Consider the following 50,187-nt stretch of genomic DNA (forward strand, 5'->3'; position numbering starts at 1 on the left):
TTTATGCGCTGAAGATTTTGCAGGATATAGACGGCTTTGACCTTATGCCGCATCTGGAAGGCTTGCTTCGCCATCCCTCGCAGGAGGTTTGTGTAGAGGCGCTTCGCTACATGGAACGCAAGCAGCCGGCCGGTCAAGAAGACGTGCTGCTGGCGCTCATTGGGGAAGGGCATAGCCGCGTTCGTGCGGCTGCCATTCTTGCGCTTGCCGCTTATGCGAAAGATGAGCATTTGGATGACATTACGGCGCGGCTTAGCGAGGAAGATATGGATGTGAAGTCGGCCGCCATTGCCGGGTTGATTAAGTATTACGGCATCGAAGGGATGTTCCGAGCGGTCGGTACGTTGAAGGAGCTGATGGAGAGCTCCCGCGAGGATGAGCGTACATCGATGGCGATTTTGTTCGGCCGGATCGGCATTCGGGAGTTTTACAAACCGCTGATTCCACTGCTTCGCGACGGGGCGCCGCAGGTTCGTAAATTTGCCGTGCAGTCCGCTGCCGTGCTGCAGGTGCCGGAGCTTGTTCCGCATATCGTGCCGCTGCTGCAGCATAACGAGACGAGAGAGGCCGCGGTGGATACGCTGGCCGCTTATGATGAACGAGAAATTCTCAAGCTGCTCGTCACGTATTTTGACGTGGATTCGGTATTGCTGCATTTGCCGAAAGTGTTTGAACGCATCGGTGGGCAACAAGCTTTTGACTTGCTGTTTCAGCGGTATGCATCGGCTAATTTCGAGATGCGGGATAAGCTGCTGGAAGCGATGACCCGGATGCGCAAAGGCGTGCAGCAAGTGGATGCCAAAGGATTCGAGGCGAACATCTTGCTCGAGCTTGAGCTGTACGGCCGGTTTACGTCGTACCAAGGTGATCTGATTGCAGTTGAAGGGTATAAGGAAGTAGCGGAGGCGGTCGAGCAGGTCCGTTCGGCGATGATGAAGCGGATATTTCTGCTGCTCGGTTTTATCTATGAGGCCAAAACCATCCAAGCCGTGTATGCCAACTGGACCGAAGGCGGTGCTCGCCAACAGGCAAACGCGGCAGAAATTATCGACCAGCTGGTGCAGGGGAACCTGCGGATGGAGCTGGCGAAGCTGATGTCGGCTTCCCGGACCGTGACGGCGAATGTCGTGAAGAACGAGGCGGCGCTTGATCTGGACTGGATGAACGATCAGGGCGATGAATGGCTCTGCCAAGTGATTCAATTTGCTTCGCGGAGCAAGGTGGATGCGGCGGCTCCGGGCCGCTATTCCGTAGATGAGACATGGCTAAGCGAGCAAATGGAACGAATCGCGATGTTGAAAAACGTCTCCTTATTCGATGGGTTGTCCGCTCGGGAGCTGTCTCTGATTGCGATGCGCATGGAACGGGTGACCTATTCGAAGGGAGCTACCGTGTTTCAGGTGAATGATCCCGGTGATGCGCTCTATCTCATTCAAAGCGGACGAACCGGAATTTACCGCGGAACTGACAAGCTCAATGAGCGTACTGCCGGGGAGTGTTTCGGACAGACCGCCATATTGACGCGCCGGCTGCGCACGGCTACTGTTATGGCGGAAGAGGATCTGGTATTGTGGCGGCTCGATTCCTCGAGCTTCTACGATGTCATCTTTGACCGCACAGGCATCGCCTTGGAAATGATGAAGCTGCTTTCGAGGCGTCTGCGCTCGAAGCTGGCACAGAAATCGTCGGTTGGTGCGATGCCTGCGGATGAGCACCATGCGGAAGTGGCGGCAGCTTCGGCTGTCGCTGCAGACGGGGCAGACGCGGTGTCTTCGCAAGAGGAGCTCGGCATGGCGAACGATATTATTTTGCGCCGGGTGCTGATCTTGCAAAAGATCGACCTGTTTGCCCGTTTATCCCAAGAGGATGTCATCGCGCTCGCGCAGCTTGTCGAAGAAGTGGAGTACGCGGCGGGTGAAACGATCTGCCGGGTTGATGATTACGGCGATACGTTGTACGGTATTATAGAGGGAAGCGTTCGTGTACATAAGGGCAGCGAAACATTCGCGACGCTTGGAGAAGGCGAATGCTTCGGCGAAATGGCCGTCATCGACAGCGGACTTCGTTCCGCGGACTGCACGGCAGCGAGCCGGGCGGTTCTGCTTCAGCTGCACCGCGACCAAGTGTTCACGCTATGCTTCCAGAACATCGGCGTGCTCCGAAGCATGATGCAGGTACTTGCAGACAGGCTTCGCGGGATGCTGTAAGCTGAAGGTGGAATGCGACATGCTGAGTGCTGAAGCTGAAGAGCTGAGGAGCTGGATGCGGGAAAGCTTACAGCCGAAAAGCTGAATGCTGGAGATCGGAAATGGAATGTTGGAGATGGAGAGCGGAAGCCGAAGTCGGCGGTTTGCGCCGTTTAAGTGTAAGAGGGAGTGAAGGTTTGAAGTGAAACGCATCATGCAATTCATTATCTTAATAAGCGGCTTAGCTGTACTGCTTGCGGCATGTGGCGGCAAGAGCGAAACGCCGTTAACGTTCATCGACAAAGTCGGCTCGACTGACTTGAGTGCGGAGAAAAGCGGGGACGACGTAAAGTTTGGCATTACCGAGAAGGAGCTCGTTACCGCATTAGGGAAACCGCAGCGCACGCTCAACAATGGACGGACATTTCTATTCATGTACGAGGAATATCAGTATACTTCGCTCGAAAATGTCGTGCTGGCGTACTCGCTCGGCCCCAAAGTCGCTACGGCTAAAGGCGTGAAGCTGGGCGATACCCGAGAGAACGCGCAAAAGCTGTACGGGGAGAGCTATTATACGCGCGGGAATGCGATCGGCTACATCGATAAAGAGAACCGATTAGCGCTGGAGTTCGAGTTAAAGGACGACCGAATCGCGGCAATCTCGGTGTCGGCACTAGCGATGTATGAGTAAAGGGGGAAGGACAGCTCGGGATTGAGGAGCTGTCTTTTTTTTGCTTGCGTTTCGTTGAAAGCGATTAAAAATCCATCCCATTCCCCCGAGTTGGACGCTGAGAGTGCTGAAGTCGAACTCTCATCGCCGAAACCAAGCCGAAAAGAAGCTGAGAGTTCCAAAACCGGACTCTCAGCCACCAAATTAACTCAAATCCGCTGGCGCTGGACGCTGAGAGTGCTGAAATTGAACTCTCAGCGCCAAAACCAAGCCGAAAAGAAGCTGAGAGTTCCAAAAACGAACCCTCAGTAACCAAACTTACTCAAATCCCCTGGCGCTGAAGGCTGAGAGTGTCGAAATCGAACTCTCAGCACCAAAACAACGCCGAAATGCAGCTGAGAGTTCCAAAAACGAACTCTCAGTAACCAAACTAACTCAAATCCTCGCGTAATGAAGGTTGAGAGTGCAGAAATTGAACTCTCATCGCCAAAACCAAGTCGAAAAGGAGCTGAGAGTAGGAAAATCCGACGCTCAGCTCCCAAACCACACCTAAATGAATCTGAGAATCGGAAAACACGACTCTCAGCAATAAATCAAACCTAAATTAACCCTGTGGGGACGTTGAGAGTAGGAAAACCCGACGCTCAAATCCAAAACCAACCCGAATTAAGTCTGAGAGACGGGAAACACGACTCTCAATATTCAACCTAACTAATTCGAACCTGGGGAAGATCGTTCTACTTGGGGCTACCACCATTCTGCAGGCCACCGAGTGACTATTCGCGCCACGCGTCTACGGCTGCACCCCGCCAGCCGCCACGCCATGGCCATCCCCCGCCGCGCCGCCATCCCCTCCGCCCAAGCCGCAAAGCGGCCCTCACGAAAAAGCCGCCCCGCATAACCGGGGGCGGCCAACTTCCAACATCTAAATCAGGTCCACATAAAGCGGACCATACGTCTCTTCCTTGCCTCCGGCGACGAGCTTCATCTCCAGCATGTCGCCGTCCGCCAGCGGACCGACGCCGGCCGGTGTGCCGGTGTAGATGACATCGCCGGCGCCAAGTCCCATGTTGGTGCCGATGAAGTCGATCAGCTGCTGCAGCGGGAAGATCATGTCCTGCGGGCAGCCGGCCTGCACCGTCTCCTCGTTCTTAAGCAGGCTGAAGGTTAACTGCGTGAAATCCTCCACGCCGGTAAACGGGCTGAACGGACTCAGCACCGCGGAACCGACGAAGCCTTTCGCGAGCAGCCAAGGATGGCGCTTCTCCTTCAGCTTCGACTGCACATCGCGCGCGGTTAGGTCGATGCCGAGCGCGATGCCGTCCACAAGCTCCTCGGCCTTCATGCCCGGGCGGTAGCTGGCACCGATGCGCACGACAACCTCCAGCTCATAATGGATTTCGCCGATGGTGCCAGGCAGTTCAAGCTTGCCCACTGCGGGATGAAGCGCATGGGTGGGCTTGGAGAAGATCATCGGCTCCTCCGGTACATCGTTGCCGAGCTCTTTGGCATGCAGGGCATAATTGCGTCCAACGCAATAAATATTGCGGATCGATTCCATGGATATAACGTCCTTTCGCATGAGGAAAATGGTACTTCACAACAGGGTTTTAACGCTATTAATATCATAGCACGATTGGGGCATTTTCAATAAGCTCGGAACTCGTCCAAGGCACTCGTTATCCTTATTAGGGAACTCGCCGAAGGCGCTCATATCCATTTGATTTGGCGCCGAAGGCGCTGATATCCCTTTTCACAGGTGTAGAAAAGGTCGCTTTTTTAAACACAACCTTGAAAAAGCAAACCTCACTCCTTGATTTCGCGCATTGTTGCTGATGCCTCTGTGCATGATAATAAGCGTATATCAACCCGAGGGGGAATAGAGAACATGGCAAGCAAAACATTGAAAACAACTGCAATCGCGTTGTCGGCAGCAGCCTTGCTGCTTGGAGCAACAGCTTGTGGCAACAAAACTGACAACACAGCAGATAATACGAATACAGGTACAAACGCAGGCGGCAACAAAGGTGACGAGAAAGTAACGATCACGTTCCAGAACATCTACCCGGATCCTGAAACGCCTTCCTACAAAATGCTTCACTCGCTCGTGGATCAATACCAGAAGGATCACCCGAACGTAACGATCGAGCTGGATACGCTCAACACCGACCAACAGAAGCTGAAGCTTAAAACACAAGCCGCTTCCAAAGAAGTGCCGGACATCACAATCGTGAATCCATCCGCACAAATGAAGCCTTTCGTAGACGCCGGCCTCTTCGCTCCGCTGAACGACATGCTGGATCAGAACGGCCTGAAAGATACATTCCAAAAAGGTCTTCTCGACTACTACAGCTTCGACAACAACGTATACGCGTTGCCTGACGGCAACAACATCGAAGTTGTTTACTACAACAAAGATCTGTTCGCACAGGCTGGCATCACTGAAGTGCCAACGACGTACGAGCAATTCATCGATGACGTGAAGAAATTGAAAGCAAAAAACATCACGCCAATCGCAATCGGTGAAAAAGATTCCTGGACAGGTTCGTTCTTGTTCATGAACGTATTGCTTCGCACAAACGGCGGCCCTGGCTTCCTGCAAGACGTGCAAGACGGCAAGAAAACATTCAACGATCCTGCATTCGTAGACGCAGTATCCAAAATGCAAGACCTGATCCAAGCAAAAGCATTCAACGAAGGTGCAACTTCCGTTGACTACAATACAGGCGGCAACCTCTTCAAAACAGGTAAAGCGGCTATGATGATCATGGGTACTTGGGAAACAGGCGCAATCGATGCTTCCTCCGTTGGCGGCAAAGTCGGCGCATTCAAATTCCCTACAGTCGGCGGCAAAGGCGATCCAGACCAATTCATGCTTGCTCCGGGTTCCGCATTCGCAATCTCGGCTAACAGCAAACATCTGCAAGCTACAAAAGATTTCTTGAACTACTTCATGCTGAACATGCCTAAGAAACAGTTCGAGCTGAAAAACGCAGTAGGTAGCGGTCAAATCATTGAAGGCGACTTCAAAGCAGCCGGCTACTCCGACCTTGCAATCAGCGTGCTTGATCTGTTCAAAGGCGTTAAAGGCGGCGACCTGGCATTCGATAACACAATGAAACCTGCGATCGCGCAAGCTCACCTTAGCAGCATCCAAAACATGTTCGTTCAAAAGGTTGACCCTGCAGCGGTAGCTCAGGAACACCAAGCAGCATTTGACGCGAACAAATAAGAATCATAATAGCTAGTCGTTTGCGGGTGGAGGCATTCTTAGCGGCTTCCACCCGTTTACGACTTTCTTTTCAATCCATTACGATCAGGAGGCAACCCCAGTGAATGTTTTAAAAGTCCCGGCCCGCACTATTGCAGTTTTCGTCCTGCCGTGTCTGCTTCTCTATATCTGCCTCGTGTTCGTTCCGATCGTCGTTTCGGTTTACGACAGCTTGCTGGATTGGGACAGCATCAACAAGGCGAAATTTATCGGGCTCGATAACTTTAAAACGATCCTGACCGAAGATAACAACTTCTGGCCATCCGTTCGCCGCACATTGATGTACTCGGTATTTTCCATGTTGGAAATTCCGATCTGTCTTTTTATCGCAGCACTGATGAATCGTTACGTGCGTAAAGCAAACACGCTGGTTTCGCTATACTTTGTACCTGTAATTCTGTCTGTTGTTATCATTGGTCAGCTTTGGAAAACCATCTATAACCCAACTGAAATGGGCGGTATGCTGAACGGCGTTCTGACCGCGGTTGGACTGGAAAGCTGGACGCGCAGCTGGCTCACAGAGCCGAAAGTCGCGATGTACTGTCTGTATTTTGTATCCCTTTGGCAATACTTCGGTTACCATTTGCTCATTCAATACACCGGTGTACAGAACATTTCGAGTGAAATCTATGAAGCGGCCAAAATCGACGGCGCGGAAGGCTTTAAATCCGACTGGTACATTACGTATCCGATGGCGATTCCGATCTTCAAAATCTCGATCATTCTTGCGTTTATCGGCTCCTTGCAAGCCTTCGACCTTGTTTGGGTTATGACAGGCGGCGGTCCCGCACATGCAACGGATACCATTTCGATGCATATGTACAACATGTCGTTCCTATCCCTCAAATACGGATACGGAAGTGCACTCGCTACAATCCTTGTAATGATTTGCTTAATCTTTACGGTCGTCATCAATTTCGTCTTTAAAAAAGTCGAAGCGAAATACAGCTAGAAGGGAGAACTAAGATCATGGCAAGTATTAAAAAAGGGCTCGTGTATCTGCTTCTCTCGATCCTTGTCGTCACGCAAATTTACCCATTGCTCTGGCTTGTGCTGTACTCGCTCAAAACGAACGAGCAAATTCTCGGCGGACATTTCTTTTCCCTGCCGACCACGCCGCAATGGGGTAACTATAAAGCCGCTTATACAAGCGGCCATTACTTGAAATACTTGAGCAACAGCCTTATCGTGACTTCGATCACACTGGTGTGCGTTATCGTGCTGAGCTCAATGGTGGCTTATGCGATTTCGCGTTTCAAATGGAAGTATGGACCGCTTGTAACACTGGTCTTCTTGCTTGGGATGATGATTCCGATGCAAGCAACGCTTCTGCCGCTTATGGTTATTTTCAGCAACTTGGATATTCTGAACACGCGTTTGTCGCTCATCCTGCCGTACATCGCGTTTTCGACGCCGATCGCCGTCTTTATCCTTAGCGGATTTATGCGCGGTATCCCGGCTGAGATCGAAGAGTCGGCCTTTATGGACGGAGCAAGCGTATACCGGATCTTCCGCAGCATCATTTTGCCGATATCGGTTCCGCCGATTATGACAGTCGTTATCCTGACGTTCATCACGATTTGGAACGAGTATATCATGGCAGCGACATTTATCTCTGCGGAGAAGTTGAAAACTCTTCCTTTCGGCATATATAATTTCGTTAGCCAGTACAACGCCAATTTCGGTGCAATCGGTGCATACCTTGTGCTTGGCGCCTTGCCGGTCATGCTCGTTTACTTCGTCCTTTCCGAGAAAATCACGAAGGGTATGGTAGCCGGAGCGGTGAAAGGGTAAGGAATGGGTTCATGAGAGGCGGAAAGGCCAGTGTCACGCGGATTTCATTCGATTCAATACCGATTATTCGTGCTGTTCCTGATCAGTATGGCGGCAATCTTACTGATCGTCAGCATTCTGTACTATAACCGAACGACGGTGCAATTTCATGAGAAGGTCAGCGGCTTATCCAAGCAGAACGTTTCGCAGACGGTAGGTTTGTTTGACCTTCTTCTGAAAGGCTATGACAGTCTGTCCAAATCCGTCATCGGCAATAATGATTTGGCTCGTATTTTGAGCAACCCTTCAGTCGACAGCCCTGCTGTCGATTATTTTAATGAGCGGAACATTACGAATATCCTTGGCGCCGCTTTCCTGTCGCAGGAAGATATAATCGGGATTCATGTATTAACCGATAAAGGGAAAGTGTATAACTATGGGAACTACGCCAATGTCGTTGACCCGAACTATGCGAAGACCGATTGGTACAAAAAAATCAAAGCCTCTTCCGGCAGCATGGTATGGCTGGGCGTGTTTGAACACTCCATTATCGATCAGGTAGAGGACCGCTCCGTGTTTGCTTTTGGCCGGCCGATCTATGATTTGAACAATCATAAGCAGGTAGGCATTGAGCTGTTCGAAACAAGTCCGAGGGCGATTATTGCGGCTATGGAAAATTTGAAGCTTGGCGCGCATAGCCAGGTTTTTTTGATGTCCGGTGAGGGGAAGGTCATCTCGACGACCTCGATCACTTGGGATGAACCCTGGCTGGCGAGCTTAGAGCGCCCGATTGATGGGATTCCGGTGGTTATGGAGAAAGATGATCAGCTAATCGTATCTTCGAAGCTTCCTTATGCGGATTGGACGGTGCTCAGCGTGACGCCGGATAAGGATCTCAATGTGGAGCTGGCGGAGACGCAGCGGTTTCTGCTTCTGGTCGGCGCTGCGCTCGTGCTCGTTGCGACGCTCATCGCGACGATTTTCTCGCGGACGATATCTTCGCCGCTTAAGCGGTTGATCTCCGAGATGAAGCAGGTCGAAATCGGTAATTTCCGCGGCTCGCTGAATGTGACCTCGTATCAAGAAATCAATATCTTGGTCGCCTCCTTTAATCAGATGGTGAATCAGATCGCCGAGCTCATCGAGCGGGTGAAGATCTCCTCCGTCAGCGAGAAGAATGCGGAGCTGAAGGCGCTGCAATCGCAGGTGAATCCCCATTTTCTCTATAACACGCTCGATATGATCTACTGGATGCTCGATGAGAAAGGCCATGACCGACTGGGAGAGGTGGTGCTGTCTCTATCGCGGCTGTTCCGTTACAGCAGTTATTGGGATGAGAATGCGGTGAGTTTGCGGGAGGAAATCGAGCAGACCGAGCATTATCTGACGATTATTGTGACACGGCTGGAAGGGCGCCTAACCGTGGATATCGATGTAGGGGAACCGTGGCTGAACATCCCGTTGCCCAAAATGACGCTGCAGCCCATTATCGAAAATGCGGTGAAATACGGCTTGGAGCCGCTGGTTGATCGGTGCGGTTCACTGCGCGTCTATACGGAAGCGGATGAACGTCAGCTGCGCATTATCGTGCAGGATAACGGCGCGGGGATAGACGAGGCTGCGCTGACAAGGTTAAATGCATCGCTGCTGAATCCGGAGGATGAGGCAGAACGTGAGGAGCATGAGGAAGTCCGGCATGAAGGCGGCATCGGTCTAGTGAACCTGCAGCGACGGATCCGGCATATGTATGGCGAAGCGTACGGCGTTGAACTGAGGAGTGTGCTGAACGAAGGGACAACGGCGATTATTACGGTGCCGCTTCTGCCGCCGACCAAGGAAGGAGGAAATGCCCATGGCAGTGAATATTCTCATCGCGGATGATGAAAGCGTCATACGGGAGGGTGTGAAACGGACGATTAAGCGGGCTTTTCCCGACTACTCCATTCATTTGGCGGCTTCGGCAGAAGAAGCGGTTAAGCTCATGGACAGCCAGCCGATTGATATCGTGCTGACGGATATCCTCATGCCCGGCATCGATGGCTTGGAGTTTATGAAAATGTCACGCCGCAAGTACCCCCATGCCAAGTGGGTCGTCATCTCCGCGCATTCCGAGTTCTCGTACGCCCAGAAGGCGGTTCGCCTCGGTGCGCGCGATTATTTGCTTAAGCCAATCGGCAAGACGCGTCTTGTTGAGCTGATGGCGCAGCTGGCGGATGAGGCGAAGCAGGAGTCTGCGATTTCGAAGGAAAGCGAGCTGCTGAAGACGAACCTGAAGTACTTGCGGGAAGCGGTCTTTCAGCGGCTGGCCTCAGGGCTAGATATCGGCAATATGGACATTGGCGAGCTCATCGATCGTTACCCGGAATTCCGCTTGATCATGGTGCGCATTGAAGAGGCGGTAAAGAACGTACAGCTGGAGCATTTTATTATCGAAAATGTGCTGTCTGAGCTGATTGATCGGCATGGACAGGGCTTTGTCGTCAACTTCGACCGTCAGAGCTTGCTGGGACTCGTGCAGCTGGAGGATAACCGGACGGAAGGGGATCTGCTGCAGGAGCTGCGCACGCATCTCACCCATTATCTGAAGGTGCCGTTTCATATTACGTATTCGGATATGATTCGCGAATTTACTCGAATCCCGGATGAGGTGCGTCGTCTGCGGCAGTCGTCGATAACGACGGCGGGCGATCGCCAAGAGGGCGGGGATAAGGCAATCGAGGTGGCCTTGCAATATTTGAAGGCGCATTATAACGAGGAGCTATCGCTCGAGAAAGTAGCGTCGGTCGTATTCTTGAACCCGATCTACTTCAGCCAGCTGTTCAAGCAGAAGACGGGGCAGGGGTACAAGGACTACGTCATCAGTCTGCGCATCGAGCAGGCGAGAGAGCTGCTGCTGCAGCCGGGCCTCAAGCTGGCCGAAATCGCCGAGCGAATCGGCTACGCGGATGTACGCCATTTCACGCAGGTGTTCCGCAGGAAGATGAACGTAACGCCGACGGAGTACCGCCAGCAGCTGATGGCGGAGAGGTAGGCATGGGCTTATGCTGAAGCAGGTTCCAAGTAGATCTCCCGGTGGGCTTCATTCCCGGTAACTTTTGTAATAGCCAGGGCTGAGTGATCGTCGTATGCGATCGGTCAGCCCTTTTTGTTCGTCGTTGTTCCTACTGGGAGAAGCGGGAGTACAGATGTTGCACAACTTGCAGCATTTTCGCCGAATAGCAGTCTTTATTTCGATCATGTTGCACATAAATCAACATTCCGCCGCAAGGGGAGATTGATGAAGAGGGAAGGAGGTTAGTGCTCCTCATCGTCGTCTACAGCAACCCCCAGCTGGCGATTCTTCTCCTTGAAGCGCGAGTTGTGCGAGGAGACGTAGGCCGTCTTGTCGGCGGCCGGGTCGAGATAGGTTTTGACGCTGTTGGTCGCATTGACGGCATCGGTGAACGTGCCGGCGATCAGATGCACTTTGCTGTCGTGCATGACGAAATCGCCTGCTGCGAAGACGCCGGGCAGATTCGTCTCCATTTTGCTGCTGACATGGGCGTTCCAGTCCCCCATCTCAATGCCCCAATCCCGGATACCGCCAAAGTTATAACGCAGGCCATGGTTGACGATGACCGCATCCACGCTCAGCTCTTCCACCTCACCCGTTTCCATATGGGAAATCGTTACGCGGTCGATTGCGTTTCCGTTGCTGCTGTGCAGCGCCTGTACGGCGTATGGCGTCCGAACGGACGCGGATGATTGCCTCATCTGCGTCACGTTGCGCTCATGGCCGCCGAATTTATCCCGCCGATGCACGACGGTCAGGCTTGCCGCAATCGGCTCGATCATATTGGCCCAGTCGACCGCAGAGTCGCCGCCGCCGGAGATGAGCACATGTTTGCCGCGGAACTCCTCCAGCGACTGCACCGTGTAATGCAGGTTCGTCACCTCGAAACGGTCCGCACCTTCAATCTCAAGCTTAGCCAGCTCCAGGATGCCGTAGCCGATCGCAAGCACGACCGAACGTGTCCAGTGCTGCTCCCCTGAAGCGGCAGTAAGCAGGATCGTATCGTCTGCCCGCCGCTCCATCCCGATAATATGCTGACCGAGCACGACAGTCGGCTCGAAAGTCATCGCTTGCGTCACCAGCTGCTCGATTAACTTGGCGCCGAGCGTAGGCGTGAGACCGCCAACATCCCAAATCATTTTCTCCGGATAGATGAGAATACGTCCGCCAAGCTCCTCGCGTGCTTCAATCAGCTTCGTCTTCATCTCCCGCATGCCGCTATAGAAAGCGGTGTAGAGGCCGGCCGGGCCGCCTCCGATAATGGTTACATCGAATAATTCCAGGTGATTGTTCATTATGTGTGCCTACTTTCTTCTACTATAATCAAGTCCGTTTACCGCTGCTCGTAACGTAATGAAGAGTGGTTAACAAAAACAAAGCTCACGAAAAATATATGATAGTGATAATCATTATCACCATAATTATCATACAACGAAAGGAGGAGAAATCATATGAACAAAATGTTAATTCCTGCTGGTCCTCAAGAAATAAAAAAAAAGACCGAACAGAGAGTCCCATGACATCTCTGCTCGGTCTTTGTCTATCCGACTACACTTGTGGGAAAAACTGAGGCAAATAATCTTTGTTCGCTTCGAGCATCTCGTCCAGCAGTTTAATGGCGACATCCACGTTTGGTACCAATGGATGATGAACCATCGCTTGGAGCGCGATATCGCGGCTGCCGGTGACAGCTGCTTCTATTGTAAGCTGCTCGTAGGTTTTAACGGCATGAATTAATCCTTTCACATGCAGAGGCACATTCGTCAGCGGCAGCGGAAGCGGGCCTGTCTTCGTCACGACACAGTTGACTTCGATGGATGCGCTGTCCGGCAGGAAGTCGATCGTACCATTGTTAGCGACGTTAAGGGTTTGAATATCGTTCTTGCCGTTATAGAGCGACTTCATGAGATTAACGGCAGCCTCGGAATAGTAAGCGCCGCCGCGCTGCTCCAGCTGCTTCGGTTTCTCGTTGAGCTCTGGATCCGCGTACAGCTGGAACAGCTCATCTTCTACGCGTTTCACTACCGCTGCGCGATTGCCGTCCTTTTTGAAGGATTCTTGCTGTTCGGCGAGCATCTCGTCCGTCATATAGAAATACTTCAGATAATAGGAAGGCAGTGCGCCCAGTGAGCGGAGGAAATCCGGATTCCAGCCCGTCTGCGGGACGTTCTTGCCGCTGAAGCCTTCCGTATTGTTCAGCAGCTCGGGAAGCTTATCTACGCCGTTAACGTCTACGCGAGTAACCCAGTGCAGGTGGTTTAAGCCCACGAACTCGGTGTAAATGTGCTCAGGCGCCGTGTCATATGTGGTGGTTAGCCATTTGGTCAGACCAATCGGTGCATTGCATAGGCCGACGCTGCGTACGTTGGAATGGGTGTGGATGGCTTCCGTTACGATACCCGCAGGGTTCGTGAAGTTGAGCAGCCACGCTTGAGGTGCCAGTTCCTCGATGTCTCGGCAGATATCCAGCAATACGGGAATTGTCCGCAATGCTTTCATCATGCCGCCCGGGCCGGTCGTTTCCTGCCCAATCACGCCGTATTTCAGCGGAATGGACTCGTCTCTGCCGCGCGCCTCGAGCATGCCGACGCGCATCTGCGTGCTGATGAAATCAGCGCCTTTGATCGCCGTGCGGCGATCCGTCGTCAGATGCACCTCGATCGGAAGGCCGGAGCGCTCCACCATGCGTTTGGCTAAATTGCCGACAATGTTTAGCTTATGAAGTCCTGCCTCAATATCGACGAGCCACAGCTCGCGTACCGGAAGCTCATGATGAAAACGAATAAACCCTTCAACCAGCTCAGGGGTATACGAGGAACCGCCCCCAATAACAACAACCTTCAAACCGTCTGCCACTCTGGTCACATCCATTCCAAATAGTTAGTTAAGCTTTATAATTTGATATCATCGAATTCGCCAAGCGCCCGCATGCGGTCATAAACATCCTGTTCAATCGTTAAGCCGTCTGCTTCCATGGCAGACCAGACAGCGCCGAACACCGGATCGACTGTCAAAGTAACGAGCGTTGCCGACGGCGCAGCGGCCGATACAAGCTCTTCAAGCGGCCCGCGAATCCAGCCTCCGCGATCACCGCGGGTCAGCAGACTGCCTGCGAGCACGACATCGAAGGTCTCGCCAGTCATCCCAAGACGCCGAGCGACGGCGACTACCGACTTGCCCAGCTCCGTCCCTTGATGGCGAAGGATAGCAATCGCGGCTTCATCCCCAAGCGCCGCTGCTTCGAATAGCAGCTTCGTGACATCAATCGGCACTTTCTTGTCATGATCGAGGAAATCGTGAAACATCGTCTCTACATCCTGATAGCCCAGGTAACGAAGCAGCAGATCCGTGAGCAGCGTTGGTTTCTCCCGGCCATCCCAAGCGCGGATTACCGTGCGGAATGCTTCGATGTTCAGTGAAGCGCCTCCGCCGAAATCGCCATGCATATATTCGAAGCCGCCGCACTGCAGATGGACGCCTTCCCTGTTTCGGCCGGCGCAGTTGGTGCCGGTACCGCAAATGACCGAAATTCCGTAGGAACGGTCCGTTCCCGCACGAAGGCCGATCATCGTGTCGCAAGTGATCGAATAGCGGGGCAGGCCGATCGCGCTCACAATCGGATGCAGGATGCGATAATCCGCTTCCCGGTCAGCGCCTGCAAGACCGAAATAAGCATGCTGTATATCCTCGCGGTTGAGTCCTGCTTGTGTCAGTGCCGCGGATACGGCTTCCGCCAAGTGGCGAGCGGCGCCTTCGGCATCAAGCTGATGATTGCCGTTTCCGCTTTGACCTTTGCCAAGCACATTGCCTTGTTCGTCGGTGAGCAGGGCGTGCGTTTTCGTGCCGCCGCCGTCGATGCCCAAATAATAAACCATTATTGCCACTCCTGTCTCAGTAGGCTACCCATAGTAATGCTTGTTTCAATAGATGAATTAAGTATGTTCCTGCCGGCTTTGCTGCTCAGCGACTCCGGTTGATTGGCGAAGGACGAGCTCTGGATCGATCCGCAGATTGGCTGCGCGCTTCATCGATCCGTCGATTCGTTTGAGCAGCACTTCCGTAGCGGCTGCTCCGATACGGTCTGCAGGCTGCCGAATCGTCGTCAGGAGGGGGCGCAGCAGCGAAGCGACCTGTTGATCGTCATAGCCGATAACGGATACTTCATCCGGAACACGGATCCCAGCCTCCATAAAGGCATTGATAACTCCGATGGCGATATAATCATCGCCGGCGAAGACCGCGCCCGGAAGCAGCTGCTCTTCGATCCACCGCCTAGCCGTTTGATAGCCGAACTCAGCCGAATACTCGCCTGAAACGAGCTCGAAAGGCCGGAGGCCGGCTTCTTGGAGCGCTTCCATGAAGCCGTTGCGACGTTCGCTAGTGCTTCTGAACATTTCGCTGCCGCTGAGATGCGCAATGGATGTATGCCCAAGCTCAATCAGGTGTTTGGCCGCGGTGTAACCGCCCTTGTAATTGTTCACTGTAATCGAGTAGGTATCGTTCTCCGGCTTCTGGTTATCGATAAGGACGTAAGGAATATTCCGTCGTTTCATTTCAATAATATAATGGTCTTCTTCAATCGGCGAGAGCAGAATGATGCCGTCCACGCGATCCTCTTGAATCAGGTAGTGACTCTCCTCCTGACGGATGCTCTTCGTCACGGCGACAGCGAGGAAGTAGCCCTGCTCTGCCAGAATGCCGTTAATCTCATTCACGATTTCATCGAAGAATGAATCCTGCATGGTGGTCATGATGAGACCGATGATGCCGGTCTTGCCTCGGGCGAGGCTGCGTGCTGCCGCACTTGGGCGGTAATCGAGCTCCTTCATCACCTCAAGCACCTTCTGCCGATTCTTCTCGCGCACAGATCCTGCACCGTTAAGCACGCGGGATACCGTGACAACGGAGAGGCCCGACTTCTTGGCGACATCGAAAATACTTACCTTCATGCGTATGCATTCTCCTTCGATAAGTAAAATTAAAGCGTTTATACTTTAATGCAAAAAAATATAAAATCAAAGCCCAACACAAAGTGATTCATTTCGTTCGAAAGTTAAAACGCTTAAACTTTTTGTTTCTTTTCTTATTGTAGAGGAGGCTTCTTGATTTTTCAAGCTTAATTTCCGGCTCATTCTTGTACAAGCCATCGCAAAAAGCATATAATAAATCCAAAATTAGCCGCGGGGAGTGTTTGACGTGAGTGCCAGCTACAAGAACTGTCAAAGCTGCGGCATGCCTATAGCTAAAGGCGATAAGAACGGCACGGAAGCCGGCGGAGCGAAGAGCTTCAAGTATTGCATCCACTGTTACGCAGATGGCAAATTCACTTTGCCTGATCTAACGGCAGACGGCATGAAGGCGCATGTGAAGGGCAAGCTCGCCGACATGGGGTTTCCGAAGTTTACGACAGGGTTCTTTACACGCGGCATTCATAAGCTGGAGCGCTGGAAGAGCTGACGAGCGCAAGAGCTGCTTTGGCGGAGGAAGAGACGGACCCCGGGTCTTGTCTCTTTTTTGTTGGAATCACGACTGTTTTTGCAACTGATTCGTATGAAGTGGTATGGTGTAAAGAAGCACTAGTAGGAGGAAGAACATGGCGAACGATTCGAGAAAAAATAAACATATTGCCAATATATCGCTGGGTGTCATGGCGACGGGCTTCGCAGCTACGATTCCTTTTAGCGGCGCGGGGCTCAGCTTGCTGCACGTCGGCTTCGAGGCCGGCGTCATCGGGGGGCTGGCGGATTGGTTTGCGGTGACGGCGCTGTTTCGCCATCCGCTGCGCATTCCGATTCCGCATACGGCGCTGCTGCCGCGCAATCGCAAGAAGATGTCGGACGGCATCGTGCGCGTGCTGGAGGATCGGCTGCTTGCCAAAGAGAGCATGATCGAGAAGCTGCGGCAGATCGAGCTGGCGAAGCAGCTGCTGCCGGCCCTTCGTCAGGCGGCTCATTCGGCTGTGCACAGCGAGCGACTGCCGCATCTGCTCGAGGGAGCGCTCAGGGCGATCGAGCTGGAGAAGCTCGTCCCTGTTCTCTCGGGGGAAATTCGCTCCGCGGTGGAGCGAATCGATCTGGAAGCAGCGCTTCGCGGCTTCCTGCGAAACGCGGTGGAGAATGGCGTAGACGAACGCCTGCTTGATCTGCTGCTGGAGCGCGCGGAAGAGTGGGCTAGCACGGAAGGGATGCGCCGCGAGCTGGGCAATGCGGCGATGCAGCTCGTGAAAGGGCTCAATCTGGGCGGCTTGATGCAATTTGCCGTCAACGCGTTCATCGGCTATCTGGATGAGGATCGACTGGGTACGATGCTGCAATCCTTTATTTTGACGAAGATCCATGAGCTTAAGGTACAAGGCACCGACCGGCGCGCCGTTATAATGAAGCATCTGCATCAAGGGCTGGAGATGTTGATCTCGCGTTTGGCCGAAACCGGACAGCTCGATGCGCTGCGAGACGAGCTGCTCGCATCATTTGATCTGGATGGCGAGATGACGCGGTTGTTCGAATCCCTGCGCGAGAAAGGCATCGCATTCCTCCATTCGGAGGATTTTGCAGCCAAAGTATGGCCGATGCTGGAGAGCCTGCTCGATCGCTTGGAGGAGAATCGCGGTTTAGTTCAGGATGCCGAGCAATGGCTGAAAGGGCAAATCGCCGGACTCATTGAACGCAATCACGCGAAGATCGGCTCGTTCGTGAAGGAGAATCTCGATCGGCTCGACAATGATCAGCTCGTGGAGTTAATTGAAGATAAAGTGGGGCAGGACTTGCAATGGATTCGGGTCAATGGCGCCGTTTGCGGCTTCCTGATCGGGCTGCTGCTGCGGTTAATTGAAATGGGCTTCGGTTATAACTAGCGGGAAGCAGCAGGCAGTCCGTTCTATTTCGCCTTATTTGCGAGAAACGGCAAATTAGTGAGGTAGAAGGAGACTGCTTGCGATCGACTCCATTGTAAGCGTTATATTCGCGCCAGTTGGCTGGAAATGAGAACGAAACCGTTTGCGGCATTCCTTTACAAAAGACATGCGCAGGCGTAACATACGATTCATGCTTAATCTTCTGCTATAGCGCTGAATTTCTGAACAGAAATCGGGGGAACCACTCATCTGGGGTGAATCTTGAAGAACAGACCGTTTGGTCGATGCTTTAAGTAGGGCGACTCTCACGCCCGAATCCGTCAGCTAACCTCGAAAGCGTATAAGAGAGGCAACGATTGTCCGTGCAATAGACACTTTTTATGATAACTTGTGCCTAGAAGCCGCGAGAGGCGTTCCTCTGTGTTAAAGAGGCAATTCCCTGCAGGCTTCTTTTTTGTGCTGTTTATAAGGCAAGGATGGACACAAAGAAGAATAAGTTTGCGAAGATTATGTAAGTTTAAAGATGTAGAAAGGAAGGCGAAGTTGTCATGGCTGGTTACCGCCGCAAAACCCCTGAAGAAATGCTCTTATCCATCTCCAAAATTCATCGCGGCCGTCTTAAAATTTATGTTGGTGCCGTGAGCGGCTCAGGTAAAACCTATCATATGCTGCGTGAAGGCCAAGCGCTCAAGCAGCAAGGCATTGAGGTTGTCATCTGCGCAGTATCGACGATGCGCCGGCCCGAAACGGTGGAACAGCTTGCTGATTTGGAGCGGATCCCGAGCATTCATTGGCATAAGGGGGACGTGGAGAAGAAGGATCTTAATTTGGATGCCATTCTGGAACGGAATCCGGAGGTGCTGCTCGTTGACGGACTCGCGCACGAGAACCGTCCGGAAGCGAAATTTCCGACGCGTCTGGAGGACATCCAATTTCTTCTGAGTCACGGGATCAGTATCATCACAACCGTGAATGTATACGAACTCGAAGGGGTAACCGAGCTTGCGCAGAAATTGACAGGCATCACAGCGGAATGTACGGTGTCCGCGGATCTGCTTGAATTGGCGGACGAGGTGCGGTTAATCGATGCTTCGCCGGAAACGATTCTGTCCCGCCTGAACGAAGGGCGTTTAAACAATATTAAAGATCCCGGGCTGCTCAAGCGCGGGAACCTTGGCAAGCTCAGGGAGCTTGCCCTGCGGCTGATGGCCGAAGGCGTGAACGAGTCGCTGGAGAAATACCGCGAGGAGCAGGGCTTCATCGGGCCGTCCGGCGCTACGGAACGCATCTTGGTAGCGGCGCAGTATCACTGGAACGGTTCGATTTATATCCGGCGCGGTCAGCAGATCGCCAAGCGTCTTGGCGGCGATCTGGAAGTCGTCGTCTTCGTCGATTCCAGTCAGGAGCCTACGAAGGAAAGAGAAGATTTCAAACGCTCCATTCTGAAGCTGACCGAGAAGGTGGATGCCGGCTTTAGAGAGATTTTGGTCAATAATAGAAGACAAATCCCGCGCGCGCTCATTAAATACGCGATGCTGATTAATGCGACCCGCATCGTTATGGGGCATTCCAAGCAGACGCGCGCACAGGAGATTGCTCAGGGCTCTATCGCGGGCAGCGTGCTGAAACAGATGCGCAACATTGACGTTTTCTTCATGGCGGACAGAGCCGAGCATGAGGGAGAGCGTGTACTTCCAACGAAACGGGCGACGCCGAAGATGACCGCCGAGCCGTACCGGAGGCTGAGTGCGCAGGAGGTAGAGAAGAAGATCGAGCGGATTCGCCGCGGTAAATTCAAGGTTTATGTCGGCGCAGCGCCGGGAGCGGGCAAGTCCTATATGATGCTTCGCGAGGGCAATGATTTGCTTCGCAAAGAAATCGATGTTGTGGTTGGCCTTATGGAGACGCATGACCGTGCGGAAACGCAGGACCAGGCCGGACGTCTTGAAGTTGTGCCTCGTCTGACCATTGACGGCGATGGCCGGGTTTACTCGGAGATGGACGTGGACGCGATTATTGCGCGCAATCCCGAGGTTGTGCTCATCGATGAGCTGGCCCACACCAATGCGCCGAGCTGCCGGAACAAGCGGCGGTACGAGGATGTGCAGGAGATTCTGAATGCCGGCATATCGGTCATAGCTACAATGAACGTGCACCATCTGGAAAGCTTGAAGGATGCGGTGGAACAGATTACGGGGACAGCCGTGAAGGAGACGGTTCCGGACATGATGCTGCGCCTGGCCGATGAGGTTGAGCTGATCGATGTGGCGCCGGACACGCTGCAGCAGCGGATGCGGGAAGGCCATATTTATAAAATGTGCGACGTTGAGGACGCGCTCTGCGGCTTCTTCAAAACAGGCAATCTGATTGCGCTGCGCGAGCTTGCCCTGCGGGAGATCGCCGACGACGTCGATGAACGTTTGGAATCGTGGGAACGCAACGGCTCGCTGCGCGGCCCATGGCGGCGCCATGAATCGATCTTCGTTGCGGTAACGGTGAACAAGAAAGCGGAGCGACTCATTCGCCGCGGCTTCCGAATTGCGCATCGCCTCAAAGCGGATTGGCATGTTCATTATGTGCAAACGGATGCGGTGCCGGGCGAAGAGGAGCGGATTGAAGAGCTTCAGGAGCTGACGGCGCGCCTTGGCGGAACGTTCGAGGCCGAGCGCAACGTCTCGCGTAACGATGTGCCTGCCGCTTTGCTGGCGAAGGCGAATGTGCTGAAAAGCACGCAAATGGTACTCGGTCAATCCGGTCAGGGCTTCTGGAGCAAGCTGCGCAATAAATGCGTGGTCGACACCATTTTGCGTGAAGGAAGGCACATGGATGTGCTTGTTGTAGCGGATTTTAATCCAAACATCGAAATCGGAGAAGAATAGATTCAGGGGTTTGGGTACACATTTATTCATGACCGTGGATATCCATTTAATATGGTAATATGTGAGATTACCTGACAATTTAAAAATTTAAATTGAAACAACCCTCTTTTCTTGATAGAATCTTTAGTGTATTAAAGATAACTGGTAGGGGGAAGCAGAATGAAAAAGTGGTATATTATAGCTATTCTTACATTAGTGACGGCAGTAATTCTCTCTGGTTGTGGCGCGAAGAACAACAATAACACAAACACAGGCAGCGAAGCAGGCAACAGCAGTGAAGATACAACGTACAAATTTGCAACAGATGCAGCTTATGCTCCAATGGAATATATGGACAAAGACAAAATCACAGGCTTTGATATCGAGTTCCTTGAGGCTGTTATGGCTGAAGCCGGCGTGAAGTATGAAGTGGACAACACGGGCTGGGACGGCATGCTGGAAGGCGTGAAGCAAGGCACGGAATATCACGCGGGTGTCTCCAGTATTTCGATTACCGATGACCGCAAGCAAACGTACGACTACTCGATGCCGTATTTTGAATCGATCAACGTGATCATGGTGAAAGAGGGCAGCGACATCAAGAGCGCCCTTGACCTGAAGGATAAGAAAGTTGCGGTTCAAAGCGGTACGACGGCGGATACGCTTATGACGAAGATCATGGGTAACAGCAACACGGATTTGAAGAAGTTCGACAGCAATGCAGTAGCTTTGCTTGAGCTTGATCAAGGCGGCGCGGATGCGGTTGTTGCCGATATCGCGATCGTTCGCGATTACATTAAGAATAACCCGGACAAGAAATACGCGGAAATTTCCGATACAACAAACTTCACGCCGGAGTATTACGGCATTCTGTATCCGAAAGGCAGCGATTTGAAAGCGAAGCTGGATCCGGCGATCAAAACGATCATCGAGAACGGCAAATATGCAGAAGTGTATAAAAAATGGTTCGGCGAAGAGCCGAATACGGCTAATCTGCTAAACGCGAAGTAATAGGGACGCGAAGGGCATGCGTTATTGGCGCATGTCCTTTGTTCTTGTCAGTAAAGGAAGTACTAGTATTCGCTGTAGCTTAGGCTAATCATCGGTGTAGAGAAGACGAAAGGGCGAATTAGGATGGATTTTAGATTTGATATTATTTGGGATTACGCGCCGCTTCTACTGAAGGGGACGATGTACACAATCTTAATTTCTTTATCGGGCATTCTGCTTGGTTCAATTCTGGGTTTGATCGTTAGCTTCGGCAAAATGTCGAGTCGCTGGTTCTTGCGGTGGCCGATGCAGTCTTACATCAACTTCTTCCGCGGTACTCCGCTGCTCGTGCAGATTTATATCGTGCACTTCGGTCTTATTCCGCTCGTTTACGGTAAAACGAATGCGATTATCGCCGCTATTACCGCCTTATCCTTGAACGCAGCAGCCTACACGGCTGAAATATACAGGGCTGGTATTCAGTCCATCGACAAAGGTCAGACGGAAGCGGCCAAGTCGCTTGGGATGACCCATGCGCAAACGATGCGTTTCATCGTGCTTCCGCAGGCGATCAAACGAATGATTCCGGCTTTCGGCAACGAATTTATCGTCCTGGTGAAGGACTCCTCGCTGGTCGCGCTTATTACGGCGCCTGAGATTATGTATTGGAGCAACGTCATGAAAGGGCAGTACATCCGTGTATGGGAGCCGTACCTGACAGCTGCGTTCATTTACTTCATTCTTACTTACTCATTAAGCAAGCTGCTCAATGCATTGGAAAGGAAAGTGTAATGCACATGAGTCCAATCATTCAAGTTACCGGGTTGTCTAAGGCGTTCGGCTCGAACGTCGTGCTCAAAGATATTAATGTCGACATCAACAGCCAAGAGGTTGTCGTTGTCATTGGCCCTTCCGGATCAGGCAAATCGACGTTTCTGCGTTGCCTTAACCTGTTGGAAGAGCCGACAGGCGGCAACATTGTGATCGAAGGCCAATCGCTTATGGACAAGAATACGAGCATTACAAGTGTTCGTACCGAGGTTGGCATGGTGTTTCAACAGTTCAATCTGTTCCCGCATCTGAAGGTGCTGGACAATATTACGCTGGGCCCTATTCAAATTCGCAAATGGCCGGCTCAGAAAGCACGCGCCAAGGCGATGGAGCTTCTCGAGAAGGTAGGCTTGGCTGACAAAGCGAACGCTTATCCGGCTTCGCTCTCCGGCGGTCAATCCCAGCGCGTCGCGATTGCGCGCGCGCTTGCGATGGAGCCGAAGATCATGCTCTTCGACGAGCCGACATCGGCGCTCGACCCGGAGATGGTCGGCGAGGTGCTTGCCGTCATGAAGCAGCTGGCGAAAGAAGGCATGACGATGGTCGTCGTCACGCACGAGATGGGCTTCGCCCGCGAAGTAGGCGACCGCGTCATCTTCATGGAGCAGGGCTACATCGTCGAGCAAGGCACGCCGGCGCAGATCTTCGAGCGTCCGCAGCAGGAACGGACGAAGGCGTTCTTGTCGAAGGTGCTGTAAGGAACGGAAGAATGAGTGGCTGTAGTAGGAGATTATCGTTTGCATGTCGAACCATGTAACTATGACTACACTAACGAAAGAAACCAACAAATCGGATTCACTTCCATATGGCTTATTGACGGCCTACCTCTGGGTAGGTGCGTTCTGCGCAGGGTACTTCTTTGAAGTACCCTTTTTGTCGTTAAATGCGCTGCTCTTTATTGGTTTGGCTTTTTGTATTTGGCGTTCCGTGCCGCTGCGGGTGACGATGCTTCATGGTTGGTTGCTGCTGCTAATTAGCTGCTATTGGCTATCCTGCATCTATGCGGTCGATTTGGAAGGGGCGATCCTGGAAGCAGGGCGAATGTCGAGCTTATTGCCAGTAGCTTTGATGTTTGCTTCACTGTCTGTAGGCAAACGAGACGCGCTTATGAGGCAGTGGGCGTGGCTTGGTGCTTTCCTAACGGTATGGGGACTTGCGTTTGGATTATTTCGAGAAGGACGGTTGGAGTCGACATTTGGCTATGCCAATGTGCTGGCAATCATACTCCTATCTGGAATGGGACTGGGATGGCGTGCTTATTTGCAAGGGAAAGGGAAACGATATATTGCCCTTATCACAGTCCAAGGCATCGGGCTGTTTCTTACTCAGTCACGTGCGGTATTGCTGTTGTTGCTGCTCTTTGCAGCCATTGAAGCGGCACGATATTGGCGTCGTAATGATCGTAAGCCGATTAGAGGCCGGGCAGCTGTCGTGGTGGGGCTTGGGTTGCTTGTTCTATTCGTGGCCATTGCTGCGGCTGGACTACGATATACGAGCCGAGTCATGAACATAAGCTGGGGGACTGCTGAATTTGAACTTCGCCGCATCTATTGGAATGACAGCTGGCAGTTGATAAAACAGCATTGGCTGCTTGGGTATGGCGGTGGAGGCTGGGCAATCGTGCATCCTCCGGGTTATTTCGTGAAATACGTCCATCAATTCTATTTGCAATTGTGGCTCGATGTAGGTTTGCCGGGTTTGCTGGCTTTTGTGGGCTTGGTAGTGTTTATCCTACGCTTGGGGTTACGTGGCGGATCCCAAACTACGTTATCGCTATTGTTGACTATCATCATATTGCTGCATATTGCATTCGATATCGAACTCGCGTTTCCGCTGTGCTTCGGACTGTTTGTAATGATTGGTGCTGAGATGCTGCCGGAGGATGAAGGGAAGCGAAGCGCTGGGCGAGGCGTGCGAATTGCAATTCTTGTGCTCTGCCTGCTTTCGGCGGTCGGCTTCAGTTGGAGTGCGGTCGGATATAGCTTGATGGCACAAGGTGTCACAGCAGCTTCGACTCCTGCTGCGGATAAGCTGGAACGAGCTTCATCGGCTCTTGAAAAGGCAGGGCAATTACTGCCTTGGGCACATTCCGTCCATTATGAGTTGGCTAAAGCATATGTCAATTACGTTAATGAGACTAAAGACCGCAACTTCATAGAAGCGGCCGGCCGAGAAATAGATCTAGCGAATCGGATGCTTCCCGAGTACTCGGTCTATCAGCGGATGCAGAAGTCTATTTTTTCTACACAAAATCTTAAAAAATGGGAACGTTGATCTATTTAATTGTTGAAATATGGTAGGTTGTCTCTTAATATGGGAAGGTATACATCTACTAGGGGGAATAAATGTTGAAACGATCCATTATGCGCAGAATAAGCATCGCTGTGTTGAGCTGCTTACTGCTCACTATTTGCATGCCGGTTTTGGCTTATGCAGCCAGCTTCATCAAGATTGATTATGACGCATCTACCGGAAATATTTCCGGCGAGATTTATTCGGACTCCGATACGGTCGGATTGTCGCTAAGTGAGAATGGAGAATTTCTCGACATCGCAGATAAGGTGAACATAACGCCAGGTTCATACTTAGTGCGTGACAATGTTTACGTTCGTGACGATGTTTATTCGTATCGAATTCATGGCAATATCGGAACGGGGCATATTCTGGATAAAATATCGGTGCATGAGGGACCGGATCTTTCGAAGGTAACCGAGTTGACGCCATCCGTAAGGGATGATGTCTATTATTCGGCTGAGAAGAATGATGCTCCGCCTGTGCCGGAGATCCATGGCGGATTTGATTACTGGTATGAATCCGGTAAGACGAATGTATCCTTTACATGGTACGCTCCGATAATATTTGATCTGGACCACTTTAATGTATATATGGACGGAGTCAAAATAGGTGAATCGACAAGCGCCTACTACGAGGTGCTGCAGCTAGAGCCGCTAAGCGTACATAGTTTTGAAGTTTCGATAGTAGATACTAAGGGTCAAGAATCGCAGAAGAGTAAGCCCTACAAACTGCGTATTCAAAGCTACTTTAACCAACTCGAATTTATGAACGAAAAACCAAAGGGCTATACGTTGCAGGCCGGGGACTCCCTTGTAACGCTCAATCCGATTGATCAAAATGCTGAATCTATTTATTCGAATGATGCAACTGTATCTTATTTGACTGTCTTGCTTGGACAAGCATCGACGGGCAAAGCTTCCGTACCGTTTACGTTGAATCAAGAACACCTGTCTGCATCCGATTTCGAGTTGGTTGATAGTCAGAATAACAGTCTTCCTATTAGTACTCTGACTATCTACCCTATAGATGGAAACTATTATTTAGCCGTTGAAATCGACGGAGGATGGGATTTCTCTGAGACGTATATATTGCGAATGGCGGACTCCATCGATGGCGATGAAATCAGCTTGCCAGATGCGAATTCTAACTCTCTATTGATGGCTGCTTATCTGACCGATAACAGTTTCTCTGATTTAACACAAGTGTTCTTCAGTGACTACAAGACGGACTTGGTTGTAGGCGATCCCACACTTATCCCAAATCCGGGCCCTGTGCTTAAACCGGGATATGGGTATTGGCACAATGAGGAAGGGACTCATTTAGACATTAATTGGGAAGATGAGAACGCGGCGAATGTCGATCATTATAATATTTATCAAAATGGGGTAAAAGTTGGCGAATCCTCGACTTTATCCTATACCTTCAATCAAATTAAACCGCTTAGTATTCAAAGTTTCGAGGTTACCGCGGTAAATAGCGCAGGTATCGAATCCGAGAAGAGCAAACCTTATAAACTTCGTGTACCTAGCCCGTACAACAGGCTTGATTTTATTAATGAAAAGCCGAAGGGCTATACCATGAAGGCCGGAGATGTTCTTGTCACATTCAATCCAATCAATAAATCGGCTGATAGTATGTATTCAGACGATGCTACTCAATCCTATTTTATGGTTCATCTTGGCGGAGTGCACGCATATGTCAATGGAGAGTGGAGTACCGTTCCATTCACTTTGAATCGAGCTCATCTGACAGCAGCGGATTTTCAATTGGTTGATAGTCAAGGAAAACAAATGCCAATCCGCGGTATGAACGTCAATGGGGAAGACGAGCCTTACCTGTCATTTACAATTGATAGCGGATTAGATTTTTCTGAAACGTACACCCTGCAGCTGTCAGGCTCTATTTACGGAGATGAAATCAAACTGCCGGATACGGTTACGAATTCGATGTTAATGTCCGCCTATCTATCCGATAATGATTATGACAATGGTACCAATATCACTTTCGGAGATATCGACTCTGAGCTGGTGTTGACCGATGGATCAGATGTAACGGCACCGGCAAAACCGACCGCCCTGGAAGGACTGGCAGGCGATAAGTCGATTACGGTATCGTGGGCTGCGAATTCAGAGGAAGATTTGAATAACTATAAGATTTATCTGGATGGTAAATTCTTCGCACAAAGACCGGCAGATACGACAAGTTATACCTTAACCGGATTGGAGAATTTCAGGTCCTATAACGTCAGTGTCTCTGCGGTTGATCATGCGGGCAATGAATCGCCTCAAGCTTCTATCACATCTATGCCTGAAGGATCCCCGGCGATACCGGTTTTTGAGAATCAATATGGCTTTTCATATGATGGCGGAGAGACGAGCTTATCAATTCAGTGGTTAAATGTAGGAGCGGCAATAGGACTAGATCATTTCAATGTGTATCAGAATGGTAAAAAAATAGGTGAAACCACGCAAAAGATATTTTTTATTCATAATCTTGCACCGCTTAGCCTCCAAAGCTTTGAGGTTACAGCAGTAGGTACGAACGGAATGGAATCGGACAAGAGTGATGCATTTAGGATTCGAATTCCGAGTGTGTTTAACAGCATTGGTTTTATTAACAGCAAACCTAAGGGCTACAAGCTGAAAGCGGGGGATACTCTCGCTACGTTTAATCCAATCAGTAAATCGGCTGAAACCATTTATACAGACGATGCTACTACTTCCTTTTTGAGTATTGGACTTAACGGTGTGAGTTCTCTAAATGCAGGTGAGCGTATTACGATTCCTTTTACCTTGAATAAAGAACACATATCGGCATCCGACTTTGAGTTGGTTGATAGCCATGGCACCGAATATCCAATAAGCAGCGTGGAAATTTTCGGTGAGGAAGATTATCACTTGTATTTCATAATCGATAGCGGATTGGATTTCTCTGAGACCTATAAGCTTCGGATGACGGATTCTATTGATGGGGATGAAATTCGTCTGCCTGATACCATTTCGAATGCGATGGAAATGTCTGCTAATCTTACAGACAACGATCATGAGGAACTGTTCACATTCGTGAATTTCGCAGATGCCCGCTATGATCTTGTTGTGGGCAATGAAGCACCTTTAAAACCGACGGGACTGGAAAGTATTGCCGGTGACGGCAATGTAACCGTGTCCTGGACGGCGAATACGGAAGCAGACTTGGCCGGATATAACGTATATCGAGACGGCACGTTGGTGACGGCAAGCCCGATCACGGCGACAAGTCTCAAGCTTAATGATTTGGAAAATGGCAAGACGTATCAAATCAAGGTTACTGCAGTAGATACGGCAGGCAATGAGTCGGAGCAAGCTGCAGTCAGCGCTACGCCACACGATCAAACAGCACCAAAGAAACCGACAGGATTGCAAGCTTCTGAAGGTGACGGCAATGTAACCGTGTCCTGGACAGCGAATACGGAAGCAGACTTGGCCGGATATAACGTATATCGGGACGGCACGTTGGTGACGGCAAGCCCAATCACAGCGACAAGTCTTAAGCTTAACGATTTGGAAAATGGCAAAGCGTATCAAATCAAGGTTGCTGCGGTAGATAAATCCGGCAATGAGTCGGAGCAAGCTTCGGTAAGCGCAACGCCACACGTAAGCATTATAATAGGTGGGGGCGGAGGAATTGTTATGCCGTCCACTCCTGAAGTACCGGGTACCACAGTAGTAGCTCCAGGCGATCTTAAGAAAGATGGAGATAAAGTAATTGTCGAGCTTGGAAAAGATGACTCAGGTGTACTACTTCCGGCAAGCGCCGATGCATATACCGGCGCAAGTGAAATTACGGTCGGAAATGATACGGTGTCTGCAGTGATTCCAAATGAGTTGATTACGGAGCTGCAAGGGATGATACCTGCAGATGCATTGAAGGATGCACAAATCTCATTCTCCTTCGAGAAAGCATCGGAAGACACTGTTAAATCCGTGCTTAATGGTGGTGCCGGAACGGTGAATACCAATGTGAAACTAGCCGGAGATGTTTTTGAATTCACGCTCTCCATCAAGACCAAGGACGGTAAAGAAGTGAAGCTGTCCCAATTCGATGCTCCGATTACGCTGAAGTTGAAAGTAGCTGATGGTGCAAAGACCGACCTGCTTGGCGTGTACTACATCGGCGACGATGGTAAGCTGGAGTATGTCGGCGGTAAATTGGTAGATGGCTTCTTGGTAGCGGATGTAAGCCACTTCAGTAAATACGCGGTTCTGGAATTTAAGAAAACCTACAGCGATATTAGTGCAACCCACTGGGCAGCGGATGCTATTGCGAAGCTTTCCGCAGAGCACGTGGTAGAAGGCGTAACCGATTCGTTGTTTGGACCGACGAAAGAAGTAACTCGCGCTGAGTTTGCAGCTTTCTTGGCACGCAAGCTGAACCTTAAAGCAAGTGGCAAGAATAAGTTCAGCGACGTAGCAAGCGGCAAATGGTATGCAGATGAAGTGACGGCAGCAGCCGAAGCGGGAATTGTGCAAGGGCGTACCGCAACAACTTTCGCACCAGATGCGAAGGTAACCCGTGAAGAGATGGTCGTCATGCTGATGAAAGCATACGAGATCATCTCCGGCAAGAAAGCGGACGCTCAGTCGGCCGATGCGTCGTTTGCGGATCAGAGCTCCATCAGCGCATGGGCTGCAAATGCAGTAAATGCAGCATCCAGCCTTGGTATGGTCCAAGGTCGCGAACAGAATATGTTCCTACCGAAAGGTTACGCAACTCGCGCAGAAGCGGCGCTTCTGATCGCGAAACTGTAATTGCATTGCAGGAAGCAAGAAGCACCGTTCCGATTAAGGATTGGTGGTCCGTTTATAGAGAAACCCACGTTATCCATAACGTGGGTTTCTCCTTGTTGTCGGTACAAAATTCGAGCTTCGGCCATATGTAACGGTTGTGACAGCGGCTATTTTCCATTAAAAGTCCGTTTTTATTCTCTAACGGTTGCCACCGAGTCTATATGGGCATTTTCGTATCAAATTTGACCATTTTGCTTGATATAACGGCTGTCACAACCGTTACAATCTTAAAAGCGGTTTTTCTTATGAAATAGGCTCGCTGGCAACCGTTACAATTTGTCTTAAACAAAAAATGGCTGCCCGAGAGGGAATTTCTCTTCTCAAGCAGCCATTTCTTTATTAGAACGCCCAGTTACCGTTGCGGAACAGCGTTTCTTTCGTGCCGTCGACGCGTTCGCCTTCGATGTTCAGCTCTGCGGAGCCGATCATGAAGTCGACATGGACTAGGCTGTTGTTGAGGCCGTTCGCCACTTGCTCGTCCTCGGACATCGTTTTGCCGCCTTCGATACAGAAAGCATAGGCTTTGCCGATCGCCAAGTGACAGGAAGCATTCTCGTCAAACAGCGTGTTGTAGAACACAAGGTTCGTATCCGAGATCGGGGAACGATGTGGAACCAATGCGACTTCGCCGAGGTAAGCGGCGCCATCGTCGGTAGCGACAAGGTTCTTAAGGACTTCAAGTCCTTCTTCGGCTTGCACGTCAACGATTTGACCATCCTTGAACGTCAGCGAGAAATCCTTGATCAGGTTGCCGCCGTAGCTAAGCGGCTTCGTGCTGGACACCGTGCCGTTCACGCCGCCTCTTAGCGGAGCCGTGAAGACTTCCTCTGTCGGCATGTTCGCTACGAAGATATCGCCCTTCGCGTTCTCGCTTCCCGCGCTGATCCAGATGTGGCCCGGAGCCAGCTCGATCGTAAGATCGGTTCCCGGCGCCGTATAGTGCAGCTTGCGGAATTTCTTCTCGTTCAAGTGGGATGCTTTCGTATCCAGCACTTCAATGTGCGATTTCCATGCCGCGACCGGATCTTCTTCGTTCATGCGGGTTGCTGCGAAGATCGCATCCCAGAGCGCATCCTCTTGCTTGCTTGGATCAACATCCGGGAACACTTTAGCCGCCCAATCCGGGGATGGAACGGCAACGATGGACCAGCTGACTTTGTCGGACATGGTGTAGCTTCTCCATGCCTTCAGCGCGATGCCTGCCGCCTTGTTCGCATTGGCGATCCGCTCAGGCTTCGTGCCTTTCAGCAGATCCGGGTTCGGCGCGATGATGCTGAGGAATGCCGCGTTATCGGCAGCCATCTGCTCCCACCCTTTCGCACGCCACTCCGGATATTCCGTAAAGGCTTCGTCTGGGGCAAGCTCGTATTTGGTGCGAGTGACGACATCGTCATTCCACTCCACGTGCACGTTTTTGGCGCCGACTTCATAAGCTTTCTTCACGACAAGACGCACGAATGGCGCGCATGACAGGGATGTAGAAATCACTAGGGTTTGGCCTGGCTGTACATTTACGCCGACCTCAACAGCAAGAGCTGCGTAACGCTCGAGTTTCTCTTGAAAATTAGGCAATAGACTCACTCCTACAGGACAGAATAAATTTATTCTAACATATAAGCCTAGCTTTTCCCTAAGGGGGGAATTTTGAAAAGGGTGGAGTGGGTAGACCGCTTAACTTTGGTTGCAGGGGCGGGCTGTTTAGGGTGTATACTAATAGAGATTAAAGGAGGTGCGTCATGACGCCATTTACGCAACAAGTCATTGCAGTTATCGCGAATATCCCATCAGGCACGGTCATGACGTACGGTCAGATCGCGGCGCAGGCCGGCAGCCCCAGAGGGGCGAGGCAGGTGGTACGTATTCTTCATTCCATGAGCGAGAAGCATGGATTGCCGTGGCACCGCGTCATTAACGGTAAGGGCGAAATCGCCATCGGCGACGGTGAAGGGCGCTATATGCAGCGTGTACTGCTTGAAGGTGAAGGCGTGTACGTGAGTCCCGCCGGCACGATCGATTTGGGGGAATACCGATTTGAGCCTGAACCGAATGATTAAGGAATAGAAAGAAGGATTACAGGTTGCCCAAACTCATCTATGTCGCGCTTCTGCTGTTAAGTCTCATTTGGGGCGGTTCGTTTTATTTTATCAAACAATTGCTGCATGACTTTGGCCCGTGGTCGATCGCGTTTCTGCGTTCATCCTGCGGACTGGTCGTCGTGCTGCTCATTATGCTGATTTTGAAGAAACCTTTTGCCTTCCGGAGCCTGCCGTGGCCGGCGATGTTCATCATGGCACTAATCAATACGGCGCTGCCTTGGACGCTGATCGGATTCAGCGAGCAGCATCTGACGAGCAGCATGGCTTCGATCTTGAATGCGATGACGCCGGTATGGACGATTATCGTGGGCATTCTTTTCTTCCGGAGCAAATCGCACTACATGCAATGGGTAGGTATCGGCGTAGCCACAATCGGACTGGTGATTCTGCTCGGCATTCGGCCGGGCGCGCTGCTATCGGTCGATGGTATCGGCTTAATCGGCATGCTGACCGCTACGTTCTGTTATGCAGTAGGTTCGCAATTGTCCAAAAGGCTGTCCGTTCGAGGCTGCACGATGTACCAAATTACATACGGAACGCTGCTTAGCAGTACGATTGTCAGCGGCACGCTCGCATTCTCCACAGAATCCATCACGTTGCCAAACGTGACCGATATGAGCAATGTTTCGCATATTATCGGGCTTGGGATATTTGGTTCGGGCATCGCCTACATCCTGTTCTACTATATGGTCGAGAAAGGCAGCGCAGAATTCGCCTCGATGGTTACGTATTTGGTACCCTCGACCGCATTAATCTGGGGCTCGGTCCTGTTGAACGAAGCGATCAAATGGAACATGCTCGCCGGGCTTGTCATTATCCTCTTCGGCGTCTTCCTGGCAAGCCGGAAGCCAAGGCGCGAGGCAGCGTTGAAGCCGCGAAGTGTTCATTGAGCAAGAAAGCGTTGCGAAGATAGGTGAAAACGATAGACCCGCCTTTGGCTGTCATTTTTGCGTGCAGCCCGAAGGTGGGTTTGCTTTTGGCAGGAAATATCCGGTTTGGGGCAAATTACTATAAGGATGCATGATACTAGGTTGGTGCATTCACGCCGTAAGAGGTACAATCAAATTAGTTATTTTTGGCAGAATGGATAAAGGGGGCAATAACTTGTCTTTCGTGACACGGCTTCAGTGGTTTTTTAAACTCAGATGGATGCATTACACGCTTGCCATCAGCTTGATGACGGTGGTCAGCTTGTTGACGACGGTTCCGCCGAAAATGATCGGGAACACCATTGACCGCATTCGCGAGCATACGCTGACGGCTTCTCAGCTGAGCAGCACGGTGCTGCTGCTGGTTAGTCTCTCATTGCTCTTATATGTGCTCGTATATATTTGGATCACGACCTTGTTCGGCAACTCGGTGCTGATCGAGAAGCTGCTCCGCGGTCGGTTTCTGGCGCATCTGACGCGCATGACGCCGTCGTTCTTCCAACGTAACAACACCGGTCAGCTGATGGCTCTGGCGACGAACGATATTCTTGCCATCGGCAACACGGCCGGCTATGGGGTTATGACGCTCGTGAATACGCTCGTTGGCGCATCGGTCGTCATTATTACGATGATCTCTCTGATTGACTACAAGCTTATGTTAGCGGCATTAATTCCGCTGCCGCTGTTGGCCGTCGTTATCAACAAGCTTGGACAGCGAGTGCGGGTTCGGTTCATGGCGGCTCAGGATGCTTTTGGCAAAATGAACAACCATGCGCTGGAATCGATCTCGGGTATCCGAGTAGTTCGTTCCTACGTGCAGGAGAAACATGATCTGACGGCCTTTGACCAAGTGACGACGGAGGTCATGGATCGCAACCGCGAAGTATCGATTCTGAATGCGATGTTTCAGCCGCTGATCTCCCTTATTGTAGGCGTCAGTTACTCCATCGGCATCGGGTATGGCAGCTATCTGGTGTTTCACGATGAGATTACGCTGGGACAGTTAATCTCCTTTAATATTTATTTAGGGATGTTAATTTGGCCGATGATTTCCTTCGGTGAGTTTATCAACGTTCTTCAGCGGGGGAGTGCTTCCGCCGATCGGTTGGAGCAAGCATTCAAACAAGAGCCGGATCTTGCGGATGCAGCATCACCGGCAGCCGTGGCTGTCCCGACGACAATTGAGATGAAGGGGCTCACGTTTACCTATCCAACGGCGAATCAGCCTAGTTTGCGCGGGGTATCGTTCATGCTTGAGCGAGGGCAGACACTTGGCATCGTCGGCCGTACGGGCAGCGGGAAGAGCACGCTGTTGAAGCAGCTGCTCAGACAATACCCGCTTGATGAGAACCGGCTGCTCATTTCGGGGGTGCCTGTCGAGCAGATCGCCATTGATCAAGTGAAACGCTGGATCGCTTATGTGCCGCAGGAGCATCTGCTGCTCTCGAAGTCGATCAGCGATAATATCGCGCTTGGCAAACCTCAGGCATCAGAAGCCGAGATTGCAAAAGCGGTCGAGATGGCCTCCTTCACCTCGGATATCGCCACGATGCCGGAAGGACTGGGCACGATCGTCGGAGAGAACGGCGTCATGCTCTCCGGCGGACAGAAGCAGCGGCTCGCCATCGCGAGGGCACTGCTCGTGGATTCGGAGATTTTGCTGCTGGATGATGCTTTGTCAGCGGTGGATGCCAGAACGGAAAGCCGCATCCTCCATAACATCCGTCAGGAGCGGGCAGGCAAGACGACCTTTATCGCCACGCACCGTTTATCTGCCGTCAGCCATGCGGACTGGATTCTGGTGCTCGATGATGGCCGAATCGTGGAAGAAGGCACGCATGAAGAGCTGATGCATTTCGGCGGCTGGTACAGGCAGCAATGGGACCGTCAGCAGATGGAAGCGAGTTTGGAAGACTAGCAATAATCAGCGGCCGGCATGAGCTAGGTCTCTCGGAAAAAGGGCGGCCAAGCCCAGGCTTGATCGCAAACAAATTAGCCCGCTTACGGGCATCCTAATTCAGGAGGTAGCTATGAATCCATCGACGACGAGAAGGCTTCTCGGCTATGCGCTCGTCTACAAATACCGTATTGTTGCGGCGCTGCTCATCCTGTGCTGCGCGGTCGGCGCCGAGCTCGGCGGACCGTACATTACCAAGACCATCATCGACAAGCATCTATCGATTGATGAACGAGATATCGGAGCAGTGCTCAGACTGCTGGGCCTCTACATGGGGCTGCTGCTCACGGCGAGCGTATGTAACTTTACGCAGTCTTACCTGCTGCAAGCGACAGCGCTGCGCATCATTAAGAACATGCGGATCGACTTGATGCGGCATATCGGACGTATTCCGCTGAAGTATTTTGATAACACCCCGATTGGTCAGGTCGTCTCACGGATTGCGAACGATACGGAAGCTGTGCGAGATCTGTTTATGAGCTTCATGGCCACGTTCGTTGTCAGTCTTGTGCAGCTGGCGGGGATATACACAGCATTGTTTATACTGGATGCGCGGCTGGCGTTGTACGCGCTGCTGCTGCCGCCGTTGTTCGTTGTAATCATGTATGTGCATTTGAAATACTCGAAGGTCTTCATTACCATCATGCGCGCCAGGCTGAGTGATATGAACGCGATGATCAATGAGTCGATCGTCGTCATGCCGATCATACAAGCGTTTCGCAGGGAAAAGGTGACGATCGAGGAATTCGAGGTGCTGAACGAGGATCGTTATGTGAATCAAGTGAAGCAGTTTCGGGTGTTCTCTTTGTCCTCGCGTAATATCGTAGGTACCATCGGCAGCTTGGTTACGGCTTATGTGGTGTGGTATTTCGGAAGAGAGTCGCTGCAGACGGCGATTTCCTTCGGGGTGTTCTATGCATTTATCGATTACATGGGCCGGATCTTCCAGCCGATTATCGGGATATTCGATCAGCTGACTAATGCGCAGCGTGCTTTTGTATCGGCCGAGAAGGTGTTCGCGATAATGGACATCGAAGGCAAGGAAGTTGAAGATACGGCAGGCGTTAACCGTCCGGAAGGCGTCGTGAAATTCGACAACGTGACCTTCGCTTATAAGGAAGGCGAGAATGTGCTGAAGGGCATCTCGTTTGAAGCGCGCAGAGGCGAGACGGTTGCGCTTGTCGGCCATACCGGCTCGGGCAAAAGCTCCATCATGAACCTGCTGCTTGGCTTCTATGAGCCGCAGCAGGGTGTTATCACCATCGATGGACGCGATATAAGCAGCTTCTCGAAGCAGGCTTTGCGCAAGCATATGGGCATCGTGCTGCAGGATCCGTTCTTGTTCGCAGGCGATATCAAGTTCAACGTCAGCTTATACAACAAGGATATCAGCATCGACCGCGTGAAGGATGCGCTGCGCGAAGTCGGAGCCGCCTCGTTTATCGAGCAGCTGCCCGGCGGCTATGATGAACAGGTCGTTGAACGCGGAAGCACGCTGTCTTCCGGACAGCGGCAGCTGATCTCGTTTGCTCGGGCGCTGGCGTTCGACCCTTCCATTCTGATCTTGGATGAGGCGACGGCCAGCATCGACAGCGAAACGGAAGGTTTGATCCAGCAGGCGCTGAAGGTTGTCAGCGAAGGGCGGACAACGCTGGTGATCGCGCACCGTCTCTCGACGATCCGCGAGGCGGATCAGATTCTCGTGCTGCACCGCGGCGAGATCGTGGAGCGGGGCAATCACCGCGAGCTGATGGCGCTGCAGGGCCGATACTTTAAGATGTACCAGCTGCAGACGGGGGAGCAGGCATCGGCTGCGGGTGATGTCCCGGCGGGAACGGACATTGCCGCGAATGCTGCGGCAGCGAGTAAGAGCATGTAACCTAAGGACGGTTTCAAAAGTGTGCAGGACGGCTTTTGAATCCGTCCTTTTTTGATTTTGGTGGGTGCGGCTTGGGAGTGAGCAATTGTTGCATCTACTGCAACAAATTGGCCATGTAGAGGGTTGTAGAATCGCTTATGTTGCTGGAAATGCAACATTTCTGAGCGCATGGGCACCAAACAAGTATAGTGAACGCATAGTGTTGCATATTACGCAACATTTCTTGCAATAGGGTTATAAGCCTCAAGAAATGTTGCACAAAGCGCATCATTCTTGAGGCTGTGCCACTATGGTAAGTGACGGCCAGACGCCGGTCGGCATACCGCCATGCAGAGAAGCTACCTTCTTCCTGCGATATCGTGCGGATGGTCGTTTCATCTGCCTCGTTTTCCATGTACAATAGGCGTTATATGGGAATGTTTGTTTCCCGGGGAGCAGGAGGTGGCACGCGTTGAAGGAAATTGTACGGCCGGATGGAACGCTGGATGATCGACTCATCTGGAGAAGAGATATTCTCTATACCGGCACGAATGGCAAGCGTGTGGAGCGCGTCTATGTGTCGCCGGATGACAGTTATATTTTCAAGCCGTTAACGAATGAGAGTCAGCTTGGGCAAGAGGCCTGGGTATATGAAAATATATTGAAGGGGATGTCGTTCCCTGTTATTTATCCGCAGCTGTTGGCGGGATCGGGGCTTGCGGCCAGTGAAAACAGCTGGCAGCTGTTCGAGGATCTGGGACCACTTGAACACAAATTCGAAGAGGGCGCCGCGCTTGAACTCATCGCGCATGTGGCGTGGTGGCATGCCTTGCCTGCGGAACACCTGCAGCAGCAACAGCTGCTTGGGCCGAAGCCATTCATCGAGGATATTGCGAAGCAGGTGATGGATCGCCGCCGCCGTAATGAGCTGCTGGATGCTCTCGCGACGAGGTTCGAAGATGCGGAATCAGTCCTTCATCAACTGGAGTCGTTGATGCAACCGGAATTCACCGCCCTGCATTGGGCGAGAAACGTGATTTCGCACGGCGACCTGCACCTGGGCAACTATGCGCGGGTGAAGGGGGCTGTCAGCGTGCTCGATTGGGAGCATGCGCATCTAAACAGCCGCTACTGGGACCTGTATCACTTGATCGATTCCACGCATCCCGTGTTCCCCAAGGCCATGACTTCGGAGCTGCGCGAAGAGCTGCTGAATCGATACTTGCTGCATAGTGCGAATCACGGCATAAAGCTGGACGCAGAATCATTCAAGCAAGGCTATTACTTATTCACGGCGCTGTTCTCGCTATGGATGGTGCTGCTGATCGATGGCGATCTGCAGCGTCTGGCGGGAGTTGACGGCAAATGGTCCATCAAACAGCTGCAGGAGCAGCTGAAGGAAACGTTGGACAATCTCGAGCAATGTGTCGACAGGCTAGTCACGCAATCATAATCCCTTAAGTTAGGAGTGGCTCGCAAATGACGAACAATAATCGTGCACAGCGGATTGCGCTAGTGACCGGCGCAAGCGGCGGTATGGGACGGGCAACGGCCGCGCTGCTTGCGGCGGAGCACGGCATGAAGGTATTTCTGCTCGCGCGTAATCAGGAGAAGGGACAGGCGGCAGTTGACTACGTGAACGTCAAATCCGGTCGCGGGGATGCGGAGCTGCTGCTGTGCGACCTGGCTTCCTTCGCGAGCATCCGAGAGGCCGCGGCGGTGCTGGCAAGCCGAGCAACCCATCTCGATGTGCTGGTTAACAACGCGGGCATCATCACGCTGAAGCGGGAAGAAACGGCAGAGGGCTTCGAGCGGCAGCTTGGCGTAAACCATCTGGGGCATTTTCTGCTGACGGGACTGCTGCTGCCGCTTCTGCTTCAGAGCCAATCGGCGCGGATCGTCAACGTATCCTCCGGTGCGCATAAGATCGGTACGATGGACTATGCGGATCCGGGGATGACGAAGAGCTTCACGGTCTGGCGCGCTTACAGCCGCTCGAAGATCGCGAATATCTGGTTTACGAAGGAGCTTGCGCGCAAATTAAACGGTACCGGGATCCCGGTATATGCGCTGCATCCGGGAGTCGTGTCGACCGATATCGGGGTGAACCGGAACACGGGGTTTGGCGGTCTTGTTCATAAGCTGATGCGGCCGTTCTTCCTGACGGCGGAGCAGGGTTCGGCGACAGCCGTGTTCCTGGCGAGTGCGACGGAAACGGAGATTGGCGGCAAGTCCGGCGATTATTTCTACAAGCTGAAGCCCCTTGCGGTTTCGAACCTGGCGGCATCGGATGAGGAGGCCGGCCGATTCTGGGCATGGAGCGAGCAAGCGACGGGGTTCACCTATTCAACTTAATAAAGGGGGAGCGGAGCATGGGGACGATACAATCGATTCGATATCCTTGGATGGCGGATGGAGCGACAATTGGGGTTACGGCGCCTTCATCCGGTGTAGATCCGTCGGCACACGGGCTGCTGGAGCAGGTTAGCGAACGACTGGGAGCGAGAGGCTTCACCGTTGAGTACGGAGCGACCGCCTATACGCAAAATAAAGCGAAATCCGCTCCGGCAGCCGTGCGTGCACAAGAGTTTAACGCGATGATTCAAGATACCGGAGTCGATCTGATCATTCCGCCTTGGGGCGGCGAATTGTTAATGGAGATGGTCGATCAGGTAGACTATGAGCATCTGCCGGCCAAATGGGTGCTCGGGTATTCCGATCTGAGCGTGCTGCTGCTTGCCATCACGCTCAAGACGGGAATCGCCACGGCGCATGGCACGAATATTGTGGACCTCAGAGGAGAAGCGCCGGATGAGACGACGGCAATGTGGCAGACCGTTCTCTCGACGAAAGCCGGCGAATCCTGCGTGCAGCGATCCTCGCTGCATTATCAGAAGGACTGGGTGAACGACAATCCGAACGTGTTTAACCTGACGGAACCGACCTATTGGCGCAAAGTGCTGCCAAGCGGCGAGATTGAACCCGGCGGTGAGAGCGATGAGCGGTTCAGCGGCAAAACAGTCATGAGAGGAAGACTGCTTGCGGGCTGCATCGATGTCGTTCGGCATCTGATCGGCACGCCGTACGGCGATGTTCGGCAGTTCAGAGCGCAATACATTCCCGGGGAGCCGGTCGTGTGGGTGCTCGAGAATTGCGAGCTGAACACGGCGGATGTACGCCGCTCGCTGGTCCAGATGAGGCTGGCAGGCTGGTTCGAGAACTGCTCCGGCATTCTGTTCGGGCGCAGTCCTGCCAACAAGCCGGTAGAGAACTACACCATTGATGACGTGTATACCGATTTGGCAATTGAGCTCGGGCTGCCCATTATCATCGATATCGATTGCGGACATGTTCCGCCGCAGATTACGTTAATTAATGGCGCTTATGCGGAAATCGAAGTGGAAGCGGGCAAAGGGACGGTTAAGCAGTCTTTTGTATAGGAAGACGAGCAGTGGGGAAGCTACCGAACATTCGGTGTTAGGAAGCTTCGGAAGGAGTAAGCGGGGATGTTTAAAGGCAAGAGGATCTACTATGTGCTGGGTGCAGTGCTCGTGCTGCTTCTGCTCAATACATTCATGGGCACGCGCAACAGCTCAACCGTGGAGGAAGTGCTCAATAAGGGCCATATCAAGAAGGTGCAGCTCCTGTACCAAACGGAAGTGGATCAGGATACGTTGGCATTCTACTTGAGCGTGCCGGAGGAACAGGCGGTAAGTGCAAGCAAGGACCTTGCGGTAACCGATATGGGGTACGGATTATTGAAGAAAAATATTTTTGGAAAATGGGTCATCAAGCAGTCAGCCGAATTTGGCAGCATTAAGGCCTACCTCGCGGATGATGGGTTTACCGGCGAAATCGCACTGTTACCGACGATGCTCTATGGCGTTATCGGCGACGATCACATTGGGTCCATTAACGTTACCTTTCAAGATGGAGACAAACAGGTGCTGACGAAAGCGACAATCGTAGACACCAAACCCATCCGACTCTGGTATGCGCCGGCGGATGAGCGGATTGCGGATCGAGAAATCAAGCTCGAAGCTGCCGGTCGGGATGGCAAGGCTATAGCGACGAAGAAGGTTTCTTTTTAAAAAAAGGAGTCCCAGTGGGAGGGCGCTTGGATTTGCAGGGATATAACGTGTTGATGATCTACAGCAAGGACAAGGAGCGGCTGCTCATGTGCAAACGACTGAAGGAGCCGTATAAGGGATTAAGCAATTTGGTGGGCGGCAAAATCGAACCCGGCGAATCGGGGATAGATGCGGCTTATCGCGAGCTGGCGGAAGAAACCGGCATCTCTGCGGCGGATGTCACGCTGCATCATGTCATGGACTACACCTACTATCTGCAGGACTGTTACGTGGAGGTTTATGCGGGCAAATTGAAGCGCGATGTCGAAGTCGCAGGCGATGAGAATGAACTTTATTGGTCGGAGCTGCATCATGATTTCTTCGACGTGTCGCTCTATGCCGGCGAAGGCAATATCGGGCATATGTTGGAGCAGGTGAAGATGAGCAAGGTACTTGCGATGGATGAGCAATAATAAACGCCCTTTACTAAGTCCCGCTAAGAAGCGGCCGAGTAAAGGGCGTTTACTATGTTTTAGTCCGCTGAGCCTTCCAGCCCGGCAGCTTCAGCCAAGATTTCATAAGACCGCAGACGCGCGGCATGATCATAGATTTGAGAAGTAACGATGAGCTCGTCGACCATCGTTTCGTTCAGGATTTCACGAAGGCGAGCAGCCACGGTTGCTTTGTTGCCGGTGATCGCATACTTGAATTTGGACTGCAGCGCATCCCGCTCATGCGACATCCACAGCTCATCCATGTTGTCGATCGGCGGCTTCAGCTTGCCCGGACGGCCGCGAATGAGGCTGAGGAATTGCTGCTGCTGCGAAGTCGCAAGGAAGCTTGCTTCTTCATCGGTATCGGCGGCAACGATGTTGATGCCGATCATGACATATGGCTTCGCGAGTGCCTCGGAAGGGCGGAAGCTGCTGCGATAGAGATGGATGGCCGGCATGAGATATTCCGGTGCAAAATGGCTCGCGAACGAGAATGGCAAGCCGAGCTCGCCGGCCAGCTTCGCGCTGAAGCCGCTTGAGCCGAGCAGCCAGATCGGCACATCCAAGCCTTCGCCCGGGGTTGCGCGGACAGGCCTAAAGGCATCTGCCGGCGGATGGAAGTAGGCGCGCAGCTCGGCAAGCAGCTCCGGGAACTCCTGCCCGTTCGAAGCCAGATCGCGGCGAAGCGCGCGAGCCGTCGTCTGGTCGGAGCCGGGTGCGCGGCCAAGGCCAAGATCGATGCGCCCCCGGGTACATCGACTCCAGCGTGCCGAATTGCTCGGCAATGACAAGCGGCGAATGGTTCGGCAGCATGATACCGCCGGATCCGACGCGAATTCGCTTCGTGCCGCCGGCTACGTAGCCGATGACGACCGAGGTGGCCGAGCTTGCTATGCCCGCCATGTTATGGTGCTCGGCAAGCCAATAGCGGTTGTAGCCAAGCCGCTCGGCATGGCGCGCGAGGTCCAGCGTATTGCGGAACGCATCCGCCGGCGTCCCGACATCGATAACCGATGCTAAATCTAATACAGACAGAGGAACTTTTATAGAATCAGTCATTGTTAAGATGACCTCCTGTTTCTTCGCGATTTGTGTGCGTGGTACGTCGTCGATCTCTTTATTATGGAACACCCTCAGAATTTATTCAAGCTGCTAACTAATTACAAGTTAATAACGATTATACATCAATGGGTCGGGGAGGTAATTGGCGATATGTGAAGAATTATGTAGCATACGCCTCCTGATCCAGTCATCCATGCGTGCCCATCCTAGGTGTAGCGTTTCCTGCCTGATAGAAGCAACTACTATGCCGGGGGTGGCAATGCTGCTGAATATCCTGAAACGTATCGCTTCGCTGTCCATTTTGCCCAAGCTTGTCCTCACTTTCCTTGTTACGCTTACACCGCTCTACATCATCAGCTGGAAAATGAACGAAACCGGCTCCTCCCACGTCCAGAAAGAAATCACAGACTCTCTAGTATCGCGGACCTCCTTATATATGAACATGCTGGAATTCGACATCGACAGTGCCATTCGGCAGCTGCAGGAATATGTCAATGACGATGATTTGCTTAAACTGTCCTCCTCCTCCGAGGTGATGTCTGAAATCGAGAAGATGCAGGCGCAGCTTCGGCTGAAGAGCCGTCTGGATGCCCTTCAGAAATCCAGTAAGTTCGTGAATAATGCCATTGCCTTCATCCCCGCCATGAACCGTACCGTGTCTGCGAATGCCAACGTCATCGGAAACTTCGATGAAGCGCAGTTCGTCGCGCTGAGCAAGTCGACGAATCGGTTCGAGTCTCCTTTTCTATTGTGGAAGGATCGGCTCTTCATTAGTATTCCATATCCCGACCCGGCTATCTCAAGCCGAAGAAGTCCGGTCTTCCTGCTTGCCATTGAAATTTCGCGGCCTGAATTAAGCAAGGTGCTGCAGGAGTTTACGAATGAAGGCGGCCATACGGCGCTCGTTGGGAACAAGCAGCCTTTTCTCATTACCGGCGGTTCGGACGCGGTGGATGAAGAGCTCATTCATGATTTTCAGCACGAGGAAGCGACGTCGGAAGAAGGCAAGCTGCAGTCGGTGGAATGGAAGGACCAATCCTATTTGGTGGTCTCCAACCATTCTTCGCGTCTCGACATGACTTTGCTGATGTATGTCCCCGCGAACAAAGTGAACGCATCGCTGCAGGTCTACCGGTTCTGGTTCTATGTGCTCTCTGCCATGTCCGTCTTCCTGGTGCTGTTGTTCTCCTACAGTATTTACCTCATTATTCATCAACCGTTAAAACGGCTCGTCCGGTCTTTCCGGCGCATCGAGCAGGGGCAGTTCAATCTGGAGGTCCATTACCCGCTGCAGGATGAATTCGGTTATTTGTACGGGCAGTTTAACGGCATGGTCAAGCAGCTTGACGTGCTTGTCCATGAAGTGTATGAGCAGCAGTACCTGGCCCGCCTGGCAGAGCTGCGTCATTTGCAGTCGCAGATCAACCCGCATTTTCTGTACAACAGCTATTTTATTCTGTACCGGATGGCACAGCAGCGGGATCATGATAACGTTATTTATTTCACGAAGCATTTGGGTGAATATTTTCAATACATTACGCGCGACGGCTCGGATGAGGTGCCGCTGGCCAGCGAGATTCATCATGCCCGCACGTATGCGGAAATTCAATCGATCCGGTTCTCGGAGCGGATTATGGTGGAGTTTGAGGAGGTGCCTGAGGAGCTGCGCGCGTTCCCGGTTCCTCGTCTCATCGTCCAGCCGATCATCGAGAACGCTTATAACCATGGCTTGGAGCATAAGCGAAGGAATGGTTTAATAACAGTCGAGTTCAGCACGAAACCCGGGGCGATCGAGATTTCCATAACCGACAACGGGGAAAACATGGATGAGGAGAAGCTGCGCGAGCTGCAGTTGAGCTTGCTCGACAAAGCGCAGCCCACAGAGCATACCGGTCTGCTTAATGTCCACCGGCGCATTATTATCAAGTACGGGGGCGGCGGTTTGACGCTCAGTTTGGGGGAGGAACGAGGCCTCAAAGTGACGATGACGATTCCGAGGGAGGAGGGTACAAAGGATGAACCGCTTATTGATTGTGGATGACGAGAGATTCACGGTGGACGGCCTCTATGAAATGATCGAGGACACGCCGGGTTTGGAGCTGGACATCTATCGCGCTTACTCCCCGGAGGAGGCGCTCGAGTGGCTGACGCGGACGAAGATCGACATCGTGCTTAGCGATGTGCGAATGCCGGGCATGACGGGACTTGAGCTCCAGCAGCGGATCGTGGCGCAGTGGCCGCGCTGCAAGGTTATTTTCCTCACCGGCATTCACAACCTGGAAACCGCCCAGCTTGCCATTCGGACAGGCTCCATTGACTATATTCTCAAAACCGAAGGCGACGAGGCGATCATTCGCAGCATTCGCAAGGCGATCGATAGTCTGGCCGCGGAGTCGCAGAGCCAGCAATTTATGCTGCAAGCCAAAGACCAATTGAGCCGCGCGCTGCCCTTGCTGCACCGGGATTGGCTGATGGCGGTGCTGGAGTCGAATGCGGCGCAACCTGCGGTGACGGAAGAGAAGCTGCAGGAGCTGCATATTCCGCTGCGAGGCGATGCGCCGATCATTGCGCTCATCGGACGGATCGACCGCTGGGGCGAAGGCAGCTATCACGACCGGGCTTTAATGCTCTATGCCGTCCAAAATATTGCCGCGGAATACTATGCGCCGTTAGCCGTATTCACCGCGAGCACGGATATGCACCACTTTGTTTGCCTCTTGCAGCCATCAGCGGAAACCGGCGAGCAAAGCGAGACTTGGCGCGAGACCGTCAGCTTCGTACAGGGCACGATGGAATCGATCCAGCAAACCTGTGATCGGCTGCTTCACCTGCCTGTATCGCTTATTTGCGGCGCACAGCCCGCGGGTTGGGAGCAATTGCCGCGCGTATACGAGCAGATGAAGAAAAGGCTGGTCGTCGGACTCGGTACACGGGATCGGATGCTGCTGATCTTAGATCAGCGTGAGGAAGGAGTTGCTCCTGAGGCTGCCCTGCCGCCACTGCGAACAATAACGCTGCAGCTGGAGCGTCTGCTGGAGGATGGTACCGAAGAGGCTTTCGCTGAAGCGATTAAGAGCTATACCGCGCTGCCTACTCAATATGCCGAATATGCGCTTGTCTACTATGCCATTGCCAATCTCCTGCTCAGTCAACTGACGCAGGGTGGGGAAGGCCGCATGGATGCCGCAATTATGGATGATCTGATGAACCTCTCCGCCCATCAATCGCGTGAGGCTGCGCTGAGGTACTTGCTTCAGACGACATCCGCAATCTACGCAAGGCGCAAATCCATCCAGCATGAACGGACTCACCAGTTGATTGCGCGGCTGCATCAATATATACGGGGGAATTTGGCCGGCGATCTGTCGCTTACGAGCTTATCCGAGATTGTCTACCTTAACCCTGCCTACTTGTCGGTTCTCTATAAACAGCAGACAGGCACGAACCTGTCCGAATACATCGCCGAGCTGCGCCTGGAGAAGGCGAAAGAGCTGTTAACTGCGACTCCGCTCAAAATTCACGAGATTGCCGACAAGGTCGGTTTCGAGACCTCGGGTTATTTTATCCGCTTCTTCAAGAAACGGATTCAGCTCACTCCGCAGGAATATCGGGCAAGAGAGTAGCGGTCTGCGCGGAAGGGGGCAGGTTTTCTGAATTTCCGCACGCCTGTCCCCGCTTCCGCGCGATTACCTATACAGGAGACCACGAATCTATAGATTGTTCCATAGTGAAGCAAAGTGCCGTCATTCTATACTGAAGGAGTAGGAAGCTTGCAAAATAAAAGGGAGGTTAGGGGAATGCGAAAGCCATTCAAATGGACTGCGGTTCTGCTTATGACTTTTATTTTTGTTTTTGTAACCGCTTGCAGTTCGGGAAATAACAACAACAACAAGAATACTTCCGATTCCACAGGGAATGAACAAACCAATACATCGACGAATACGGCAGATACGGACAACAGTGCGAATGCCAATACGAATGAGCCTGCGCCTGCGGCGGAGCCTGATCCGTACTTCGGCAAGTATGATCCGCCAATCAACATTACGAGCGTACGTGTCATCAACGATACGTTCAAGTTCATGGAAGGTCAGACGATCGACAATAACATGTGGACGCAAGCGCTCCAAGAGAAGCTTGGCATTACCGTGAAATACGACTGGGTCGTCAGCGGCGATCAGCCGGGGGGCCAAGGCGAGCAGAAGATGAACGTGTCCATCGCCTCGGGCGACTTGCCGGCGTTCATTCCGGTAAACGCCAAGCAGCTTAAGCAGCTGCAGGAAGCCGATGAGCTTGAAGATCTGACCGCTATTTATGAGAAATACGCATCGCCTTTCCTCAAGGAAATTCTCAATCAAGACGGACCGGCCGCACTCGCTTCAGCCACATTTGGCGGCAAGCTGATGGCGATCCCGAACACCGGCTCTTCCATGGATGGAGCGGGCATGATCTGGATTCGCAAGGATTGGCTCGACAAGCTTGGCTTGCAGCCGCCGCAATCGATGGCTGATGTGCTTGCCATCTCCGAAGCTTTCACGAAGCAGGATCCGGACGGAAACGGTAAGGCGGATTCGTACGGCATCGCGATGAACAAAGACCTGTACGGCGGCTTCGCTGATATCACAGGCCTCTTGAACAGCTACCACGCCTATCCGAAAACATGGATCAAAGACGCAAGCGGCAATCTTGTCTATGGCAGCATTCAGCCTGAGATGAAGACTGCGCTGGCTGTTCTGCAAGAGCTCTACAAGAAGGGTCAAATTGACAAAGAGTTCGGCGTTAAAGACGGCGGTAAAGAAGCGGAATTGACGACTTCGAACAAAATCGGCATGCAGTTCGGCCAGATGTGGAATCCGCTGTGGCCGCTCGTAGACAATAAGAAAACAGATCCGAATGCGCAGTGGCAGTCCTATCCGCTCGTTTCTGCAGATGATCAACCGGTTACGCCGCAAGTCGGCTTCTCTGTCGGCCAATATTTTGTCGTGAAGAAGGGTGCCGAACATCCGGAAGCGCTGCTGAAGATGATCAATCTGTTCGTAGAAACAGGCTGGGGAGAAACAACAACGCCTGAGAATTACGCGAAATATTTTACGGGCGATGGCTTCGAGAAATTCAAAAACATGCCGTTCCAAGCATGGCCGGCTCGTAAAAACCTGGATATCTACCTCCATGTAACGGCTGCGCTGGACAGCAAAGATACATCCGCTCTTAATCCGGAAGAGAAGGATAACCATGATAAAATCGCTTCTTGGCTGGACGGATCGAGCAAAGAACCGCTGAACTGGGCGTATGAGCGCATCTTCGGCAAAGAAGGCTCGTTCAAAGTCATTGATCAATACGTCAACGGCAAAGCGCTCAAGCTGACGGAGTTCTACGGTGCTCCAACGCCTGCCATGGTTGAGAAAGAGTCGAACCTGCAGAAGAGAGAGCTGGAGACGTTCACGAAGATCATCATGGGCGATTCGATCGATACGTTCGATAAATTCGTTGAAGAGTGGAAGAAGCTCGGCGGCGATGAAATTACGCAAGAAGTCAACGATTGGGCGAAGAATAAGTAAGCTCGTGCAGGGTGCATGAGGGTAAGCTGGGCGGGGGAAGCGACGTCTTCCCCCGTTTTTTGACTAAACAGGGCAGGGAGGGAACGCTTTGTTGCGGAAAAATTGGAGCGGAACGCTTCCGCTGCACTTGATGATTTTGCCGGGTCTCATCCTTATACTGATTTACAGCTACGGTCCAATGTTAGGACTTGTCATTGCGTTCGAGAAGTTCAAGCCCGCCATAGGCGTGATTAACTCCAAATGGGTTGGATTCGATAACTTCCGCTATGTAATGGAAATGCCGGAGTCCAAGCAGATTGTTTGGAATACGATTCTCATCGCCATTATGAAAATTATTGCCGGCCTGATCGCGCCGATCGTGACTGCACTGCTGCTGAACGAGGTGCGTAAGGAAGTATTCAAACGCGGCATACAGACGGTTGTGTATTTGCCTCACTTTCTGTCGTGGATCATTCTCGGCGGGATTCTCATCGATATTTTGTCGCCGACGAGCGGGATTGTCAATCAAGTGCTGGGGTGGGTCGGCATCGAGCCGATTTATTTTCTCGGGGATAATAACTGGTTTCGTTATGTGCTGGTTGCCACGGATACCTGGAAGGAGTTCGGCTTTAATACGATTGTCTATTTAGCGGCATTAACGAGTATTAATCCAACCTTATATGAAGCGGCAATCGTCGATGGTGCGGGCAGATGGAAGCAGACGCTGCATGTGACGCTGCCGGGGATGGCGCCGATTATTATTCTGTTAATGACCTTAAGCTTAGGAAATGTGCTGAACGCCGGGTTTGATCAGGTGTTTAATTTATATAGCCCGCAGGTGTATGAGACAGGGGATATCATCGATACCTTCGTCTATCGGATCGGCTTGATCGATGCGCAGTACGGGGTTGCAACGGCGGTAGGCGTGTTTAGATCGGTTGTCTCGCTTCTCAGCATATCGTTGTCCTACTATTTGGCTTATCGATTCGCCAATTATCGTATTTTCTGATGAGAGGAGAGGGCGGGAGTGCTGGAGTATTACACGTTTAGCCGCAGATTGTTTCTATCCTTTAACTACGTCTTTCTTGCCTGTCTCGGTATATTATGTATTTTGCCAATCATACACGTCCTTGCGATTTCGTTCAGTTCAAGCGCGGCTGCTCAGGCCGGTTACGTCAAGCTGTGGCCGGTGCAGTTCTCGTTAAGCTCCTATGAATACGTGCTGCATAAGCCGGCGTTCTTCAAATCCATTCTCGTTACCTTGAAGCGAGTCGGACTCGGTATTCCGGTCAACATGCTGCTTACCGTGCTCATTGCCTATCCGCTTGCGAAGGAAGCGAAGAAATTTCCGATGCGGACGTTCTATGCGTGGGTGTTCGTCATTACGATTCTATTCAGCGGCGGTCTGATCCCGCTCTATATGACGATCAAATACACGGGCATTATGGACAGTATCTGGGCGATGATCCTGCCCGGCGCCGTACCGGTGTTCAACGTGATTCTGCTGCTGAACTTCTTCCGCGGGCTGCCGAAGGAGCTGGAGGAAGCGGCGTTCATGGATGGCGCGGGTCACTGGACGACATTGTGGCGGATCTACCTTCCGCTGTCGCTGCCGGCGCTGGCGACGATTACGTTGTTCGCCACGGTTAACCATTGGAATTCCTGGTTTGACGGGCTCATCTTCATGAACTCGCCGGATCACTATCCGCTCCAAAGCTACTTGCAGACGGTCGTGATCAACCGGGATCTGACGCTGATGTCCTCGGCGGACATGAAGTCGCTTACCGAGGTGAACGACCGGACCGCCAAGGCGGCGCAGATCTTCCTCGGCGCGCTGCCGATCCTGATGGTGTATCCGTTTCTGCAACGGTTCTTCATGAAAGGGATCGTGCTTGGAAGCGTGAAGGAATAGCGGGGGTTGTTAAGCAAATTCAATATAAAGTGAGAGAGGGGCCTTCTGGTAAGAGGGCTCCTCTGTCATTTGGTTGTAATGATAGTGTTGAATTAACTATTATGGAAGCGAGTATGACAAGCCCGCAAATAACTACCAAACAGTTTGTGAAAATTTCGAACTTATATTCTCTTGCGGATCGGACGAACGAAGTTAAGAAATTAGCGTGGGTAAGATGCCGGGCTTAAGGCCGCCAATCGATTGTAAGTGTCGGCGGTCTTTTTGCTGACTTTCAGAGCAGGATGCACCTCACTTTCCGCCTCCGTAGGCTGAGAGTCGGAAAATGCGACACTCAGCGTTCAAAAGGCCGCAAATTTGCGTCGAGAGCTCGGAAATGGAACTCTCAGCGCAGAAAGCGTCGTACTCTCGTCGCCTACGCATGCTGAGAGTCGGAAAATGCGACTCTCAGCGTACAAATGGACACAAATTTGCTTCGAGAGTTGAGTAATCCGACTTTCAGCGCAGAAAGTGGCTCCGTTTCGTCGCCTACGCATGCTGAGAGTTGGAAAATGCGACTCTCAGCGTACAAATGGACACAAATTTGCTTCGAGAGTTGAGTAATCCGACTTTCAGCGCAGAAAGTGGCTCCGTTTCGTCGCCTACGCATGCTGAGAGTTGGAAAATGCGACTC

35 protein-coding genes, 1 pseudogene and 1 riboswitch (1 of these 37 only partly in view) are annotated in these 50,187 nt (G+C 52.1%); of the genes and pseudogenes, 29 read left to right on the forward strand and 7 right to left on the reverse strand.

All coding sequences use genetic code 11. The annotated features are described in order from the left end of the window. Window positions 1-2,207, forward strand: partial view of an Npt1/Npt2 family nucleotide transporter gene (locus I8J30_RS22190; RefSeq protein ID WP_210661820.1) — the 3' portion only. The gene continues 1,396 nt to the left of window position 1, outside the view; the window shows 2,207 of its 3,603 coding nt (coding positions 1,397-3,603); its start codon lies off the left edge, out of view; the stop codon is at window positions 2,205-2,207. 181 nt (window positions 2,208-2,388) lie between these two features. Further along, a complete protein-coding gene (locus tag I8J30_RS22195) occupies window positions 2,389-2,877 on the forward strand; it encodes a hypothetical protein (protein ID WP_210661821.1) in 489 nt (162 codons plus the stop codon). Between the two features lie 904 nt (window positions 2,878-3,781). Here the strand turns inward: I8J30_RS22195 and I8J30_RS22200 are convergent. Next, on the reverse strand, window positions 3,782-4,417 hold the full coding sequence (locus I8J30_RS22200) for a fumarylacetoacetate hydrolase family protein (RefSeq protein WP_210661823.1): 636 nt from the start codon (window positions 4,415-4,417) through the stop codon (window positions 3,782-3,784). A 327-nt stretch (window positions 4,418-4,744) separates the two neighbouring features. Here I8J30_RS22200 and I8J30_RS22205 point away from each other — a divergent pair, with 327 nt between their 5' ends. From I8J30_RS22205 to I8J30_RS22225, 5 genes are all read left to right on the forward strand, one after another. After that, on the forward strand, window positions 4,745-6,088 hold the full coding sequence (locus I8J30_RS22205) for an extracellular solute-binding protein (RefSeq protein ID WP_210661825.1): 1,344 nt from the start codon (window positions 4,745-4,747) through the stop codon (window positions 6,086-6,088). Between the two features lie 100 nt (window positions 6,089-6,188). After that, complete coding sequence (locus I8J30_RS22210) at window positions 6,189-7,079, forward strand: carbohydrate ABC transporter permease (protein ID WP_210661827.1); 891 nt, start codon at window positions 6,189-6,191, stop codon at window positions 7,077-7,079. Window positions 7,080-7,096: 17 nt separating this feature from the next. Then, window positions 7,097-7,921: a carbohydrate ABC transporter permease gene (locus I8J30_RS22215; RefSeq protein ID WP_210661829.1), complete on the forward strand. Its 825-nt coding sequence runs from the start codon at window positions 7,097-7,099 to the stop codon at window positions 7,919-7,921. Window positions 7,922-7,951: 30 nt separating this feature from the next. Continuing rightward, window positions 7,952-9,781, forward strand: a complete 1,830-nt coding sequence (locus I8J30_RS22220) for a sensor histidine kinase (RefSeq protein WP_210661831.1) — start codon at window positions 7,952-7,954, stop codon at window positions 9,779-9,781. Beyond that, entirely contained in the window at window positions 9,759-10,931 is a 1,173-nt protein-coding gene (locus I8J30_RS22225) for a response regulator (protein WP_210661909.1), read from the forward strand. The genes I8J30_RS22220 and I8J30_RS22225 overlap by 23 nt, the downstream gene beginning before the upstream one ends. A gap of 263 nt (window positions 10,932-11,194) precedes the next feature. Here I8J30_RS22225 and I8J30_RS22230 read toward each other — a convergent pair whose 3' ends face one another. The 4 genes from I8J30_RS22230 to I8J30_RS22245 all read right to left on the reverse strand — a co-directional run bounded on the left by I8J30_RS22230 (window position 11,195) and on the right by I8J30_RS22245 (window position 15,901). Further along, on the reverse strand, window positions 11,195-12,247 hold the full coding sequence (locus tag I8J30_RS22230) for an NAD(P)/FAD-dependent oxidoreductase (protein WP_210661833.1): 1,053 nt from the start codon (window positions 12,245-12,247) through the stop codon (window positions 11,195-11,197). A 253-nt stretch (window positions 12,248-12,500) separates the two neighbouring features. Beyond that, complete coding sequence (locus I8J30_RS22235) at window positions 12,501-13,808, reverse strand: 6-phospho-beta-glucosidase (RefSeq protein WP_338044918.1); 1,308 nt, start codon at window positions 13,806-13,808, stop codon at window positions 12,501-12,503. A gap of 35 nt (window positions 13,809-13,843) precedes the next feature. Then, window positions 13,844-14,827: an N-acetylglucosamine kinase gene (locus I8J30_RS22240; RefSeq protein WP_210661837.1), complete on the reverse strand. Its 984-nt coding sequence runs from the start codon at window positions 14,825-14,827 to the stop codon at window positions 13,844-13,846. A 57-nt stretch (window positions 14,828-14,884) separates the two neighbouring features. Next, complete coding sequence (locus tag I8J30_RS22245; RefSeq protein WP_210661839.1) at window positions 14,885-15,901, reverse strand: LacI family DNA-binding transcriptional regulator; 1,017 nt, start codon at window positions 15,899-15,901, stop codon at window positions 14,885-14,887. 247 nt (window positions 15,902-16,148) lie between these two features. Here I8J30_RS22245 and I8J30_RS22250 point away from each other — a divergent pair, with 247 nt between their 5' ends. The 8 genes from I8J30_RS22250 (at window position 16,149) to I8J30_RS22285 (ending at window position 29,566) form a co-directional block, all read left to right on the forward strand. Beyond that, window positions 16,149-16,409, forward strand: a complete 261-nt coding sequence (locus I8J30_RS22250) for a zinc ribbon domain-containing protein (protein ID WP_338044919.1) — start codon at window positions 16,149-16,151, stop codon at window positions 16,407-16,409. 136 nt (window positions 16,410-16,545) lie between these two features. Then, on the forward strand, window positions 16,546-17,805 hold the full coding sequence (locus I8J30_RS22255) for a DUF445 domain-containing protein (protein WP_210661841.1): 1,260 nt from the start codon (window positions 16,546-16,548) through the stop codon (window positions 17,803-17,805). A gap of 201 nt (window positions 17,806-18,006) precedes the next feature. After that, a riboswitch (cyclic di-AMP (ydaO/yuaA leader) is annotated at window positions 18,007-18,159 on the forward strand. A gap of 194 nt (window positions 18,160-18,353) precedes the next feature. Then, the gene (locus I8J30_RS22260) at window positions 18,354-20,684 is read left to right on the forward strand and encodes a histidine kinase (RefSeq protein WP_210661843.1); all 2,331 of its coding nucleotides are present in this window, start codon (window positions 18,354-18,356) and stop codon (window positions 20,682-20,684) included. A gap of 159 nt (window positions 20,685-20,843) precedes the next feature. After that, window positions 20,844-21,674, forward strand: coding sequence for a basic amino acid ABC transporter substrate-binding protein (locus I8J30_RS22265; protein WP_210661845.1), 831 nt, complete (start codon window positions 20,844-20,846; stop codon window positions 21,672-21,674). 123 nt (window positions 21,675-21,797) lie between these two features. Next, on the forward strand, window positions 21,798-22,445 hold the full coding sequence (locus tag I8J30_RS22270) for an amino acid ABC transporter permease (protein WP_091224416.1): 648 nt from the start codon (window positions 21,798-21,800) through the stop codon (window positions 22,443-22,445). Between the two features lie 14 nt (window positions 22,446-22,459). After that, on the forward strand, window positions 22,460-23,182 hold the full coding sequence (locus tag I8J30_RS22275; protein ID WP_210661913.1) for an amino acid ABC transporter ATP-binding protein: 723 nt from the start codon (window positions 22,460-22,462) through the stop codon (window positions 23,180-23,182). Window positions 23,183-23,225: 43 nt separating this feature from the next. Further along, a complete protein-coding gene (locus tag I8J30_RS22280) occupies window positions 23,226-24,758 on the forward strand; it encodes an O-antigen ligase family protein (protein ID WP_210661847.1) in 1,533 nt (510 codons plus the stop codon). A gap of 71 nt (window positions 24,759-24,829) precedes the next feature. Further along, on the forward strand, window positions 24,830-29,566 hold the full coding sequence (locus I8J30_RS22285; protein WP_210661849.1) for an S-layer homology domain-containing protein: 4,737 nt from the start codon (window positions 24,830-24,832) through the stop codon (window positions 29,564-29,566). 378 nt (window positions 29,567-29,944) lie between these two features. Here the strand turns inward: I8J30_RS22285 and I8J30_RS22290 are convergent, their stop codons facing one another. Continuing rightward, window positions 29,945-31,177: an aminopeptidase gene (locus I8J30_RS22290; RefSeq protein WP_210661851.1), complete on the reverse strand. Its 1,233-nt coding sequence runs from the start codon at window positions 31,175-31,177 to the stop codon at window positions 29,945-29,947. Window positions 31,178-31,341: 164 nt separating this feature from the next. Here I8J30_RS22290 and I8J30_RS22295 point away from each other — a divergent pair, with 164 nt between their 5' ends. The 9 genes from I8J30_RS22295 (at window position 31,342) to I8J30_RS22335 (ending at window position 40,988) form a co-directional block, all read left to right on the forward strand. After that, a complete protein-coding gene (locus tag I8J30_RS22295) occupies window positions 31,342-31,659 on the forward strand; it encodes an MGMT family protein (RefSeq protein WP_210661853.1) in 318 nt (105 codons plus the stop codon). Window positions 31,660-31,682: 23 nt separating this feature from the next. Then, window positions 31,683-32,591 carry a DMT family transporter gene (locus tag I8J30_RS22300; protein WP_210661855.1) on the forward strand — a complete coding sequence of 303 codons (909 nt, stop codon included), beginning with the start codon at window positions 31,683-31,685 and terminating at the stop codon, window positions 32,589-32,591. A gap of 214 nt (window positions 32,592-32,805) precedes the next feature. Continuing rightward, complete coding sequence (locus I8J30_RS22305; RefSeq protein WP_210661857.1) at window positions 32,806-34,548, forward strand: ABC transporter ATP-binding protein; 1,743 nt, start codon at window positions 32,806-32,808, stop codon at window positions 34,546-34,548. Window positions 34,549-34,660: 112 nt separating this feature from the next. Beyond that, entirely contained in the window at window positions 34,661-36,466 is a 1,806-nt protein-coding gene (locus tag I8J30_RS22310) for an ABC transporter ATP-binding protein (RefSeq protein ID WP_210661859.1), read from the forward strand. Between the two features lie 451 nt (window positions 36,467-36,917). Beyond that, window positions 36,918-37,898, forward strand: a complete 981-nt coding sequence (locus I8J30_RS22315) for a phosphotransferase family protein (protein ID WP_210661861.1) — start codon at window positions 36,918-36,920, stop codon at window positions 37,896-37,898. A 26-nt stretch (window positions 37,899-37,924) separates the two neighbouring features. Further along, on the forward strand, window positions 37,925-38,800 hold the full coding sequence (locus I8J30_RS22320; protein WP_210661863.1) for an SDR family NAD(P)-dependent oxidoreductase: 876 nt from the start codon (window positions 37,925-37,927) through the stop codon (window positions 38,798-38,800). 17 nt (window positions 38,801-38,817) lie between these two features. Further along, entirely contained in the window at window positions 38,818-39,885 is a 1,068-nt protein-coding gene (locus tag I8J30_RS22325; RefSeq protein WP_210661864.1) for a S66 family peptidase, read from the forward strand. 66 nt (window positions 39,886-39,951) lie between these two features. Beyond that, window positions 39,952-40,536, forward strand: a complete 585-nt coding sequence (locus I8J30_RS22330; protein ID WP_210661866.1) for a hypothetical protein — start codon at window positions 39,952-39,954, stop codon at window positions 40,534-40,536. A gap of 32 nt (window positions 40,537-40,568) precedes the next feature. Further along, window positions 40,569-40,988 (forward strand): NUDIX hydrolase, encoded by a 420-nt coding sequence (locus I8J30_RS22335; protein ID WP_210661868.1) that lies wholly within the window; start codon window positions 40,569-40,571, stop codon window positions 40,986-40,988. Window positions 40,989-41,047: 59 nt separating this feature from the next. Here I8J30_RS22335 and I8J30_RS22340 read toward each other — a convergent pair. Beyond that, window positions 41,048-42,068: pseudogene (locus I8J30_RS22340) on the reverse strand (LLM class flavin-dependent oxidoreductase). A 262-nt stretch (window positions 42,069-42,330) separates the two neighbouring features. On the opposite strand from I8J30_RS22340, the gene I8J30_RS22345 reads away from it, so the two are divergent. The 5 genes from I8J30_RS22345 (at window position 42,331) to I8J30_RS22365 (ending at window position 49,517) form a co-directional block, all read left to right on the forward strand. After that, window positions 42,331-44,112, forward strand: coding sequence for a sensor histidine kinase (locus I8J30_RS22345; protein WP_210661870.1), 1,782 nt, complete (start codon window positions 42,331-42,333; stop codon window positions 44,110-44,112). Continuing rightward, window positions 44,087-45,694 carry a response regulator gene (locus I8J30_RS22350; RefSeq protein ID WP_210661872.1) on the forward strand — a complete coding sequence of 536 codons (1,608 nt, stop codon included), beginning with the start codon at window positions 44,087-44,089 and terminating at the stop codon, window positions 45,692-45,694. The genes I8J30_RS22345 and I8J30_RS22350 overlap by 26 nt, the downstream gene beginning before the upstream one ends. Window positions 45,695-45,868: 174 nt before the next feature. Then, a complete protein-coding gene (locus I8J30_RS22355) occupies window positions 45,869-47,626 on the forward strand; it encodes an extracellular solute-binding protein (protein WP_210661874.1) in 1,758 nt (585 codons plus the stop codon). Window positions 47,627-47,756: 130 nt separating this feature from the next. Further along, window positions 47,757-48,614 (forward strand): ABC transporter permease, encoded by an 858-nt coding sequence (locus I8J30_RS22360; RefSeq protein WP_091224637.1) that lies wholly within the window; start codon window positions 47,757-47,759, stop codon window positions 48,612-48,614. Window positions 48,615-48,632: 18 nt separating this feature from the next. Beyond that, the gene (locus I8J30_RS22365; protein ID WP_210661876.1) at window positions 48,633-49,517 is read left to right on the forward strand and encodes a carbohydrate ABC transporter permease; all 885 of its coding nucleotides are present in this window, start codon (window positions 48,633-48,635) and stop codon (window positions 49,515-49,517) included. The last annotated feature ends 670 nt before the right edge of the window (window positions 49,518-50,187 follow it).

The organism is Paenibacillus lignilyticus (assembly GCF_017942085.1).
Taxonomy (GTDB): Bacteria; Bacillota; Bacilli; order Paenibacillales; family Paenibacillaceae; genus Paenibacillus_Z; species Paenibacillus_Z lignilyticus.

Excerpts from the sequence above, each read along its gene's own strand:
- I8J30_RS22200 (WP_210661823.1), bottom strand. The coding sequence starts at position 4,417 with ATGGAATCGATCCGCAATATTTATTGCGTTGGACGCAATTATGCCCTG.
- I8J30_RS22205 (WP_210661825.1), top strand. The coding sequence starts at position 4,745 with ATGGCAAGCAAAACATTGAAAACAACTGCAATCGCGTTGTCGGCAGCA.
- I8J30_RS22215 (WP_210661829.1), top strand. The coding sequence starts at position 7,097 with ATGGCAAGTATTAAAAAAGGGCTCGTGTATCTGCTTCTCTCGATCCTT.
- I8J30_RS22230 (WP_210661833.1), bottom strand. The coding sequence starts at position 12,247 with ATGAACAATCACCTGGAATTATTCGATGTAACCATTATCGGAGGCGGC.
- I8J30_RS22240 (WP_210661837.1), bottom strand. The coding sequence starts at position 14,827 with ATGGTTTATTATTTGGGCATCGACGGCGGCGGCACGAAAACGCACGCC.
- I8J30_RS22245 (WP_210661839.1), bottom strand. The coding sequence starts at position 15,901 with ATGAAGGTAAGTATTTTCGATGTCGCCAAGAAGTCGGGCCTCTCCGTT.
- I8J30_RS22255 (WP_210661841.1), top strand. The coding sequence starts at position 16,546 with ATGGCGAACGATTCGAGAAAAAATAAACATATTGCCAATATATCGCTG.
- I8J30_RS22260 (WP_210661843.1), top strand. The coding sequence starts at position 18,354 with ATGGCTGGTTACCGCCGCAAAACCCCTGAAGAAATGCTCTTATCCATC.
- I8J30_RS22265 (WP_210661845.1), top strand. The coding sequence starts at position 20,844 with ATGAAAAAGTGGTATATTATAGCTATTCTTACATTAGTGACGGCAGTA.
- I8J30_RS22270 (WP_091224416.1), top strand. The coding sequence starts at position 21,798 with ATGGATTTTAGATTTGATATTATTTGGGATTACGCGCCGCTTCTACTG.
- I8J30_RS22280 (WP_210661847.1), top strand. The coding sequence starts at position 23,226 with ATGTCGAACCATGTAACTATGACTACACTAACGAAAGAAACCAACAAA.
- I8J30_RS22285 (WP_210661849.1), top strand. The coding sequence starts at position 24,830 with ATGTTGAAACGATCCATTATGCGCAGAATAAGCATCGCTGTGTTGAGC.
- I8J30_RS22295 (WP_210661853.1), top strand. The coding sequence starts at position 31,342 with ATGACGCCATTTACGCAACAAGTCATTGCAGTTATCGCGAATATCCCA.
- I8J30_RS22310 (WP_210661859.1), top strand. The coding sequence starts at position 34,661 with ATGAATCCATCGACGACGAGAAGGCTTCTCGGCTATGCGCTCGTCTAC.
- I8J30_RS22320 (WP_210661863.1), top strand. The coding sequence starts at position 37,925 with ATGACGAACAATAATCGTGCACAGCGGATTGCGCTAGTGACCGGCGCA.
- I8J30_RS22325 (WP_210661864.1), top strand. The coding sequence starts at position 38,818 with ATGGGGACGATACAATCGATTCGATATCCTTGGATGGCGGATGGAGCG.
- I8J30_RS22330 (WP_210661866.1), top strand. The coding sequence starts at position 39,952 with ATGTTTAAAGGCAAGAGGATCTACTATGTGCTGGGTGCAGTGCTCGTG.
- I8J30_RS22345 (WP_210661870.1), top strand. The coding sequence starts at position 42,331 with ATGCTGCTGAATATCCTGAAACGTATCGCTTCGCTGTCCATTTTGCCC.
- I8J30_RS22350 (WP_210661872.1), top strand. The coding sequence starts at position 44,087 with ATGAACCGCTTATTGATTGTGGATGACGAGAGATTCACGGTGGACGGC.
- I8J30_RS22355 (WP_210661874.1), top strand. The coding sequence starts at position 45,869 with ATGCGAAAGCCATTCAAATGGACTGCGGTTCTGCTTATGACTTTTATT.
- I8J30_RS22360 (WP_091224637.1), top strand. The coding sequence starts at position 47,757 with ATGATTTTGCCGGGTCTCATCCTTATACTGATTTACAGCTACGGTCCA.